The organism is Sphingomonas sp. BL-S-30 (genome assembly GCF_055521475.1).
This window is the reverse complement of sequence record NZ_CM145481.1, coordinates 1641714-1699384: the sequence shown is the minus strand read 5'-3', so window position 1 is coordinate 1699384 and position 57671 is coordinate 1641714. Positions and strand designations below refer to the sequence as shown.

The following is a 57671-nucleotide window of genomic DNA, read 5'->3' as shown; positions in this document are numbered from 1 at the left end:
CGATGCGATGGTCGGCGAGCAGCGCCTTCACCTGCAAACGACTCACCAGGCCGATTTCGCGCGTCTGCTGCCATGGCCCGCCTTCAACGCCCTGATCACCTTCGACCGGCTCCAGCGCGGGCAGGTCCGCGCGATCCGCAACGGGCACGACGTGCCGCTCGGCATGTTCACCGCACGCGCCGGCCGGTTCGACAATCAGGAACTCGCCCCCGATTCGCTGCAATCCATGGCCGATATGGGTCTCAGCCTGGTGATCAACGACATCCACCGGCTGGTGCCCGGCATCGGCGCTATCGCCGCGATGGTCGAGCGCCATCTCCGCGCCCGCGTCGGCGTCAACGCCTATGTCAGCTTCCGCCAGGACAGCGCGTTCGGGGCGCATTGGGACGATCACGACGTGCTGGTGCTGCAGGTCCATGGGCGGAAACGCTGGTTCGGTTACGGCCAGCGCGACGCCTATCCGATGAAGGGCGCCCCGGCGGTCACCAAAATCGGCGATACCGAGGAACCGGTCTGGAGCGAAATGCTCGAACCCGGCGACCTGCTCTATATCCCGCGCGGCGAATTCCACCGCGCCGAGATCGAGGACGGTCATTCGCTCCATCTGACGATCGGCCTCGCCTTTCCCCGCGGCGACGATGTGGTGCGCTGGCTCGGCCGGCGCTGCCTCGAGGACGCGCTCTTCCGCCGCGACGTCTCGACCCTGGCCGGCCCCGAAGCGCTGGCGACGCGGCAGGAAGACCTGCGCGCGGCGCTCCACCGCGCGGTGGACGATCTCGACCTGAACCGCTTCCTCGCGACGGCGGATCGCCAGCGCGAGTCGCTGAAGGTCCTCAACCTCGGCCTGTCCGATCCGCTCGACCCGGCCGTGGTGATCCGACCGACGCTACGGCGTCGCCTGCCCCTTCCCGAGGGCATGACCCAACTGCGCCACGGCCCGGCGACGACGACGCTGAGCCCCACCGAACGCATAGTCCTGGCCAATCTGCTCGACCGCGACGCCTCCACCCTCACTGGATTGATCGAGGCCCTGCCGGACCTGCCCGCGCACGATATCAGTGCCGCCGTGTCCGGCCTCGCGCGCAAGTCACTGGTGCTGCTATCCGACGAGCCCGCCTGACGCCGGGTATCAGTCGCCCTTACCGGGCTCGGCCGAGAAATACTTCTCGAACTTGCCCACCACGCCGTTGAACGCCTCGGCGTCGTCCGGCGTCTGGTTGAGCTTGCGCGACACCAAAGGCCACAACGCCGCATAAGTCTTGTTCAGCTCGATCCAGGCCGTCGCACCGCTTTCGATATCGGGCATGATCGCGTCAGCGGGGCATTCCGGCAGGCAGAGATTGCAGTCGATGCACTCGTTCGGATCGATCACGAGCATGTTCTGCCCCTCGCGGAACGCCTCCACGGGACAGACCTGGACGCAGTCCATGAACTTGCACCGGATGCACGCATCCGTGACGACGAACGTCATTGCCGGCCTCCGCCCGCCTACATCGTGTGCGGCTGCTTCTCGACCTGCCAGGTCTGGCCTTGCGACAGGAGCTTTTGCAGGTTCGGCGTCTTGCCCGTGCTGGCCTGCGCATTCTGCGCGACGACCGCGCTCTCGAAGGTCGGGGCCGGATCGTCATAGAGTACGCCCAGCGCCATCGGGAATGCCCCGAACGGCATCTCGACCAGCATATGCGCGACAGCGCGGTTGGTCTGGTCGTGCACGATCACATGCGCCGCTTCCCAGTCGCCGTCCACGACATCGACCACCTTCAACGTCAGCCGCTCGGTATCGAGCGCCAGCCCCTTGGTGCCGCCCTCGAACAGCAGGGGCTTGCCCTGCTCGACCCAGAGCTGCCCGGTCGCGGCGTTCTTCTTCTCGGTGAAGGGCGCGAACACGTCGTCATTATAGACGATGCAGTTCTGGAAGATCTCGACGAACCCGGTGCCCTTATGGGCATAGGCAGCTTTCAGCACCGCCGGCAGGTTCTTGTTCACGTCGATCGCCCGCGCCACGAACCGCGCGCCGCTGCCGAGCACGAACGCGCACGGCGTCAGCGGCCGGTCGAGCGAGCCGAACGGCGTCGAAGGGCTGCGCGTGCCGACATGGCTGGTCGGCGAATACTGCCCCTTGGTCAGGCCGTAGATCTCGTTGTTGAACAGCAGCACCTGGCAATCGAGATTGCGGCGGATCAGGTGCATGGTGTGGTTGCCGCCAATCGACAGCGCATCGCCGTCGCCGGTGATGATCCACACGTCGAGCTCGGGATTGGCCAGCTTCACCCCCGTCGCCACCGCCGGCGCACGGCCATGGATGGTGTGGAAGCCATAGGTTTCCATATAATAAGGGAAGCGCGACGAGCAGCCGATGCCGCTGACGAACACGGTGTTCTCGGGCCGCGCGCCGATCTCCGGCATGGTCCGCTGCACCGCCTTCAGGATCGCATAATCGCCGCAACCCGGGCACCAGCGCACCTCCTGGTCGGTCTCCCAGTCCTTGGGGCTCGTTTTCGCGATTGGGGTCATGTCGTTCATGAGCGTGGTTCCGGATTGCGGTTGGCACCGATATGGATCGCGGCCGTATCGAGATCCTCGTCGCCCAGCGACGTTGGTAGTTGATGGGTATCCGCCGGCACTTCGCTGTGCGTCTGCCCGCCACCGAGCGCCTCGGCGATCGCCGCTTCGATCTCGGCGATCATGAAGGGCTGACCGGAAATCTTGTTGAGCGGCCTGGCGTCGACCAGATATTGGTCGCGCAGCACGGTCTTGAGCTGGCCGGTGTTCATCTCGGGTACGAGGATCTTCTCGTAACTCTTCAGAAGCGCACCGAGATTTGCCGGCATCGGCCAGATATGGCGGATATGGATATGGCTGACGTCGAGCCCGCGCGCACGGGCACGGCGCACCGCCTGATGGATCGGGCCATAGGTCGATCCCCAGCCGACGATCGCCAGCTTGCCGCTCTCCGTGCCCATCTCGACCTTCTGGTCGGGCACATCGATTCCGAGCACCTTGTCGCGACGAATGTCGGTCATCGCCTGGTGGTTGGCGGCGCCATAGTCGATATTGCCCGTGCCGATCTGCTTCTCGATGCCGCCGATGCGGTGGAGCAGGCCAGGCGTGCCCGGCTTCACCCAGGGCCGCGCCAGCTTCTCGTCACGCGCATAGGGCAGGAAACCACTCTCAGGCGCTTCCTCGAGATAGGTGACCGGGAACGGCGTGTAGCTGTCCATGTCCGGCACCAGCCACGGCTCGGCGGCATTGGCGATATAGCCGTCGGTCAGCAGCATCACCGGGGTCATATACTGGACCGCGATGCGCACCGCCTCGATCGCGCAATCGAAAGCATCGGCCGGCGAGCGCGCGGCGATCACCGGCATCGGCGAATCGCCGTTGCGGCCATAGACGGCCTGATACAGGTCCGACTGCTCGGTCTTGGTCGGCAGGCCGGTGGAGGGCCCGCCACGCTGCGAGTTGACGATGACCAGCGGCAGCTCGGTCATGATCGCCAGCCCCATCGCCTCGCCCTTGAGCGCGATGCCCGGCCCCGACGAGGAGGTGACGCCCAGTTGCCCCGCATAGGAAGCACCGATCGCGCTGGCGATCGCGGCGATCTCGTCCTCCGCCTGGAAGGTCGTGATGCCGAATTCCTTCAGCCGCGACAGATGATGCAGGATCGCCGAGGCGGGCGTGATCGGATAGCCGCCGAAGAACATCTTCACGCCGGCCAGCTGCACGCCCGCGACCAGCCCGAGCGAGATCGACTCGGCGCCGGTGACCGTGCGGTACAAACCCGGCTCGGCCGGCGCCGCCGCGACATGATGCTGCTTCATCGGCCCGGCCAGTTCGGCCGTCTCACCGTAAGCATGGCCGGCGTTCAGCGCGGCGACATTGGCCTCGACCAGCGTCGGGTTCTTCGCGAACTTGGCCTTCAGCCAGTCGATCAGCGGCTGCCGGTCACGATCGAACATCCAGAGCGCGAGCCCCAGCGTCCACATGTTCTTGCAGCGCAGCGCTTCCTTGTTGCCGAGGCCGAAGGGCTTCACCGCATCGAGCGTCAGCTGCGAGATGTTGAACGCCAGCACCTGCCATTTGGCCAGGCTGCCGTCGTGCAGCGGGTTCACCGCGTACTTCGCCTTGGCCAGGTTGCGCTCGCCGAACTCGCCCTCGTCGGCGATGATCAGGCCACCCGGCTTGAGCGCATCGACATTGGTCTTCAGCGCCGCCGGGTTCATCGCCACCAGCACGTCGGGCGCGTCGCCTGCCGTCTCGATTGCGGTCGACCCGAAATTGATCTGGAAAGCGGAGACGCCGAACAACGTGCCCTGCGGCGCCCGGATTTCCGCGGGGAAATCGGGGAAGGTCGCCAGGTCGTTGCCGGCCAGCGCCGTCGACAGGGTGAATTGGCCGCCGGTGAGCTGCATGCCGTCACCGGAGTCTCCGGCGAAACGTACAACGATCGATTCTGCGGCGGGATGTGCGGACGCCTCGGCGGGCGTCAATTCGTGAACGGCGGATGCCATCAATATGTGTCCTGCGGATTTATCCGACGCCCTCTATGCCCGGAGCGTTGACTGGCCAACCTAGTTTGATCGGAGGCGCCTGCAAATGGTTCTTTTAAGCAAGGGCCCCGTACCCGCCAGGCGCGAGCACTGATCCGAGCGCCAAAATCGCCGCGACATGGCGCCGCGCCACGGCATGAAGGTCTTCGTCATAACCCCCGCCCACCGTGCTGGCGAGCGGAATGCCATGCTCCCGCGCCAGTCGCGCGACCAGTCGGTCGCGGTCGATCAGGCCCTGATCGGTAAGCGACAGGCGCCCGAGTCGATCGCCGCCAAAGGGATCCACCCCGGCCTGATAAAGGATCAACCCCGGCCGCTGCTCGTCGATGAGTGGCGCGAGACTCGATTCCAGCGCTTCCAGATACGCCACGTCGCCGGTGCCGTCGGGCAGGCTCACATCGACCGAGGAGCGCGCCTTGCGCACCGGGAAGTTGCGCTCGGCATGGATCGAATAGGTGGCGATGCCCGGCCTGCCCGCGGTCAGCGCCGCGGTGCCGTCGCCCTGATGCACGTCGCCGTCGACGATCAGCACCCGCGCGACCGTGCCGTCCTCGACCAGCCGCACCGCCGCGATGGCAAGATCGTTGAGCACGCAATAGCCCGCCCCGGTGGTCGCCAGTGCATGATGGCTGCCGCCCGCACTGTTCGCCGCAAAACCACGCTCCAGCGCGATCCGCGCGGCCAGCCAGGTGCCGCCGGCGACCAGCTGCGACCGAAGCGCAACCGCTTCCGTCACCGGGAAACCGATCCGCCGCTCCATCTCGCGCGGCACCCGCGCGCTCAGCACTTCCTCGACATAATCGGGGTCATGGACTGCCTCGATCCATATCCGCGGCATCGGTTCGGGCTCGATCCACTCGATCCCATCGCCTTTTTCGAGGAGCAGGTCGCGGATCGCGGCGTTCTTCGTCAGCCGTCCCACCTGCCGGCCGGCGGTGAGATAGGCGGGGTGATGGACGACGGGGATCATCGCCTCTAGGTAGTCGGCCGACACCCGCAGCGCCAATGCGGGATATGGGAGAACGCCGTGACCGAACCCTTTGTCCGCCCGGATGTTCGTGGATTTCTCGCCTATCTCAACAACCTGCCCGGTCCGAAGATGCACGAGCTGGAGGCGCCGGCGGCGCGCGCGGTCTATGCCGCGATGAAGGATGTCGCCGATCTGCCCGTCGGTGATCTCGCCACCATTACCGACCTGTCCATCCCCGGCCCGGCCGGCCCGATTCCCGCGCGCCTGTTCGATGCGAAGGCCAGCCGGGAGCCCGGTCCGGCACTGCTGTTCTATCATGGCGGCGGCTTCGTCATCGGCAATGTCGAGACTCATGCCAGCTTCTGTGCGGAGATCGCCCGGACCCTCGATATCCCGGTCATCTCGGTCGATTACCGCCTCGCCCCCGAAAATCCCTGGCCCGCCGCCCCGGATGATTGCGAAGCGGCAGCGCGCTGGGTCGCGGGCAACCCGGCCGACCTCGGCCGCAAGGTCACCAGCCTCGTCGTCGCCGGCGACAGCGCGGGCGGCAATCTGGCGATCGTCACCGCCATGGCGCTGCGCGACGCGCCCGCCGCCGTGCCGGTGATCGCGCAATTCCCGATCTATCCGGCCACCGACGCCTCGAAGGACTATCCTTCCTACGCCATTTTCGCCGAAGGCTTCCTGCTCACCCGGGACAGCATGGACTGGTTCCAGGCCTCTTATGATGCCGAAGCCAGCCATATCCGCACCTCGCCATTGATCGGCAATCTCGCCGGCATGCCGCCCGCGGTGGTGATCACCGCCAGTCTCGACCCGATCGGCGACCAGGGCCGCGCCTATGCCGGCGCGCTCGCGGTGGCGGGCGTGCCCGTGATCTTTCGCGAAGCGAAGGGGAACGTCCACGGCTTCGTCACCTTGCGCAAGGCCATCCCCTCTTCGGCCGGCGACGTCGCCGGCGCGCTGGCGGCCCTGAAGACGGTGATCGTCGAGGCCGAGGGCGACCGCGTCATGGCGCAGGCGGCGGGATGATCGACCCGGCCACCCTTCCCTATCGCCCCTGCGCCGGTGTGATGCTGATCAACCGCGCCGGGCAGGTGTTCGTGGGCCAGCGCATCGATGCGACGGTCGAGGCGTGGCAGATGCCGCAAGGCGGGATCGATGACGGCGAGGATGCCGAGACTGCCGCGATCCGCGAGCTGGGCGAGGAAACCGGGGTTCAGCCCGACAAGGTCGAGTTGATCGCGGAGGCGCCGGAAGAACTCTATTACGACCTTCCGCCCGACCTGGTCGGCAAGGTCTGGAAAGGTAAATGGCGCGGCCAACGCCAGCGCTGGTTCCTCTATCGTTTCCTCGGCGAGGACAGCGACGTCGACATCGCGACGGAACACCAGGAATTCCGCGCCTGGCGCTGGGTCGATCCGGCCGAGCTTCCCGAAATCATCGTGCCCTTCAAGAAGGCGCTCTACGAGAACGTTCTGTCGGCCTTCGCCGATCAGCTCGGTTGATCGTGAAAGCGGACGCGCGCTATTCGCGGGCCATGCTGTGCCGCCCGCTCCTGCTCGCCATGCCGTTGCTGCTCGCCAATGCGGAGCCGGCGCAGATTCCGCAGCCCGTGAAGGCGATGCTCGACGCCGCCATGGCCTCGGGCAGCGAGACCGAGGTCGCGACTGTCTCCAAATACGCCCGCGCCGCCGCCCCCGAATCGGCGGATGCCATCGCTGCCCTGGTGACGGACTGGGCGAAGGAGCGGGCCGCCAGCCGCGAAGCGACCTTGCGCGATGCGGGCCTGCTCGATCTATGGAGCGGCCGCGCCGAGCTTGGCGGATATCTGACCACGGGCAACACTCAGGATGCCGGTGTGAGCGGCGCGATCGACCTGACGCGCGAATCCCTGCGCTGGCGTCATAAGCTGCATCTCGCCGCCGATTACAAACGCAGCGCCGGTGTGGTCAGCCGCGAACATTATCTCGCGGCCTATGAGCCGAACTTCAAATTCTCGCCGCGCGGATATGTCTACGGCGCCGCCCAATATGAGAGCGACCGTTTCCTTGGTTACACCAGCCGCTACTCGGCATCGCTCGGCGCCGGATACAGCGCGATCAAGCAGCCCGGCGTGACTCTCGACATGGAACTTGGCCCGGCTTATCGCGACACCTCCTACACGGATCGCACCCGCGAAAGCAGCCTGGCGGCCCGCGGATCGATCGATTTCGACTGGCGGCTGACGCGCGCGATTTCGATCAGCCAGGACGCCTCAGCCTATCTCCAGCATTACAACAGCACGGTGAGCAGCACGACGGCGCTCAATGCAAAACTCATCGGGCCGCTCGCCGGCAAGATTTCCTATGCCGTCCAGCATGAAAGCATGCCGCCGATCGGGCGGGTCGGCACCGACACGACAGGCCGCGCGTCAATCGTCTACAGCTTCTGATCGCCCGGCACACGCGCGCCCATGGTCCCGAAGGCGCCGTCGCTATCGATTCACATCTGCGAGCCGACATGGCAGCGATGATTCAGGGCATGAACCTCCGTGTCCGCGCGAACCAGGGAATGCTTTTTCCATGACCCCAGTGGTGCTGTTATGGTTTTCACCTGCCCTGTTTATCCGGCGCGAGTGCCCTGTTATTGCGGAACAGGGCAAATGACGTTCAAGCATATGAAAAGACACGAAATAATCTCCAACAAAGTTGGAACTAACAGGGCAGAAAAAATTTTATCCTGTTTTGCGGCGATAACAGGGCAGGCGCCGCGGTTCCCGCGCCGCTCGAATCGGACTAACACCGACTGATGACCGCGCTTTCCACCGTGGAGCGGGACGCCATCGCGGCCCTCTCCGACGCCCCGATGCTCGCCCAGGTGCAGGACTGGGCCATGATCAACAGCGGTACCCGCAACATGGCCGGCCTCGCTGCCATGGCCGGCAAGCTCAGCGACGCCTTCTCGGTCCTGCCCGGCGAGATCGATCTGGTCGAGCCGGCGCCGGTCACCAGCGTCGGCGCGGACGGCACCGTCTCCGATCTCGCCCATGGCCGGCACTTCCATCTCGCGGTGCGCCCCGACGCGCCGGTGCAGATGCTGTTCACCGGCCATATGGACACGGTCTATCCGGTCGATCATCCTTTCCAGGCGCTGACTTTCCTCGACGAAACGAGGCTCAACGGTCCAGGCGTCGCCGACATGAAGGGCGGCATCGCGACCATGCTCGCCGCGCTCGAGGCGGTCGAGGCATCGCCGCTCGCCGGCCGCATAGGCTATGAAATCGTGATCAATTCGGACGAGGAGACCGGCTCCTTCTCTTCCAGTGCCCTGCTTGCCCGGGCGGCGCGCGGCAAGGTCGCCGCGCTCACCTATGAGCCCGCCTTGCCCGACGGCACGCTCGCCGGTGCGCGCGGCGGCACGGGCAATTTCTCCATCGTGGTGCACGGCAAGAGCGCACATGCCGGCCGCAACCCGGACGAAGGCCGCAACGCGATCGTCGCCGCGGCCGATATCGCGCTCCGGCTGAGCAGGGCGCGTGGCCCCGGCCTCGCGGTGAATCCGGCGCGGATCGAGGGCGGCGGGCCGAACAATGTCGTGCCCGAGCTCGCTATATTGCGCATCAATTTCCGCCCCGCCGCGCAGGGGGAGATCGCCCGGGCGCAGGCGGCGATCGACTCGGTGGTCGCCGCGGTCGCCGCCGAGTATGACGTGACGATCCATGTCCATGGCGGGTTCAACCGCCCGCCCAAGCCGATCGACCCGGGCGCCGCGAAGCTGTTCGATCTGGTCAAGGCCGCCGGCGCCGATCTCGGGCTCGCCATCGCCTGGCGCGCGACGGGCGGCGTGTGCGACGGCAACAACATTGCCGCCTGCGGTGTGCCGGTGGTCGACACCATGGGCCCGTGCGGCGGCCTGATCCACTCGCCCGACGAGTTTCTCGTCATCGACAGCCTGGCCGAGCGTGCCGCCCTCTCCGCGCTGACCATCCTCCGCATCGCCGAAAAGGGTTCTTTATGAGCTTCCGTATCCGCTCCGCCCGCGACGAGGATCTGCAGCCGCTGTACGAGATGGCCAAGCTGACCGGCGGCGGCTTCACCAACCTCCCGGCCGATCGTACCGCGCTCAAGGCCAAGCTCGCCCGCAGCCATGAGGCATTCGACCGCACCGACGACACCTTGTCGGACGATCTGTTCGTGCTGGTGCTCGAAAATGTCGAGACCGGCGAAGTGCGCGGCACCTGCCAGATCTTCACCCAGGTCGGACAGCGCTACCCATTCTACAGCTACCGCCTCGGCACGCTGACTCAGCACAGCGCCGAGCTCGGCCGCACTTTCCGCGCCGACCAGCTCTCGCTCACCACCGATCTGGAAGGGTGCAGCGAGGTCGGCGGCCTGTTCCTCCATCCGGGCGAGCGCGCCGGCGGTCTCGGCATGCTGCTCGCGCGCAGCCGCTATCTGTTCATCGCCCGCCACCGCGCGCGCTTCGCCGACCGGATCCTGGCCGAACTGCGCGGGATCATCGACGAAGCCGGCGGATCGCCCTTCTGGGACGGCTTGGCCGGCCGCTTCTTCGGCATGAATTTCCAGGACGCCGACCAGTTCAATGCGGTGCGCGGCCACCAGTTCATCGCCGATCTTTTCCCGAAGCACCCGATCTATATCGCGATGCTGTCGGAACACGCCCGCGCCACGATCGGCCTGCCCCATCCCTCCGGTCGCGCCGCGATGCGCATGCTGGAGAATGAGGGCTTCGCCTTCGAGAATTATATCGACATCTTCGACGGCGGCCCGACCATGACGGCCAAGACCGATCAGGTCCGCACCATCCGCGAGGCGCAGTCGACGACGGTCACCGCGATCGACAATGACGGCGGCGAACCGGCGCTGATCGCGACCGGCCGCCTCGCCGATTTCCGCTGCGCTTATGGTCGCCTGCGCCCCTGCGGCGAGGGCGTCGCGATCGACCGCACCTGCGCGACCGCGCTGGCGGTGACCGAAGGTGCCGAGATCAGCCATGTCGGACGGGCCTGAGATGAAAAATTATCCGTTCGCCCCGAGTGCCATCGAGCTTGTCGAGATGGCGTATCGAGGGGCAATTGTGTCTCGATACGAGTTCTCGACAAGCTCGACCTCTACTCGACACGAACGGAAGTGTGGAGGCTCCTGTGTCGCTGGTTGAGATCAACTTCGACGGCCTGATCGGCCCGAGCCATAATTATGCCGGCCTCAGCCCCGGCAATCTCGCCGCCACCCGCAACGCGGGCAAGGTCGCCGCCCCGCGCCGCGCCGCGCTGGAAGGCATCGCCAAGATGCGCGCGAACCTCGCGCTCGGCCTGACCCAGGGCGTGCTGCTACCTCTCGTTCGCCCCGACCATGCCTGGCTCGACAGCCTCGCCACCAGCTATGCCGAGGCCGCGCCGCATCTCCAGGCCCAGGCACTGTCCGCCTCCGCGATGTGGGCCGCCAATGCCGCCACGGTCTCGCCGTCGCCCGACACCGCCGACGGGCGCTGCCATCTCTCGGTCGCCAATCTCGTGACCATGCCGCATCGCAGCCATGAATGGCCCGGTACGCTCGCCCAGTTGCGGCTCGCCTTCGCCGATCCGTTCTTCGCGGTGCACGGCCCCGTCCCCGCACCGTTCGGCGACGAAGGCGCGGCCAATCATATGCGGCTTTGCGCCGCGCATGGTGAGCCGGGCGTCGAGGTCTTCGTCTATGGCGTGTCGGGCGGTCCCTTCCCCGCGCGCCAGCACCGCGAGGCGAGCATGGCAGTCGCGCGGCGGCACCGGCTCGATGCGGATCGCACCCTGTTCGTCGAACAGTCGGAGGAGGCCATCGCCGCCGGAGCGTTCCACAATGACGTGGTCGCCGTCGCCAACGAACGCGTGCTGTTCGCGCACGAACTGGCCTTTGCCGACAGGGAAGCGTTCTACGCCGATCTGCGCGACATGCTCCCCGAGGTCGAGATCGTCGAAGTGCCGGCCGCCCGTGTGAGCCTTGCCGACGCCGTCTCCTCCTATCTGTTCAACGCTCAGCTCGTTACCCTACCCGACGCCACCATGGCGCTGATCGTGCCCGAGGAAGCGCGCGAGAACGCCGCCGTCTGGACCTGGCTTCAGGAGATGATCGCCGGCAACGGCCCGATCCGGCGGCTGGAGGTGGTCGATGTCCGCCAGTCCATGGCCAATGGCGGCGGCCCGGCCTGCCTGCGCCTGCGCGTCGTGGCCGATCCCGCCGCGATCGACCCGCGCTTCCTGGTCGACAACGCCCGGCTCGATCTGATCGCCGGCGTGGTCGAGCAACATTGGCCCGAGGAAATCCCGTACGCCGCCATCGCCGATCCGACGCTGGTCAAGGCGGTCGAACGCGCCCGCACGGCGCTGCTCGAGGCGCTTGGCACTGTCGAGTTAATTGACAGGTAACCATCATCGTTAAGGCAGGAATCGCGCGAATCCGCGATTGGCCCGCTCATTGCTTAACGAATGGCATGTGGACGAAATTCACCCGGCTGTTCGTCATCAAGACCAAGTTCGAAGCCTTTGTGGTCATCTATGGCCTGGGCCTCGGCTCGGTCGAACGTGGCGTGCATTATCTCCAGCAATATCCCGGCGTCGGCGGCTGGATGCTCTTCTCGGTCTGCCCGATCGCGGTGTTCATGGCCGGCGCGCGCATCCTGGATTCGGTCGAGCGCTCGCACGCCGATTGAGCGAACTTTCGCGCCCAACAGGATAAGTTGATCGCTCTTGGCGCTTACGCCACTATCTGGGCGAGAATGAACGTCGCTCTGACCCATCTCCAACGCCTCGAGGCGGAGAGCATCCACATCATGCGCGAAGTGGTGGCCGAGGCGGAACGCCCGGTCATGCTCTATTCCGTGGGCAAGGATTCGGCCGTGATGCTGCACCTCGCGCGCAAGGCCTTTTTCCCGGCGCCCCCGCCCTTCCCGCTGCTCCATGTCGACACGACCTGGAAGTTCCGCGACATGTACGAGCTGCGCGATCGTGCGGCGGCCAGCGCCGGCATGGAGTTGCTGGTCCACCGCAACCCGGAGGCCGAGGCGCGCGGCATCAATCCCTTCGACCATGGCAGCCTCCACACCGATATGTGGAAGACCGAAGGGCTGAAGCAGGCGCTCGACAAATACGGTTTCGACGCGGCCTTTGGCGGCGCGCGGCGCGACGAAGAGAAGAGCCGCGCCAAGGAGCGCATCTTCAGCTTCCGCTCCGCCCGCCAGCGCTGGGATCCGAAGAACCAGCGCCCCGAGCTGTGGAAGCTCTACAATGCGCGCAAGAGCCGCGGCGAAAGCATTCGTGTCTTCCCGCTGTCCAACTGGACCGAGCTCGACATCTGGCAATACATCCTCGCTGAGGGCATCGAGATCGTCCCGCTCTATCTCTCCGCGCGGCGCCCGACCGTCGAGCGCGACGGCCTGTTGCTGATGGTCGATGACGACCGCTTCCGCCTCGAACCCGGCGAAGTGCCGGTCGAACGCTCGATCCGCTTCCGCACGCTCGGCTGCTATCCGCTCACCGGCGCGGTCGAGAGCGAAGCCGCAACCCTCTCCGAAGTGATCCAGGAGATGCTGCTGACCACGACAAGCGAACGCCAGGGCCGCGCGATCGACCATGATCAGACGGCGAGCATGGAGAAGAAGAAAGCGGAGGGGTATTTCTGATGGGCGTTTCGACCCCGGCAAGCACGCCTTCTTCTCCCCTCCCACTTGTGGGAGGGGTCGGGGGAGGGCCTGTCACAACATCAAGCCCCAGCCTTGCGGACATGCCCTCCCCCACCCCCTCCCGCGAGCGGGAGGGGAGTTATGAAACCGACGCCCTCATCGCCTCCGACATCGACGCGTACCTCACCCTCCACCAGAACAAATCCCTGCTCCGCTTCATCACCTGCGGCTCGGTCGACGACGGCAAGTCCACCCTGATCGGCCGCCTTCTCTACGATTCGAAGATGATCTTCGAGGATCAGCTCGCCGCGCTCGAGGCGGACAGCAAGCGTGTCGGCACCCAGGGCCAGAATATCGACTTCGCCCTGCTCGTCGACGGCCTCGCCGCCGAGCGCGAGCAGGGCATCACCATCGACGTCGCCTATCGCTTCTTCGCCACCGAGAAACGCAAGTTCATCGTCGCCGACACGCCCGGCCATGAGCAGTACACGCGCAACATGGTCACCGGCGCCTCGACCGCCGATCTCGCCGCGATCCTGATCGACGCGCGCAAGGGCGTGCTGACTCAGACGCGCCGCCACTCCTATCTGGTCAACCTGCTCGGTATCCGGCACATCGTGCTCGCGGTGAACAAGATGGACCTGGTCGGCTATGATCAGGCGACCTTCGACGCGATCGTCGAGGACTATCGCGCTTTTGCCGACTCGATCGGCATCGAAAGCTTCACCGCCATTCCGCTCTCCGGTCTCGCCGGCGACAATATCGCGTCGCGCTCCGACGCGATGGACTGGTACACCGGCCCTTCGCTGATCGAGCATCTCGAAACCGTGCCGCTCGGCACCGATGCGGCACAGGACCGCGCCTTCCGCCTGCCGGTGCAATGGGTCAATCGCCCCGACCTCGACTTCCGCGGCTTTGCCGGCATGATCGCCTCAGGCGTGGTGCGCCCCGGCGATGCCGTGCGCATCCTGCCCTCGGGCAAGACCAGCAAGGTCGCGCGGATCGTCACCATGGACGGCGACCTCGACCAGGCGGTCGCCGGCCAGTCGGTCACTCTGACCCTGACCGACGAAGTCGACTGTTCGCGCGGCGACGTGATCGCCACCGCCTCCTCCCCGCCCGAGGTTGCCGACCAGTTCAAGGCGACGATCGTCTGGATGGCCGAGGACCAGCTTCTGCCCGGCCGCACCTATTGGATGAAGATCGGCACCCAGACGGTCGGCGCGACCGTCCAGCCGCCCGAACATGCCGTCGACATCAACACCCTCGCCGAGCTGTCGGTGAAGACCTTGGGCCTCAACGATATCGGTGTCGCCCAGCTTTACACGGACCGGCCGATCGTCTTCGAGGCGTTCGATGAAAGCGCCGATCTGGGCGGCTTCATCCTGATCGACCGCGCGACCAACGCGACCGTCGCGGCGGGCATGCTGACCTATTCGCTCCGCCGCGCGCAGAACGTCCACTGGCAGGCGATCGACGTGACCCGCGAGGCGCATGCCGCGCAAAAGGGCCAGAATCCGAAGGTCCTGTGGTTCACCGGCCTGTCCGGCTCGGGCAAGTCGACCATCGCCAATCTGGTCGAGAAGAAGCTCCACGCGCTCGGCCGCCACAGCTTCCTGCTCGACGGCGACAATATACGGCATGGCCTCAACAAGGATCTCGGCTTCACCGATACCGATCGGATCGAGAATGTCCGCCGCATCGGCGAGGTCGCCAAGCTGATGGCCGATGCCGGGCTGATCGTGCTGACGGCGTTCATCTCGCCTTTCCGCGCCGAGCGCGAGCTGGTGCGATCGATGCTGCCGCATGGCGAGTTCGTCGAGATCTTCGTCGACACCCCGCTCGCCGAGGCGGAGAAGCGCGACGTGAAGGGCCTCTACGCCAAGGCACGGAGCGGCGAGATCGCGCATTTCACCGGCATCTCCAGCCCCTATGAGGCGCCCGAGCGGCCCGAGGTCCGAATCGACACGACGCGCGAAAGCCCCGAGGCGGCAGCGGAGCGGATCGTCGAGCACATCATGGGCGTCTGGAGCCCCGATCTGTGACCGACGCTGAAGTCGCCCGGTCGGTCGCGCTCCAGGCGGCCGCCCTGCTGCGCGAGCTGTGCGCCACCGGCAATTGCATTGATGCGGATCTCAAGCGGCGCGGCGATGCCGAAGCCAATGCCCTGATCCTCGACCTGCTCCATGCCGACCGTCCCGACGACTTCGTCCTGTCGGAAGAGGCCGCCGACGACCGCACCCGTTGCGCCGCCAGCCGCGTCTGGATCGTCGACCCCCTCGACGGCACCCGCGAGTTCGGCGAACGGCGGGAGGATTGGGCTGTCCATATCGGCCTGGCGATCGATGGGGCGCCGGTGACCGGCGCCGTCGCCCTGCCCGCGGCGCACCGCATCTTCGTCACCGACGACGCGCCGCCCGTCTGGCCCCCGCTCCCCGCCCGCCCGCGCATGGTGGTCAGCCGCACCCGCGCGCATGCAATCGTCCAGCAGGTAGCGGAGACGCTCGGCGCCGAGCTGGTGCCGATGGGCTCGGCGGGCGCGAAGGCGATGGCGGTGGTCGACGGCCAGGCCGAAATCTATCTCCATGCCGGCGGTCAATATGAATGGGACAATTGCGCGCCGGTCGCAGTCGCGCTGGCGGCCGGCCTGCATGCCTCGCGCATCGACGGCAGCCCGCTCGTCTATAATTGCGCCGATCCCCTTCTCCCCGATCTGCTGATCTGCCGCCCCGAATATGCCGAGGCGGTGCTGGCCGCGGTGGCCGCGACAGCTGCCTGAACCGCCGGCGGGCGGACAGATCGATTTAAATCTGGTCCGCGCATGTCACTATAGCCTTGCGGCGATTGTCTTGCCTCGACCGGCTCTTTCTCATGACTGGAGATATCGAAGGCCCGGGCCTGTTCCGCACCTTTTATCGAGGGAACAGGTGATAGTTGGATTTAGCTGCCGAACTTCACGCCGATCCACAGCGTGCGTGGCGTGCCGAGGTCCATCGATCCGCCTGCGTTGCGCGTGATGACCGTCTCGTCGAACAGATTCTCCGCGCGCGCCACGATGGTGAAATGCCGGCCGATCGGCAGTCGGGCGACGGCGTCTACCGTCGTCGCCGCCGGCAGCACGCCGGTCTGCAGATCGTCCTCATATTGCTTGCCGACATAACGGACGGTGGTCGAGAAGGAGGGACCGGCCTTGGGCTCCCATGCCAGGGTGGCGCTCGCCGCATGCTGCGGGCTCTGCGCCGGAATCAGGCCGTTGAGCGCAGCCGAGGCGCCCGACGCACGGACATGGCTGTCGCTGAGCGCATAGGAGCCGTCGAGCGACACCGCACCGTGGCGAAGACCGGCGGTGACCTCGATCCCCTTTGCGACGATCGCATCGACATTCTGGCGCTGGCGCAGGTTCGTGCCGATCGTCACATTGGCGATGGCATTGTCGAGCCGGTTGTAGAAGCCGGTCAGTCCGATCGAGATGCCCGGCGCCGGCGTCAGGTCGATGCCCCCCTCGACCCCTTTCAGCTTCTCCAGACCCAGATTTTCATTGGCCTGAGTCAGGATCGGAAAGACCTGGAAGGGGCGGTACAGTTCGTTGAGCGTCGGCAACCGGAAGCCGGTATACCCCGCCGCCCGCAGCGCGACCGCGCTGGTCACATGATAGAGCGCCCCGACCCGGCCGGTCGCCTCGAACCCGTCGCGATCGGCGAAGCGGTTGTCCTTGGTGGTCGCGCCGGCCCCGGAAAGCTCGCGGATGAAGCCGTTGGTCAAGGTCCAGCGGTCGCCGCGCACGCCACCGGTCAGCACGAGATGGCCGATCGTCCAGTCGTCCTCGATAAAGGCGCCGATGGTGCTGCTGTTACCGCCCGCGTTGCGGCGCGTGGTGACGGCACCGCTGGCGGCGTACGCGTCCTCATACAGCTCGCCATCCGCAAGCCGCGCATCGACACCGACGCGGAGCACATGGTCGGCGCCGATCGGGGGCCGCACCTCGATCTTGCCGCCCAGGCCGGTAGACGGCGTATTGCGCTGGTCGAGCGTCAGCTTGAAACTGGTCGCGCTGATCACCTTGTTGGTGAAGTTGCGCGCCTGGACATAGGCCAGCGCATCGATTGCCCAGTCGCCGCGATGGACCAGACGGATGCTGGCATCCTGCCCTTCCGAGCTGCTGTCGGCGCCCTTGAAGCGCAAGGTGCGGTTGTCGCGGAACACGAGGCCCCGCGCCTGGATCTCGGTCTCGGCATCGACCGGGACGACCGCGCGGACACCGCCCGACCAATCCTCGAACCGCGCGCGCGAATCGGCGGGCGTGCGCTGCGAATCGGGCGTGGTGCGATAGCCGTCGCTGCGTTCCCACTTGCCCGAGACGGACACGAACCCGCCGCCCAAATCGGGAGTCAGGCTGGCCGTGACGTTCTGCGAATCATAGCTGCCGTAAAAGGCGCTGCCCGCCAGGAGCGGCAGGTCGGCCCGCGTCGCGCTGGCCAGCTCGACCGTCCCGGCGACGGCGCCCGCGCCGAACGCGCCCGCGCCGCCGCCGCGCGTGATGCGCACGCCCGAGAAGCGATCGCCGACCAGCGCGTTGAACGGGATGTAACCGAAGAACGGATCGGCCAGTGGCACGCCGTCCAGCAACACCAGGGCACGGCTCGAGGCATTGCCGCCCAGCGCGCGCAACGTCACACCCTGTGCCGACGGATTGGCCGAGCGGCTGTCCGACCGGCGAAACTGCTGAAGCCCGGCGACATCGGCCAGCACGTCCTCGACCCGGCCCGAGGCGTCGTTGGTCAGCCGGTCGCGGTCGATCACCACGGAGCCATAAGCGGGCGTGCCAGGCGGGAGCGGCAGGCCGGAGCCGAGGACGACGATATCGACTGGGTTGGCGGCGTCAGGCGTTGCCTGCTGCGCGAGCGCCGGAACGGGGAGCAACAGGGCAACAAGAGGGAGACCGTAAAAGCGACGCACCGGCAACTATCCTCGTCCGTGAATGATCTTGGCGCATCCTATATGATTCGGAGGCGCAACGGCCCACCTAGGGGCTTTAGGCCGCGCGCGCTACATGATCGGCGGCGGCGCGGCGCGCAATGTCATTGATTTTCGGGAATGCGCGAACGCCTCGACTAGGCCGCGCCGGTCAACCGATACCCCACGCCGATCTCGTTGCGAATGATCGTCGGCTGCGCGGGGTCCGGCTCCAGTTTCTGGCGCAGGTTGCGGATGACGATGCGCAGATACTCGACCCGGCTCTCCTGCGCGGGTCCCCACACGTCACGGAGCAATTGCGCGTGGCCGACGATCCGGTCGGGCCGCCGCGCCAGTTCCGCCAGCACGCCATATTCCTTGGGCGAGAGATGGACCTCCTCCCCTGCCCGCAGCACGCGGCGGCTGTCGAGATCGATCGTCACCTCGCCGATCGTCACCACCGGCTGTGCCGTCTGGTCGGCGAGCCGGTGGCGCAGTGCCGTGCGGATGCGGGCAAGCAGTTCCTCGGTGTCGAACGGCTTGGTCAGATAATCGTCGGCGCCGAGATCGAGCGCCGCGACCTTCTCGGCGGTATCCTCGCGCGCCGAGACGACGATCAGGGTCGCGCCGCGCGCCTTGATCAACTGGATCAACTCGAGCCCGTCGCGGTCGGGCAGGCCGAGATCGAGCAGCACTATATCGGGCTTGTCGATATCGAGCAGCGACAGCCCTTCCCGGGCCGTCGCCGCCTCTCCGGCCTTGTAGCCGGCGCGTTCGGCGGCGACGCGCAGCAACCGGCGGATATGCGCGTCGTCCTCGACGATCAGGACCTTGGCGGCGATCGGCATGCCCCTTGTTACGGCCGCGACGCCGCGCGGTCGAGCGCCCGGTTGAGCGCCAGCACATTGACGCGCGGCTCGCCGAGGAAGCCGAGCAGCGGATGCTCGACCTGTGCCTCGACCAGCGCGCGCACGGCGTCGGGCGTTACGCCCCGCGCCTTCGCGACGCGATCCACCTGATAAAAAGCCGCCTCGGGGCTGATATGGGGGTCGAGCCCCGAGGCGGAGGACGTCACCAGATCGGGGGGGACCCTGTTGCTTCCTGGTGAAGGGGGATTGGCGGCGACATCCGCCTTGACGCGGTCGGCGAGTGCCTGGGACGCCGGGCCGAGGTTGGACCCCGACGAGGCGCTGGCGTCATAACCCTTGCCCGCGGCGGAGGGCCGGCCATGGAAATAGCGGTCGCTGGCAAAGCCCTGGCCGATCAGCTCCGAGCCGATGACCTTGCCCTTCTCGGTGATCAGGCTGCCATTCGCCTGGGCGGGGAACAGCGCCTGGCCGACGCCGGTCAGCGCGAGCGGATATGCGAGCCCGAGCAGTAGCGCGTACCCAATGGTGAGCGCGAAGGCGGGGCGTAGAGCGGATTTCAGGTCGATGAGCATGTCTTCAGTTCCTTATGTGCGCCTGCGAAGGCGGGAGCCCAGACTGGGTCCCCGCCTTCGCGGGGACACAAAAAGGGCTAGGCGAGGTGCAGGGCAGTTACGGCGAGATCGATCAGCTTGATCCCGACGAACGGCGCCAGCAGCCCGCCAAGTCCGTAAACGGCGAGGTTACGCGCCAGCAGCGGCCCAGCCGGCATCGGCCGATACGTCACGCCCTTCAGCGCCAGCGGCACCAGCATCGGGATGATCAGCGCGTTGAAGATGATCGCCGACAGGATCGCCGATTGCGGCGTCGCCAGCCCCATCACGTTGAGCACGCCAAGCCCCGGATAGAGCGCGACGAACATCGCCGGGATGATCGCGAAATATTTCGCTACATCGTTCGCCACCGAGAAGGTGGTCAGTGCGCCGCGGGTCATCAGCAGCTGCTTGCCGAGGCCGACGACCTCGATCAGCTTGGTCGGATCGCTGTCGAGATCGACCATGTTGCCGGCTTCGCGCGCCGCCTGGGTGCCGGTGTTCATCGCCACGCCGACATCCGCCTGGGCCAGCGCGGGCGCGTCGTTGGTGCCGTCGCCGCACATCGCGACCAGCCGCCCGCCCTGCTGCTCCTTGCGGATCAGCTCGAGCTTGTCCTCGGGCGTCGCCTCGGCGAGGAAATCGTCCACCCCCGCCTCGGCGGCGATGGCGGCAGCGGTCAGCGGGTTGTCGCCGGTGATCATCACCGTGCGGATGCCCATCTGGCGCAATTCCCCGAAGCGCTCGCGGATGCCGGCCTTGACCACGTCCTTCAGCGCGATCGCGCCGAGCAGCTTGCCGTCGCGCGACACGGCGAGGGGCGTCGCGCCGGAGCGGGCGATCTCCTCGGTCACGCGGCGCAGTTCGGCCGCGACGGGGGTGGTGCCGAGCCCAGGATCGGCCCGCAGGATCGCATCCACCGCGCCCTTGCGGATCGTGCTGCCGCCGGTGACGATGCCCGACACGCGCGTCTGCGCGGTGAAGGGGATGATTTCCGCATCGGCCGGCATGGTGCGGGTCGGGACGGCATGGCGCTCGCGAGCCAGCACGACGATCGAGCGGCCCTCGGGCGTTTCGTCGGCGAGGCTCGCCAGCGACGCAGCGCTCGCCAGCGTATCGATGTCGATCCCGCCCACGGGCACGAACTGGCTCGCCTGGCGGTCGCCGATGGTGATGGTGCCGGTCTTGTCGAGCAGCAGCACGTCGATATCGCCCGCCGCCTCGACCGCGCGACCCGATTTGGCGAGCAGGTTGAAGCGCACCAGCCGGTCCATGCCCGCAATGCCGATCGCCGAGAGCAGCGCGGCGATGGTCGTCGGGATGAGGGTGATCAGCAGCGCCGCGAGGATCGCCACCGGCACGCCGCCGCCCGCATAGGAAGCGAAGCCCGGAATGGTGGCGACCGCGATCAGGAAGATGATCGTCAGGCCGACGAGCAGGATGGTCAGCGCGATCTCGTTCGGCGTCTTCTGCCGCTCCGCACCCTCGACCAGCGCGATCATGCGATCGAGGAAGCCGTGCCCCGGCTCCTGGGTGATGCGGACCTTGATCCTGTCCGAGATGACGCGGGTACCCGCCGTCACGGCCGAACGGTCGCCACCTGCCTCGCGGATCACCGGCGCACTTTCGCCGGTGATCGCGGCTTCGTTGACCGAGGCGACGCCTTCGACGACTTCGCCGTCAGCGGGGATCAGGTCGCCGGTCTCGACCAGAACGAAGTCGCCCTTTTCGAGCTGGGTGGCGAAGGCGATCTCATAGGTATCCCCGACGCCGAGCAACCTCTTGGCCTTGAGATCGGCCTTGGTTGCGCGGAGCGAAGCAGCCTGGGCGCGGCCCCTGCCCTCGGCCAGCGCCTCGGCGAAGGTACCGAACAACACGGTCAGCCACAGCCAGACGATCAGCTGGATCTGGAAACTGAAACTGAGCGGCTCGCCGCCGATGACCAGCAGCACGGTTAGCAAGGTCGCCACCACGGCGGTGGTGAACATCACCGGGTTCCTGATCAGCTGGCGCGGATCGAGCTTCCGGAACGAGTCGCCGATCGCCGGGACGACCAGGCTCGCGGTGAAGATGGAGGTTGGTGCGGACATGGATCAGTCCCGATCGAGGATGAAGGAAAGGCGGATGCCGAAATCTCTGCCGTCACCCCGGACTTGTTCCGGGGTCCATCGCGCCTCAGGCGTTGCGGCGCGTGAGGAGGGATGGATGCCGGAACAAGTCCGGCATGACGGTTGGGATAGCGCGCTCATGACAGCGTGCCGTTGATCATCGCGAGATGGTCCGCGATGGGCCCCAAAGCGAGCGACGGCAGGAAGGTCAGGCCGCCCATGATCAGGATGACGCCGATGAGCAGCCCCACCCAGAGCGGTCCGGTCGTCGGGAAGGAACCCGAGGACGGCGGCGTGTATTTCTTGGCCGCGAGGCTGCCGGCGATCGCCAGCATCGGCACGATCATGAAGAACCTGCCGCCCCACATGCAGATGCCCAGCAGCGCATTGTAGAAGGGCGTGCCCGCGGTCAGACCGGCAAAGGCGGAGCCGTTGTTCGCGACCGCCGAGCTGAATGCGTAGAGGATCTCCGAGAAACCGTGCGGCCCCTTGTTGAGCGGCCCGGCCAGGCCGGCCGACATCACCGAGGCGATCATCGTGCCCCCCAGGATGAGCAACGGCAGCACGGCGATGGCGAGTACCGCGAACTTTACCTCGCGGCCCTCGATCTTCTTGCCGACATATTCAGGCGTGCGGCCGACCATCAGCCCGGCGACGAACACCGCAAGGATGGCGAAGAGCAGGAAGCCATAGATGCCCGCACCGACGCCGCCGACGACGATCTCGCCCAGTTCCATGTTGATCATCGGGATCATGCCGCCGAGCGCGGTGAAGCTGTCGTGCATGGCGTTGACCGCACCGCACGAGGCGGCCGTGGTGACGCTGGCGAACAGCGCCGAGGCGGCGATGCCGAAGCGGACTTCCTTGCCCTCCATATTGCCGCCGGCGACGTGGAGCGAATGCAGCACTGGGTTGCCGGCCGCTTCCTGCCAATAGGCGACACCGGTGCCGGCGACGAAGATGATCAGCATCGCGGCAAGGATCGCCCAGCCCTGACGCGTGTTGCCCACGGCCTTGCCGAAGGTCCAGGTGAGCCCGACGCCGATCAGGAAGATCGAGAGCATCTGGATCAGGTTGGTCATCGCGGTCGGGTTCTCGAACGGATGCGCGGAGTTGGCGTTGAAGAAGCCGCCGCCATTGGTGCCGAGCATCTTGATCGCTTCCTGGGAGGCGACCGGACCGAGCGCGATGGTCTGCTTCACGCCTTCCAGCGTGGTCGCATCGATGCTCTGCGCGAAGGTCTGGGGAACACCGCTCCAGATCAGATAGACGGCATAGACGATCGAGATCGGCAGCAGCAGATAGAGCGTGACGCGCGTGACGTCCGCCCAGAAATTGCCGATCGCCCTGGACTCGCGCCGCGCGAAGCCGCGGAACAGCGCGAAGGCGAGCGCGATGCCGGTGGCGGCGCTCAGGAAGTTATGGATGACCAGCCCGAACATCTGGCTGAAGTTCGAAAGCGCGACCTCGCCCGAATACCATTGCCAGTTGGTGTTGGTGGTGAAGCTGATCGCGATGTTCCACGCGCCATCGGGCGCAATGCCGGGATAGCCACGCGGGTTCATCGGCAGCAGGTCCTGGAAGCGGACCACGAAATAGGTGAGCAGCAGGAGCGCGAGGTTGAACGCGAGCATGTGCACCGCGTAGCGGCGCCAGCTTTGCTCGGCGTTCGGGTCGATCCCGCCGAGCTTGTAGAAACCCTTCTCCACCGGCCCGAAGACGTAATGGAGCGGCGTGCGGCGGCCCTCGTAGAGCGCGAACAGCCACATGCCCATGGGCTTGGCCAGCGCGACGAGGATGATGACGAAGAGGGCGATCAGCCCCCAGCCCTGAATATCCATGACGATACCGATCAGAATCGCTCGGGCCGCAGGAGCACGGCCACGAGGTAAAGGAGGAGGGCGGCGGCGGTGATCGCGGCCAGGGTGAGATGCAGCGTCATTGCGTCACGCCTCGTCGCACAGGCGGATATAGGCGAGCGTCAACGCGAACAGCCCGGCGAGCGCGCCGAGCCACAGGATATCGGTCATGGGGCTGTGCCTCCGATCGGCCGGCGCGGTGTGGCCGGGTCGGAAAGGCAGATAGGCGCGCGGTGCGTTAAGGTGCGACGGCGAATGGGACCGAAACGCGTTAAGTTCGCATATAGATTGGGGCGTGGGCGTGGCGTTTGCCGATGAGGAAGGTCATATCCCTCTTGGCCGGTTCTGCCTTCTCAACCCCTCCCCTTCAGGGGAGGGGCAAGGGGTGGGGCAGCGACGAGCGGGGCTCGATGCCCCGATCGGCGCTTCGGGCTTGGCGAAGAGTCTTTATGAGCGTGCAGACGCACGCCCCCACCCCCCAAACCCCTCCCCTGAAGGGGGTGGGGCTTAAGTGAGAAGGTTGGCGCGATAACCGACAAACGCCCCTCGCCCGACGCCTTGCTCCGCGCCGCGGAGCGGGAGGCGCGTGGGCAGCTCAAGATCTTCCTCGGGGCAGCCCCGGGCGTCGGCAAGACCTATGAGATGCTGAGCGAGGGCGCCGCCCGGCTGCGCGGCGGTACCGACGTGGTGGTCGGCGTGGTCGAAACGCATGGCCGGGCCGAGACGGAAGCGCTGGTTGCCCCTTTCGAGGTGATCCCCCGCCGCACCATCGACTATCGCGGCCAGACGCTGACCGAGATGGACCTGGACGCGATCCTCGCCCGCCGCCCCGCCCTGGTGCTGGTCGACGAGCTTGCCCACAGCAATGTCGAGGGCAGCCGGCACCCCAAGCGCTGGCAGGACATCCAGGAACTGCTCGATGCCGGGATCGACGTGTTCTCGACGGTCAATATCCAGCATGTCGAAAGCCTCAACGATCTGGTCGCGAGCTTCACCCGGGTCCGAGTCCGCGAGACGGTGCCGGACAGCGTGCTCGAGGACGCCGAGATCGAAGTCGTCGACATCCCGCCCGACGAGCTGATCGAGCGGCTGAAGGACGGCAAGGTCTATATCCCGGCCGAGGCGACACGGGCGCTCGGACATTTCTTCTCCAAGGCGAACCTGTCGGCGCTGCGCGAGATGGCGCTGCGCCGTGCGGCGATGAGTGTCGACCGGCAGATGCTCGAGCATCTCGACGCGAGCGCCCTGCCCGGCGCCTTTGCGGCCGGGGAACGGGTGCTGGTGGCGGTCAGCGAGCTGCCTGGAGCCGAGGCGTTGGTGCGAACGACCAAGCGCCTGGCCGATGCGCTGCGCGCACCCTGGACTGCCGTCTATATCGAGACGCCGCGGGCGGAAGGCTTCGGGACCGAGGAGAAGGCGCGGATCGCCGCCACCCTGCGCCTCGCCGCCAGCCTGGGCGCGACCATCGCGACCGTGCCGGCCGAGAGCGTGATCGACGGCCTGCAGGCTCAGGTCGAAGGCATGCGCGCGACTCAGCTGGTGATCGGCAAGTCCCGGCGGAGCTGGTGGTTCGAGATGCGCCACGGCTCGGTGGTCGAGAAGCTGCTGCGCAACGTCGAGGGGCTAGCGATTCATGTAATCCCGGCCGATGTCTCCGCGCCGGCTCGAAGTGCGCGAGCGGGTTTCCGTTGGGACGCGCGGCCGGCGGTCTATGCGGCAGTCGTCGCGCTCGTCGTGGGGACGACCCTGCTCGCCAAGCTGGTCGAGCCGTGGATCGGCACCGGCGCCATCGATCTGCTCTATCTGCTGCCGGTGGTCGCCGCGGCCAGCCGCTACGGGTTGAGACCAGGGCTGGCGGCAGGCGTGCTGGCCGCGCTTGCCTTCAACTTCTTCTTCCTGCCGCCGCTCTACTCCTTCACCATCACCGAGCCGCAGAGCGTGCTGACCGTACTCGTGCTGATCGGCATCGCTGCCTTCACCAGCCGGCTGACCGGCGGCATGCGCTCGCGCGCCGCGATCGGCGTGCGCAGCGCGCATGAGAATGCCGCGCTCGCGGCCTTCGCCCAGGCGCTGACGCGCGTGTCGGACGCGCAGTCGACCGCGGACACGGTATGCGTCGAGGTCTCGCGGCTGCTCGACGTGAACGCCGTGCTGCTGGCGGAGCGCGATGGCCAGCCGGCGATCGTCGCGGCGGCCCCGCCCGCCAGCGACCTGACCCCGATCGACGTCGCGGCGGCCGACTGGGCGTTCAAGCGCGGCGAGACCGCCGGATATGGCACGGTGACGCTCAATGCCTCGGACTGGCAGTTCCATCCGCTCAAGACGTCGATGGGCGTGCTGGCGGTGCTGGGCGTCGCGCGGAACGACGGGAGCGACCCGGTGCCGTCCGATCGGGCGGTGCTGCTCTCCACCCTGGTCGGGCAGGCGTCGCTGGCGCATGAGCGGCTGCGCCTCGACGACGAGATGCGCGAGTTGTCGGTACTGAAGGAGCGCGACCGCCTGCGCGCCGCGTTGCTTTCCTCAATCGGCCACGACCTGCGCACCCCGCTGACCGCTGTGACGACGGCGATCGAGACCGTGGCTACCGAGAACCCCGAGTCGGCGGCGATCCCCGTCGCCAGGGCCGAGATGCAGCGGCTGCGGCGCTTCCTCGACAATCTGCTCGACATGGTGCGGCTCGATACCGGCGCATTGAAGCTGTCGATCGAACCGATCGACCTGACCGACGCGGTCAGCGGCGCGATCCACGACCTGAAGGACCTGCTGCGCGGCAAACATATCGACTTCCAGGTGCCGGCGAACCTGCCGCTGGTCCGGGCTGATGCCACCCTGCTGCATCACATCCTGATCAACCTGCTGGTCAATTCGGCCCAGCATGGCGGCGCCACGGGCACGATCACGATCGAAGGGCGTCGGACCGCCGATGCGGTGACGATCGCGATTCGCGACGACGGGCCGGGGCTGACGGCGCCCGACCACGACCTGTTCCAGGTCTTCACACGCGGCACGGGCAGCGACCGTGAGGGCGGCAGCGGGCTTGGCCTCGCCATCGTGAAGGGATTCGCCGACGCAATGCAGGTCGGCGTGCGGGCCGGCAACCATGCCGAGGGCGGCGCCGTATTCACCCTCGCGTTCGTTCCGGTCGCCGCTGACTGACGGGCACGTCAACGTCTCAGCTCATACGCCCCTTGGGTACGCCTTGCGGCGAAGCACGCGATCAAGCGGGGACATAGGTCAACCGGATCACATCCTCGGCAATCCGGTCATGGGCGACGAGACGGAGCGGTGGCCGTGGTCCGGCGAAATATGGCTTGCCGTGACCAATCACGACTGGGTGCAGGTAGATTCGATATTCGTCGATCAGGCCGAGATCGGTGAGGCTTTGCGCGAGATCCGGACCGGCTACTTCAATTTCCCCCTCGCGCTCGGCCTTCAGCGCGCGGATGGCGTCCTCAAGGTCTTCCCCGACGAGCCTGGCGTTGGGCCCGACCGACGTCAACGAGCGCGAGACGACCCATTTCGGCTGCTTCCGCCACGCCGCGGCGAAGGCGCGTTCGTCCGCATTCCATTCAGGCTGCTCGTCATCCCAGTAGCGCATGATCTCGTACATCTGACGGCCATACACACTGCCCGCCTGCCCCTGAGCCTCCTGGACGAAATGGCGAAAGAGCGCAGGGCCGGGCGCGAACGCCATATGGTCGACATAGCCGTCCAGGGACTGGTTCATTCCGAACACGAGCTTGGCCATCACCCTTTCCTTTGATTACGCCGCAGATTCGCGCACTTCTGGTTGCGCTCTGCAATCAGTCTGAAGCTAGTGCGACCGATTTTGCGATGCAAGTGGCCGTCGGGGCCGCCGGCGGGGCCGTGCTCACGATCCAGTGTGGAGCGGTAGATCCGGCGCTGGCAGGCCGGAAAAACAAACCCCCGCCAAGTCAGTGACTGTGGCGGGGGATGTTGGCGCGCCCGGAACGATTCGAACGTCCGACCCTCAGATTCGTAGTCTGATGCTCTATCCAGCTGAGCTACGGGCGCTTGGGAAGTGGGCACATAGAGGCGTCTTTCGCGGGGCGCAAGTGCGTTGCGTGCGTTGCGTACCTCTTATTTGCCGCATAGAGCGAGGGGGCATGAAACGCGCCCTCCCCTTCACCTGCCTCGCCCTGCTCTGCGGTTGCGCCGAACAGTCGACCGGCCGCTATCCCTCCTTGCTGCCGCGGCCGATCGAGACGACCAGCCTTGCCGAGCCCGAATCGCCCCCACCCGCACCAGTGGTGGCCGATCCTGCCATCGATGCGAAGCTTGCGACGCTGAAGGCCACTCTCGGCGAATCGGCGACTGCCTTCGCCCCCGCCGCCGAGCGTGCCGAGCGGACCGCGGTGGCGGCCAAGGGCCAGGCTGCCGGCAGCGAGGGCTGGATCACCGCCCAGTCGGCACTGGCCGAGCTGGACGGCTATCGCGCCACGACATCGGCGACCCTGACCGATCTGGAGGATCTGGCGATCGAACGCGCCACCGCCGGCCAGCCGGATTATCCGGGAATCGAGGCGTTGCGGACCGAGGCCAATGCCCAGCTTCAGCTACAGTCGGCGCGAATCGCCGCGATCCAGGCGATGCTGCCTGAGGCCTGAGGCGGCCCGTCCGCGCGCGAGTCGAAGGCCTGATTCCGCGGTTCCGCGGGAAACAGCGGCGGGACATTTTTCTTTCCGCTGTTATGTTGGATTTCAGGGCCGGATTATACCCATGTTTCCAGCGGCTTAGGTAGCGATTTACCTGTTACGGGATAACAGCGGAAAAAACGCGGGATAATGCGGCGTTTTTCTGCTGTTTCGGAGCCGATTCGCCGCTGAATCGGCGAGGCAGTGCCTGCGTTATACAGACGATGAGAAACAGCGTGGCGAGAAGCAGTCAGTGCCCCGCCGGCCTGACTTTGAGATATCGCTTCGTCTTGTTGAATCGACCGCAAGCGAGGGTGCCTCAATACGAGCCCTAGATACGCGCCTGCGGCGCTACTCGGTCTCTACTCGGCACGAACGGGTGAACTCAAGTCATCGGACCTAAGGCTTGCGAAACAGCTTCACCAGCGGGACGATCGTCGAATAATCGTCGGTCCAGGGCGTGAACGCCGGATAGTCGTTCAGCGGCTGCCAGGTGGCATCGCGCGCCTTCAGCGCCTCGATCGTCGCCGGATCGTGCGACAGCGCCACCCAGAAGGAGACGGCGCGGGGCTGCTCGACATTCGGTCCCGGGAAATACAGCAGCTTCGCCGAGCTCCACCCTCCGGCCTTCGCCGCGGCCGACACGACCGGCTCCAGGTCGAGGAATTTGTTGGAGATATGGAAGAGCAGCACGCCGTCATGCGACAGCACCCGGCCATAAGTATCGAACGCTTCCCGCGTCATCAGATGCATCGGCACCGCATCGGACGAGAAAGCATCGAGCGTGAGCAGGTCGAGCGAGCCGGTCGCTTCGGCGGCGAGATTGAGCCGCGCGTCGCCCACCTCGATTGTCGGGTCGGGCAGGCAATTCTTCAGAAAGGTGAATTGCCCCGTGTCGCGGGCAATGCGCACGACGGCGGGATCGATCTCGTAGAAGCGCCAGCTCTGACCGGGCTTCGCATAACAGGCAAGCGTCCCCGCCCCGAGGCCGACGACACCGATCCGGGCATGATCGCCAAACAGCGCCGGCACCGCCTGCATTGCCTGCCCCACGCCGGAGCCAGTGACATAATAAGCAGTCGGCGTACGCTCGCGATCGGCGCTGCCGAGCAACTGCGTGCCGTGCACGGTGGTGCCGTGCTGGAGCTGGCGCACCTCCTTGTTGGCGCGAATCGTATAGACGCCGAAATAGCTGCGGGTCCGGGCGCCGGGTTCCATCGACAACAGGATCGAGCGGTAGCCGCCGAACACGATCAGCGCGCCGGCCAGCGCGCAGACGAATGCGCCGCGTGCGCCGATGGTGAACACCGCCACTGCAACCATCACCACGAAAACCATCGCTTGCAGCGGCCCCGGATCTTCCGATCCGGCGCTCGGGCTGTTCATCACCACGAGGATCAGCAGCCACATCAACAACCCGACGGCGACCGTGATGAACCCCCGGTACTGCGCATGTCGCGCCCACAGCGTGCCGATCACCGGGACAAGGAAGCTCTGGGGCGCGAGCACGCCGGCGGCAAGGACCAGCAGCGGATATTCATAGGTCCAGTCGAACACGAAGGGCGCGATCAGTGCGGCAAACACGCCGCCGAGCGCTCCGCCGACCGACATGGCGAGATAGAAGCCGGTCAACCGGTCGGCCTCAGGCCGGAGCCGGTACATCTTGGTGTGGAGCGCGACGGCGGCCATGAACAGCAGGATGAGGGCGAGCGCGGCGTTGAGCCAGGGCTTGCCCTGGAGTTCACCGACGAGCACCCCGCCGATCAGCAGGATGACAATGGGCGCGAGCCAGGTAAGCAAATCCGCCGGACCGCGCCGCGTCGCGAAGGCGACGGTGAAGCTCAATAGATAAAGCCCGAGCGGCAGCACCCAGAGCAGCGGCATCGCGACGACGTCAGTGGTGATATAGGTCGAGGTCGCGAGCATCAGGCCGGAGGGCACGAAGGCCAGCACAATCCAGTGCGCGACGCGCTTGAGGGTCGGCGCCGGACTTTCAGCAACCGGCCCCTCGACGATCTGCATCTTCATCCTGGGCAAGGTCATCGCACAGACCGCGACGAGCAGGCCTAGGATGATGTAACCAGCGGTCCACAGCCGGCTCTGGCCCGCCAGGGCAAGCCCCGGCTCGACGAAGATCGGATAAGCGATCAGGCCGGCAAAGCTGCCGAAATTGGAGGCGGCGTAGAGCGCATAAGGGTCCTGCCCCTTGCTCGACACGCTGAACCAGCGCTGGAGCAGCGGCGCCTGCGCCGAGATGACGAAGAACAGCGGCCCGATCGACGCGCCGAGCAGCCATGGCACCCAGATGGCGGGCTGCGCGTTGGCGGGGAAGCTGAGTCGCCATCAGCCCGATCGGCAGCCACAGCGCCGCGACCAGCAATAACGCGAGGTGGATCGCCGCCTGAAACCGCGGCGTCACCCGGCCGAGCCAGTGCGCATAGGCATAGCCGCCGAGCAGCAGCGCCTGATAGACCAGCATCGCCGAATTCCACACGGCGGGGGCGCCGCCGAGCCGGGGCAGCGCCATGCGCGCGACCATCGGCTGGACGAGGAACAGCAGGAACGAGCCGGCCAGGATGGTCGCCACGAACAGCGGCCGGGCGAACCGCGCCGGCACGGCGATGCGCGCCATCAGGCCGGGCGCGCGATTCGGTAAAGGATATGGCGCTTCAGCGGGCTGCCATCCGGCACCGCGGGATGATCGAAGTCTCCATCCACGACTCGGCTCATGCCGATGCGCTCCATTAGCCCCCAGCTTGGGCTGTTGTCCTGAACGGTGATGGCCGCCACCCGCGGCGCATCGGTATGCGCCCAGGCCCAGGCCAGGCTCGCCTCCGCAGCTTCGCGGGCATATCCCTTCCCCCAATAGGCAGGGGCGAAGCGCCAGCCAATCTCCATGTCCTGCGCGATCGGCGTGTCGGGTGCGCCCGGCTTCACGCCGCAAAAGCCCAGAAGCGCACCGTCCTCGCGGCGTTCGACCGCCCAGAAGCAATAGCCATGACTCTCGAGATACCCGTTCTGCCGATCGAGTGCGGCATCGGTCTCGGCCCGAGTCATCAAGGGCCCGAGATACCGCATGACCTCCGGATCGCTGCAATGCGCGTGGAAGACCGGGCGATCCTCGTCCCGCCAGTGTCGCAGGATCAGGCGTTCGGTATCAATCACGACACTGCTCCCGGCCGGTCTATCGCGAAAACCACACTGTTTCCCAAGGGGTCGCCCGGCGCGAACAGGGGGTGGAAAAAGTCGCTCTCCAACTGCCGCGCCATGCCGAGGCGCTCCATCAACATCCAGCTGCGCGTATTGCGCTCGGCGGTGATCGCGGTGACCCGCGGCGCCGCGCTATTCGCCCAGGCCCATTCCAGCCAGGCGGCGGCCGCCTCCCGCGCATAACCCCTGCCCCACCAGCCGCTGGCCAGGTTCCAGCCAATCTCGACTTCGCCCTCGATCGGCGTGCCCTCCGCTCCCGGCTTCAGCCCGCAAAAGCCGATCGCGTCATGGCCGTCGCGCAGTTCGATCATATGGAAACCAAATCCATGGCTGACTCCATAGCCCGCGTGACGCGCGATCGCCGCGTCGCTCTCTTCCGGCGATTTGACCGGACCGAGATTGGCCATGACGAGGGGATCGGCCCACATCGCGTGCAACATCGCGCGGTCGGACTCGGTCGGCCTTCGTAGAATCAGACGCGCCGTTTCGATCACGCGTTCAAGAGACGCGCCGCATGCGCCGCATGATAGGTGAGCACGCCCGAGCAGCCGGCGCGCTTGAACGCCATCAGCGTTTCCAGCACCACGCCGTCGCGTTCGGCGGCGCCGGCAGCGACGGCCGCCTCGATCATCGCATATTCGCCGGACACCTGATAGGCGAAGACCGGCACCTGGAACTCGCTCTTCACCCTGAGGATGATATCGAGATAGGGCAGACCCGGCTTGACCATCACGCTGTCGGCGCCCTCCGCCAGATCGAGCGCGACCTCGCGCAACGCCTCTTCGGCATTGGCCGAGTCCATCTGATAGGTCTTCTTGTCGCCCTTGAGCAGGCCGCGCGAGCCGACTGCGTCACGGAACGGCCCGTAAAAGCCGCTGGCGTACTTGGCCGAATAGGCCATGATCTGGACGTTGGCCCGGCCGTCACCTTCCAGCGCCGCGCGGATCAGGCCCACCCGGCCGTCCATCATGTCGCTCGGTGCAATGATGTCGGCGCCCGCCGCCGCCTGGTTGAGCGCCTGGCCGACAAGGACCTCGGCAGTCTCGTCGTTGAGCACATAGCCCGTCTCGTCGAGCAGCCCGTCATGACCATGGCTGGTATAGGGATCGAGCGCGACGTCGGTCAGCACGCCGATCTCGGGCACTGCGTCCTTCAGCGCGCGGATCGCGCGACACATCAGATTGTCGGGATTGAGCGCTTCCTCGCCGCGATCGGAGCGGCGATCGGGCTGGGTGTTGGGGAACAAGGCGATGCACGGAATGCCGAGATCGCGCGCTTCCTTCGCCCGGGCGACGATACCATCGACCGACCAGCGCGATACGCCGGGCAAGCTCGGGATCGGTTCCTCGACCCCCTGCCCTTCGGCGATGAACAGCGGCCAGATCAGGTCGGCGGGCGTGAGCACGGTCTCGGCGTGCATACGCCGGCTCCATGCCGAAGCGCGGGTGCGGCGGAGACGAAGCGCGGGGTATTGGGCGGACATGCGCGGCTTGTGCTGGATCAGCCGTCAGCGTGCAAGTGCAACGACTTTACGCCGGGGCTCAACCACGATATATAAGGTAACGTTATAACATTTAACAAGCGAGAAACTGAGATGCGCTGCACCAAAGCGTTCATGGTAGTGGCACTGATCCCAGCCCCGGTGTTGGCCCAGACCGGGCGAGAGGCGAAGCCGGCCACGATCATTGTTTCCGCGACCGGCAATGTGGAAACAATCCCCGACAAGGCTACTCTGTCGATCTCTCTACGTGGCGAAGGCAAAACTGCCGACGCAGCGTCCGCTGCGCTCGCGGCACGGCAGAGGGCCGTAATCTCAGGCCTGCGCTCGCTCGATCCGAAGGTCGAGTTGCGAACCGGCGCCGTATCGATCCGCGAGGCCTATGCCGGCAGCTGCGACAATGGCGATCACTTCTCGATGATGTCCGACGATCCGGAAACCATCGCCGACACTCTCGAGACCGTGGCGGTTTCAATGGCGGCAGATGACACGCTGGATGGCGCCCCACCGCAAGGCCGCAAGAAGGACTGTACGGTGGTCGGCCGGGTGGCGCAGATCGAGGCCTCCGTCATCATGAATTCGATAAAGGACGCCGGCACCGCTGTTGGGCTCGCTGGCCGGCTCGGAGCGAGCCGGGCCAGAATCGATGATTTCGGATTGCGTGACGATTCGACCGCCTCCAATCGCGCGATTGCAAGAGCGATGGAAAATGCGCGCGCCAAGGCCGAAGCGATCGCGGCAGCCTCAGGGGCGAAGCTCGGCGGTATCGTATCCGTGAATGACGGTAGCGAGCGAGACGCCATTGATGGGTACAGCATGGATGCGGCCCGGTCGCCTGTCATGGCGATGGTTCCGCCGGTCGTGATCGACGTCTCGCCAAAGCCGGTGGAGACCATCGCTCGCTTGACCGTCACCTTCGCGATCGAACGGTAACGGCCTCGTTCAGCCGGTCGGATGCTGCCGCCCGGCCGGTTCGCCCGTGGCATGGGCATGTTCCTCCGCCACTTCCGGCTCGGGCGGTACGATCAGCACCTGCTCGCGCCAATGGGCGCTGCGATAATAGAGGATCGCGAGCGACAGCGACACGAGCGAGCCGAGCGGAAAGGCATACCACAAGGCGTCCGGGCCGATGAGCCGCGGGCCGATCACCGCGAAGCCGATCCTGACCGGATAAAAGGCGATCGCCAGGATGATCAGCGGCGCCATCGTCGCGCCATTGGCGCGGACCGTGGAGAACAGCACCATCGTCGCGCCGAACATGACGAAGGTCCAGCTCGAGATCAGCTGGATGTGGCGTGCGATGGGGATTGCCGGGCTTTCGCTGCCGACGAACAGTGCCATGACCTGCCGGTCGAACAGGATGATCGCAATGATCACCACCAGGGTGATGACGGTATTGTAGATGATCCCGGCGCGGGTGATCGCGTTCACCCGTTCCCATTTGCCCGCCCCGATATTCTGCGCCGCCATGCTGCTGACGGCGACGCCGATCGCCATCGCGGGCATCTGGATATAGGTCCAGAGCTGCTGCGACACCGCATAGGCAGCGGCCGTGTCGACGCCGAGGCGGTTGACCAGCCCGACCATGGTGAGGCCCGCGCTCGACATCACCAGCATCTGCGCGCCCATCGGCAGGCCCTTGGCGACGATCGTCCTGACCAGCGCCGCTTCGGGCATCAGATAGCGCAGTTCGCGGCCGCGCAATCGGATCGGGAGGTCACGCCAATAGACATAGACGAGCAGGCCGGCCGAGGAGACGATTCCGGCCAACAGGGTCGCCGTCGCCGATCCGGCGATGCCCATGCGCGGGAATGGGCCGATGCCCTCGATCAGCAGCGGGTTGAAACTGCTGTCGATCACCACGCTGAGCAGCATGAACCAGAGGGGCGTCAGCGAATCGCCGGTGCCGCGCAGGCTCATCTGGATCAACACGCCGAGCATAGAGAAAGGCAGGCCGAGAAAGATCACGCGCAGATAGTCGCGCGCCATGTTCTGCGCCTCGCCCGGCGTGGCGAGCAGGCGGAGGATCTGCGGCGTGAACAGCCAGCCGAGGATCGAGATCGCCACCGCCCCGCCCACCACCAGCCCGACGGTCGAGCCGAAAGCGCGCCGGGCCGCTTCGATATCGCGGCGCCCGACCGACTGGCCGATCAGGATCGTCGCCGCCATGCCGAAGCCGAACACGGCTGAGAACATCAGGAACATGATGATGTTGGCGTTCGACGTCGCGGCGAGCGCGCTTTCGCCGAGAAAGCGCCCGACCCAGATCGAGTTAATCGACCCGTTGAGCGACTGAAGGATGTTCGAGCCCAATGTCGGCAGCGCAAAGGCGAGCAGAGTCGACGCGATCGGCCCCGTGGTGAGGTCGCGCTGGCCGGGACGGGTGGTTACCTTCTTCGTCATGCCGGGCTTGTTCCGGCATCCATGGTTCCACAAACACAATGACCGTGGCGCATGCGGGACGATGGCCCCCGGAACAAGTCCGGGGTGACGGGTTGGTTAGGGTCGCTCATCCCAACCGCGCCAGCGCCGCCGTCAGCCGTTCGGCTTCGGCTGACTTCTCGGCATGATCCGCACGGGTCTTCTCGACCGCTTCGGGTTTGCCCTTTTCCACGAAGTTGGCGTTCGCCAGCTTGCCGGCGAGCATGTCGCGGTTCTTCGCGGCCGCTTCGATCGCCTTGGTGAGGCGCGCCCGCTCGGCGTCCAGATCGATCACGCCTGCCAGCGGTAGGACGAAGGTCGCCTCGTCGATCACGACCTGGACCGCGCCACTCGTCGGTGCTTCACCCTCGGCCCGGTCGATCCGCGCCAGCCGCGCGATCGCCGGCGCCTGACGGCTCAGCCGGTCAAGGGTCGCGGCGTCGGCGTCGCGGACGTGGAAGGGCATGCGCGCACCGGGCGAGACATTGAGCTCGTTGCGGGCCGCGCGGACCTCGCCGACCAGGCGGATCAGCCAGTCGATTTCCTTGCTTGCCTCCGGATCGATCGCACGCGCATCGGCCATCGGCCACTTGGCGACGATCAGATCGGAGTCGCGATCACCAAGGGCGTGCCACAGCTCCTCCGTGATGAACGGCATGAACGGATGGAGCAGGACCAGCATCTGATCGAGCACCCAGCCCGCGACCTTGCGCGTCTCTTCCGCTTCGAGGCCAGTCGCCGGGCCATCGGCATTGCCGAGCAGCGGCTTGATCAGTTCCAGATACCAGTCGCAGAAGCGGCTCCAGACGAACTGATACACGGCGTTCGCGGCGCCGTCGAAGCGGTAATCGGCCAGCGCGAGATCGACCGCCTGCACCGTCCGGATCGTCTCGGCGATGATCCAGCGATTGACCGCGAGCGTCGCCTCGGGTGCTTCCAGCGTAGCGCTCGCGCCGATGCCGTTGGACTGGCAGAAGCGCGCCGCGTTCCACAGCTTGGTCGCGAAGTTGCGATAACCCTCGACCCGCTTCTCATCCATCTTGATGTCGCGGCCCTGGCTTTCCATCGCCGCCATGAAGAAGCGTAGCGCGTCGGCACCATATTTGTCGATCAGGCCGAGCGGATCGACGGTGTTGCCCTTGGACTTGGACATTTTCTGCCCGTCCGCCGCCCGGACCAGGCCGTGCAAATAGAGGGTGCGGAACGGCACGTCCTTCATGAAGTGCATGCCCTGCATCATCATGCGGGCATCCCAGAAGAACAGGATGTCGAAGCCGGAGATCAGCACGTCGTTTGGGTAGCGGCCGTGGAGGGTGGGGTTGCCGTCCTCGGGCCAGCCCATCGTGGCAAACGGCCAGAGCGCGGAGGAGAACCAGGTGTCGAGCACATCGCTGTCCTGGCGCAATTCGACGCCCTCGCCCGCCTGCGCCCGGGCACCTGCCTCATCCATGGCGACGAAGATGCGGCCGTCCTCGGCGAACCATGCCGGGATTCGGTGCCCCCACCAGAGCTGGCGCGACACGCACCAGGGCTGGATGTTCTCCATCCAGTTGAAATAGGTCTTTTCCCAGGTCTTGGGCACGACCTTGACCGCACCGGTTTTGACCGCCTCGATCGCCGGCTTCGCCAGGGTCGCCGCGTCGACATACCATTGGTCGGTCAGCCAGGGCTCGATCACCGCGCCCGAACGGTCGCCGAACGGAGTCTGGATCACGCGATCCTCGACGCGTTCGAGCAGGCCAGCCTCATCCAGCAGCGCCACGACCCGCTTGCGGGCGTCCGCGGTGGACAGACCGATCAGATCGTTCGGGATCAGTTCGTCGGCGGTCTGCTGTACCCACGCCCTGGCATCGAGCATGTTGAGCATGTCGGCGGCCTTGAACCCGGCGCGCTTGCCCACTTCGAAATCGTTGAAGTCGTGGCCCGGCGTGATCTTCACCGCGCCGGATCCGAGCTCGGGATCGGCATGCTCGTCAGCGACGATCGGGATCAGGCGGCCGGTGATCGGCAGGCGCACATTCTTGCCGATCAGCGCGGTGTAGCGCGCATCGGTGGGATTCACCGCGACCGCCATGTCGGCAAGCATTGTCTCGGGGCGCGTGGTGGCGACCGAGATGAAGCCGGAACCATCCTCCAGCGGATAGCGCAGATGCCAGAACTGCCCGTTGATCTCGCGCGTCTCGACCTCAAGATCCGAGATGGCGGTGCCGAGGCCCGGATCCCAGTTCACCAGCCGCTTGTCGCGGTAGAGCAGGCCCTGATTATAGAGGTCGACGAACACTTTCAGGACGGCCTTGCTGAAGCCTTCGTCCATGGTGAAGCGCTCGTTCGCCCAGTCCATCGAGCAACCGAGGCGGCGGAGCTGCTTGGTGATGATCCCGCCGCTCTCGGCCTTCCATTCCCACACCTTGGCGATGAATTCCTCGCGGGTGAAATCGGTGCGCTTCTGCTGGTGGAGCGCCATGTTGCGCTCGACCACCATCTGGGTGGCGATGCCCGCATGGTCAGTGCCGACCACCCACAAAGCGTCCTTGCCCTTCAGCCGCGCGTGCCGGACCAGAATGTCCTGCAGCGTGTTGTCGAGCGCATGGCCGATATGGAGGTTGCCCGTCACGTTCGGCGGCGGGTTGACGATCGTCCAGGGCTCGGCGCCCGGGCGATCGGGGTGAAACAGGCCCTCGCCTTCCCAATGGGCATACCAGCGGGATTCGATGTCGGCGGGGTCGAAGGTTTTCGGGAGTTCGGTCATGGTGCGACGCCTCTACAGAGGTTTTGCCCCGAAAATAAACCTTCGTTCGCCCTGAGCCTGTCGAAGGGCTGCACTTTCTTCGCCGGAAGAAGGGCCGTGCTTCGACAAGCTCAGCACGAACGGGAAGTTAATCGCCCTTCTTGCCCGTCCACTTGTCCATCCAGCCGAGCACCTCGCGGTACCATTGGCGGCTGTTCTTCGGCTTGAGCACCCAATGATTCTCGTTCGGGTTGACCAGCAGGCGCGACGGGATGGCGCGGCGCTGGAGCGCGGTGAAGGCAGCGAGGCCCTGAGTGTACGGAATCCGGAAGTCCTTCTCGCCGGTGATGACCAGCATCGGGGTCTTCCACTTGTCGACGAGATTGACCGGGTTCCATTTCTCGAACGCGGCGGGATCCTCATAATAGGTTTTCCCGCCATGCTCCCATTCGTCGAACCACAGTTCCTCGGTCTCATAAGCCATCGCGCGGGCGTCGAACACGCCGTCATGCTGGACGATGCACTTGAACCGGTCGGGCCATTTGCCCTCGAACCAGTTCATCATATAGCCGCCATAGGAGGCGCCGAGCGCGCAGGTATTGTCGCCGTCGAGCCAGGTGAATTGGGTCGTCGCGGCGGCGAGGCCCTTTTGCAGATCCTCGAGCGGCCAGCCGCCCCAATTGTCGCGGATCGCGTCGGTAAAGGCCTGGCCATAGCCGGTCGATCCGTGGAAATCGACCGCGACCAGCCCATAACCGGCGCCGGCGAACACCGCGGGGTTCCAGCGATAGGACCAGCTGTTGTTGCTCGATCCCTGCGGGCCGCCATGGACCATATAGGCGACCGGCACTTTCGCGCCCTCGGCGAGGCCGGCGGGTTTCACCGCATAGCCCCAGACGGTGTCGTTGTTCGCGCCCGCGAAGCTGAAGCGCGTGACGGTCGGCATCTCGATATCGGCGAGCTTCGAGGCGTTGACCGAGGTGAGCCGCGTCGTCTTCTTGCCCGCGAGCAGGTAGAAATCGTCGGGCGCGGTCAGGCTGTTCATCGCCAGCACCAGCCCCTTGGGCGTGACGGTGAGCGAGGAGACATGCCCCTGCTGAGTCAGTCGCGTGACCTTGCCGCTGGCGGTATCGATCGCAAAGGCGGGGGTTTCCTGCGTGTCGTCGGCGGTGACGTAGATGGTCTTGCCGTTGGCGGCCCAGGCGATCGACGCGACGGACCGGTCCCAGCCTTCGGTCAGCGCGCGAACCCGGCCGGTGGCGAGATCGCGCACCATCAGCACCTGGCGATCCGCTTCATAGCCGGGGCGCTTCATCGAGAAATAGGCGAGCCACTTGCCGTCGGGCGAGGCAGTCGGGAGATTTTCCATCCCGTCATTGTCGGGCGTCAGGTTGGTCGGGGCGGCGGAGCCGTCGGCGGGTGCCGCGAAAATATCGAGATTGGTCGAAGTCGCCTCGATCCGGCCTGCCTCGCGGAGTGCGAAGAAGATTGTCTTGCCGTCGGCCGACCAGTTGAGTTCCTCGCCGCCGCCCATCGGCTTTGACGGGGTGTCGCCGACGAGTCCGCCTTCGATCGCGACGCCGTTGCCGATGGCACCCTCGGCAGTCAGCGGCAGGACGAAGAGCTGCGAGCGGGTGCCGTCGCCCCATGTGTCCCAGTGACGGACGAAGAGCTGATCATAGGTGCGACCGGCACCCGCGTTCGGGTCCTTCTTGACCATGGCCGGCTCGAGGCTCGGCGCGCCGGGACGGCGATCGGCCCAGACGAGCAGCTTGTCGCCGGTCGGCGCCACCTTGAAGCCGCTGAAGCCGCCGGTGAAGCTGGTTACCTTTTTCGGCGCGCCACCGGCCGTGGCGACGACCCAGACGGCGTCATCGCCGCCCTTGTCCGACTGGAAATAGACCGCGCTGCCGTCGGGTGAGAATTGCGGGCTCGTTTCGTTGACATCGGCCTCGGCGGCGAGCTGTTCCGGGACGGCGCCCTTTTTCGTCAGGTCGAGCCGCCACAGGTCGAACCGGCCGCGATCGGCAGCCAGATCGGTCTCGCGCTGCTGCCAGACGAGCCAATGACCGTCCTTCGATACGGTGGGCGATGCGACGCGCGAGAGCATCGTCACATCGTCGATGGTGAGCTGGCGGGCATGAGCAGGCGCAGCGGCGGCGGCAAGCGCGAGGACACTCGCGGACAGGAGCATTTTCATGGCCGCCGATAGAGCAGAACGCCGCGCCGCCCGCAATCGCGCGGGCATCGGATCGATCAGCGCGCGCCGGTGATCCTGGCGATCTCGCGCGAGACCAGGGTCTCGACCATCGCCGGCAGATTCGCGTCGAGCCAGTCGCGCAACATCGGGCGAAGCATCTCGCGCACCAGCGACTCGAGCGTATCGCTGCCCTGTACGTCGGGCTTCACGATCACGCGGGACAGCGCGTCGAGCGAGCCGCGGCTCGCCTCGGCCGCGCGATAGGAGAGGATCGGGTCTGCCGGAGCGCCGGGCGCGGCCGATGCTTTCTGAGGAGAGGCCGTCGAAGCTGCAGCCGGCGCAGATTCCCCGTCAGCCCGGGGCGCGCCCGCTGCGGCGAACCGCACCGGGTCGCTGAGTTCCAATATTTCGTCATGCCCGAACGACCCGGGCCCGGCCTTCGACATGGCCGTCCCGGCCATCGCGCGGCGGGCGCGGATCGTCGCCGCGCTCTCGCCCTCTTCAGCGATGATGCGTTTGATCGACGAGAGGATATCCTCCATCGAAGGCTCGGCGCTGATATCTCCCATCGAACGAACCTCGTGACCGAAGACCGCTCGTCAGCGGCCCTTACCTGACGCCACCTGCGGGATTCGGCGTCCCTGTGTCAACCGCGGGATAGGCCGGCGCGTCGAGGATCGGATCGAGCGGACGCGTGACGACCGAGCCCTGAGCAGGCGTGCTGGCGGTGCTGGTGCTGGTCGAGACGGGATCGGGCTCGGAGCCGTAATCCCAGATCTTGCCGCGCACGCTCTTGTAATGCGCGACCGGATCATAGAGCGGGCCGCCTTCCAGTCCGAGATCCTTCGCCTCGGCATCGCCCATCGCGGCGAGCAGCGCGAAGCCGGCGACATAGGCGTCGCGCCGCGCCGTCACCAGCGTGACCTGCGAGTTGAGCAGTTCCTGCTCGGCGTTCAGGATATCGAGGATGGTGCGGTTGCCCACACTGTTTTCCGCGCGAACACCTTCCAGCGACAGCTTGTTGGCGTTCACCGCGACTTCCGACGACGCGATCACTTCGAGCGACGACCGCCAGACCGCATAGGCCGAGCGCGCCTGCGAGATCACGCCGCGCTCGGTTTCCGTCACCTGCTCGTTCGCCTGGGCCCGGCGCTCCTGCGCCTGACGGACCTGCGCCGCGGGACGACCACCCTGGAACAGCGGCACCGTCACGCCGAGGCCGACCGTGCCGGCCGACCCGGAATTGGGCAGGCCGACCGAAGTCCCGACCGAATCGAAGTAATTGTAATAATTGCCGCCGACATTGACGTTGACTCTCGGCAAGCGATTGGCGCGCGCAACATTGATGTCATAGCCCGCAGCGTCGCGGCTCTTTTGCGCGGCGAGCAGGGTCGGGTTGTTCTTCAACGCGACATCGACCGCGGTATCCGGGCTGGCGGGGAGATTGGGCAGTTCGGGCGGCACCTCCAGTTCGCCCGGAGGCGTACCGACCAGACGGATATAGCTTTCCCGGCTGGAGATCAGCCGCGCCTGCGCCGATTGAAGCTGGCTGCGCGCCACGGCCAGGCGGGCATCCGACTGGGCGACGTCAGTGCGAGTCAGGTCGCCGACCTGGAAGCGATCCTTGGATGCCTGCAGGTTGACGTCGAGGACCTTCACATTCTGCTCGTTGAGCGAGACGATCGCTTCGTCGCGGATCACGTCCATGTACGCGCCGACGACGTTGGTGAACAGGTTCGCCTCGGTACCGCGCAGGCCGAACTGGCCGGCATCGACACGAGTCTCGGCCGCGCGCACTGAATTGCGCACGGCGCCGCCGCTGAAAATCGGCACGGTGAGCGTGGTCGCGGCGGTGAGCTGGCGGTCCGGCGACGTGATGCTCGGCGAGGAATCAAGCGCATTCTCGGTATAGCCGCTGGTCAAATTGACGCCCGGCAATCCGGAAGAGCGCGCGATCGGTACATTCTCGTCGATGGCGCGCACATTGGCACGCTCGGCCGCAAGCGTCGGGTTGGTGTTATAGGCCTTCACCAGCGCACCGCGCAGCGTCTCCGCCGCCACTGGTGCCGTCGTTGTCAGCATCACCGCAACACCGGCTAGCAAATGGGTCCGTCGCATGGTTGGCGGCATCTTTCAGAAGGTGAAGGTCTTGGGCCGGGAAAATCCCGGAAGTGGAACGCAATCGATGTCGGCGAAGTCGAGCAGGCCGAAGCCCGCCTGCGACTTGCGGCCCGAGGCGAGCCGGGTAACGGCGCGGTCGGCAATGCCGGTCACGACGCGCCCGCCGGCGGCGAGCTGGGCGATCAGCGTATCGGGCACATGCTCGACGGCACCGTCGATCACCAGCACGTCATAGGGCGCCCCGCCCTCATGACCCGCGTCCAGTGCCCCCTCGATCAGCGTGACATTGGCCTGGCCCGCCAGCGCTTCGCGTGCCTCTGCGGCCAGCGCGGGATCGCTTTCCACCGCGACGACATGGGCGACCAGCTCGGCGAGCACGGCGGCGGTATAACCGCCCGCGGCGCCGATCAGCAGCACCCGGTCCGCCGGCAGCAGATAAGCTTCGGTCAACAGCCGCCCGGTCGCGATCGGCACGTTCTGGAAGCGGCCATGGCCGAGCGGAACCGCGGTATCGCGATAGGCGATCTCGCGCACCTCGGCCGGCAGGAACGCCTCGCGCGGCACGCGGGCCATCGCCGTCACGATGCGCGGATCGCTCACCGCATTGGTGCGCAACTGGCTCGCCACCATCGCGTGGCGCATCGTCTCGAAGCGAGCTGAATCGATTCCGGTCATTTCCATCGGGTCACCCTGTCGCACAACTGTTTTAGTCATGCAATACACATGTTGTCGCTGCGCGGCTTGTATCGTGCGCTTGGCCCCGCGCCAAGCGCAGCCGCAGCGATATTATCGAAGCGCGCGAAGGCAGGACCAACGGTGGCGGAAAGAACGAATTCCGGCACGAGTTCATTCAATCGTCAGTCGCATGTCATTTCCATTGTGCTATGCAGCAAGAACGGGGTCGAGTCAGGTAGTGGGAGGGCTCCAGATGAACCTGATGCAGCTTCTTCGATGTGCGACGGGGCATCATGTGCGATCGACCAGGCACTCGCGTATCGTCGATGGTCGCCGGGAAAGCGTGTGCCGCGGTTGCGGGCGCCGCATGGTGAAGGACGACTTCGCGACTCGCCTCGTCATAACCGAAGACGGTGCACCCGCCCGGGGGGACGCGCTCTAGCCGAGTGCGCCCAGCCCGTCAGGTCGCTCCTATTCCGCCGGGTCCCCCTTCTCCGTGACGATCACCGGCGCGGCGCCGCCGAGCAGGCCATTGAGCGTGGCGCCGCCCATGCCGAGTTCCGCCATCAGTGCGTCGATCAGCGGGCCGCCGACCCGGTAGCGCATCGCCGCAGCCACGGCGGCGTCGGCCAGATTGCCGCCTCCTTCCCCGCCATCCGCGCCGCCGGGGTTGCCGTGCAGGCCCCGCGCGTCGAGGATGCTGATCTTGTCGATCTGCTCCATCGGCTTGCTCGCTGCGGCGATGATGCCGGGCAGCGCCTCGAGCATCGCCTTGCGGATCAGCAACGCGGTCTGCGCGTCGTTGAGCACATTGGTGGCCTCGTTGATCGCGGTCTGGCCGGCGGCATCGACCTTGAACGCGGCGGCGCGACCCTCGGCACGGGCCTTTTCGGCATCCGCATCCGCCGTCGCCTCGGTCCGCAGCGCGATCGCGCGCGCTTCGGCGGCTTCCTTCTCGGCACGGGCAGCGACGGTGATGCCGACCGCCTCTTCCTCGGCCTTCTGAGTCGCGGCGATGACGGCGACGTTCTTGGTACGGTTGGCGATTTCGGTCGCTTTTGCCGTCGCGACGCTTTCCTCGGCGCGGACGGCATGCGCGCGCGCCTCGTTGGCGGCGGCGGTAGCGGTCGATTCCTCTTCCGACTTTTGCGCGGTCTGCACCGCGGTGGTGATGCGGGCGAGTTCGATATTGCGGTCGCGCTCGATCGTCGCGGTCTGGACAGCGCCGTCACGGGCGATGGTCGCGGTCTGGATGACCTTGTCGGCTTCGGTCTGCGCCACTGTCTGCGCCTGTTCGGCGGTGATGCGCGCGATTTCGGCGAGGCGAGTCTGTTCGGCCTCCGCGGTGGCGATCGCGGTCGCCTGTTCGGCGCGGCGGGCGGCGAGCGTCTGTTCCTGGGTCAGCCGGGCCTGCTCCGCCGCCTGCGCGATCTCGAGCGACTGGTTATTGGCATCGAGGTTACGCTGCTCGATCTCGACACGGTTGGTCGCGACGATGTCGTTGCGGATCTTCTTGCGCTCCTCGATCGTGCGGGTGAGCACGGTCAGGCCCTCGGCGTCGAAGGCGTTGTTCTCGTTGAAATGCTCGAACGCGGTCTGGTCGAAATGGGTGATCGAGACCGATTCGAGCTGGAAGCCATTCATGTCCAGGTCGGTCATCAGCGCTTCCTGGACCTTCTGGATGAAGTCGGCGCGATTGGCGTGAAGATGCTCCATCGTCATCGTCGCCGCGACCGAGCGCAGCGCCGAGACGAGCTTGCCGTCCAGCAGCGCCTTCACCGCGTCCGGGCTGTTGACCGATTCGCCAAGGGTCTGGGCGGCGGCGGCGATCGACTGGGCGTCGGGCTTCACCTTGATGTGGAACAGGCCGACCACGTCGACGCGGAGCTTGTCCATCGTGATCAGCGCGTCCTTGTTGAGGCGCGACACTTCGAGCTTCACCGTGGTGAGGCGGACCTGCATCAGTTCGTGCAGCACCGGGAAAACCAGAATGCCGCCGTTGAGCACGACCTTCTCGCCGCCAAAGCCGGTGCGGATCAACGCCACGTCCTTGGTCGCGCGGCGATAGAGCCGCGTCAGGATGAGCATGATCACGATCAGGCCGACAATGGCGATGCCGGCGTAGATCAGGATGTTCAGCAGCGATGCGGGCACGGGATTCTCCTAGGGGCGATTTGTTATAGCAGCGGGCGCAGGGTCGGATGGTTTTCCGGCAATGCGTAGAAGATCACGCCTTCGCGGCGGACAAGCAGGACGGTTTCGCCCTGGGCGATGGTGTCGGCGTCTTCGTGAGGTTCGACCATGACGTAATGCGCCTGGTCGTGTTGGTCGACGACCCGGACCCGGGCGGGAAAACCGCGGCGTGCGGTGCCTTCCAGGATAGTGCCGCGACGGCGCAGCAGGTCCCCGGGATCGATGACGCTGGATTCATAGCCAGGCAGGATCCGCCCGAGCCCGCGTGCGGCAAAGATGTTGGCGAGACCGCCGGCACCAAGCGCGGCGACCGACGCGACACCCCAGTGAAGGGGTGCCCCGACAAGTGCAGTCGCGATCTGCTGGACAGCGATGCCCGCGATCGTGAAACAACACAGGAGCGAGGTGAGCCAGATCAGAAGCGGCAGCCCGCCGCCAAGGCCCAGCCACTCGAATACGCCGTGCGCATCCAGTTCGGCATGGCCGTCGATACCCGGATCGAGATCGAGATGGCCCAGCCCGAGACCGACTGCCTCGACCAGGCCGATCCCCAGCATGACGACGAAAGCGACCGCGAAGGGAAAATAGTCCGACGTCAGAAAGATCGAGAACATGGTGGGATCATCCAGTGCGCGGGCGGCCCGCGTCAAGCGGGATCGGCGCCATTTCCATGGCTTGATGGTGAATCGCCCCCGCCCGTACAAGCACGGTTGACCCCGCGACAAAAAGGAAGCATCTGCGCCCGCCTCTGGCCCGATGGCGGAGTGGTGACGCAGAGGACTGCAAATCCTTGCACCCGGGTTCGATTCCCGGTCGGGCCTCCACTTCCTTTGCAACCCCTGCTCCACACGGCGACGATCGTCGTTCGTGGCGGCGGGGTCGGCCGTACCGTCCCGCCGCTCTCAGACCACACCGAATGCGAGCATCGCGTCGGCGACCTTCTTGAAACCGGCGATGTTCGCGCCCTTCACATAATCGATATAGCCGTCGGGCTCGCGCCCATAAGCGACGCACCGATCATGGATGCCCTCCATGATGTCGAGCAGCAGCTGTTGCAGCTCGGCTTCCTTCCAGGCGCGGCGTTCGCTGTTCTGGCTCATCTCGAGGCCCGAAACGGCGACGCCGCCGGCATTGGCCGCCTTGCCCGGCGCGAACAGGATGCGCGCCTCCTTGAAAACGTGCACGCCCTCGAGATTGGTCGGCATGTTCGCGCCCTCCGCCACCGCGACGCAACCGTTCCCGACCAGCGTCCGCGCATCCATGCCGAGCAGCTCGTTCTGCGTGGCGCAGGGCAAGGCGGCGTCGCAGGGCACGCCCCACGGCGTCTTGCCCTCGTGGAAGCGCGCGCCGGTGAACTCCTTCGCATAATCCGAGATGCGGCCCCGCCGCTTCGTCTTGTGGGTCTTCACCCAGTCAATCTTCTCCTGATCGAACCCGTCGGGATCGTGGACGAAGCCTTCGCTGTCGGACAGGGTCAACACCTTGCCGCCGAGCTGGGCGATCTTTTCCGCCGCGTGCGTGGCGACATTGCCCGAGCCGGAAATGACCGCGGTCTTGCCCTCCAGATCGGTGGCGCGGGTCTTCAGCATGTTCTGCAGGAAATAGACCGCGCCATATCCGGTTGCCTCGGTCCGGATCAGCGAGCCGCCATATTCCAGGCCCTTGCCGGTCAGCACGCCGGTGAACTGGTTGGTGATGCGCTTGTACTGGCCGAACATATAGCCGATCTCGCGCGCGCCCACGCCGATATCGCCGGCGGGCACGTCCACATCGGCGCCGACATGGCGGTAGAGCTCGGTCATGAAGCTCTGACAGAAACGCATCACCTCGTGATCGCTCTTGCCCTTGGGATTGAAGTTCGCCCCGCCCTTGCCGCCACCCATGGGCAGGCCGGTCAGCGCGTTCTTGAAGGTCTGCTCGAAGGCGAGGAACTTGAGCACGCTCTCGGTGACCGAGGGGTGGAAGCGGATGCCGCCCTTGTACGGGCCGATCGAATTGTTGTTCTGCACCCGCCAGCCGCGCTGGACGCGGATATTGGCGTTGTCGTCCTCCCAGCAGACGCGGAACGACACGATCCGGTCGGGTTCCGCGATACGGCGGAGGATCTGGTAATGATGATATTCCTCCTTGTCGGCAATAAACTCATAGATATCCTGTGCTACTTCCTGAACCGCCTGAATGAATTCGCTTTGCCCGGGGTTGCGCTTCTTTACGCCCTCCATGAATGTCGACAGATCGACATGGTCGGTCATTGCCATTTCCGTCCTCCCCTTGTCGGCTGATCAGCCAAGGTTGACGCGACCGGCCGCTTCGAGTCGCGGCTTTCTATTGGTCGGAGAATACACTATTTCGAGCTGCCAAGTCGTCCGGCAGAGTCGACTCACGCTCAGGTCGTTTTGTTCGGTGACACCGCCACGGGGAAACGATCGATGAAAGCCTCCGACCTTTTCGTGAAATGCCTGGAGGAAGAGGGCGTCGAATACGTCTTCGGCGTGCCGGGCGAGGAGAATCTCGACTTCCTCGACAGCCTGTCGCGCTCCCCGATCAAGCTGATCCTGACGCGGCACGAACAGGGCGCGGGCTTCATGGCCGCGACCTATGGCCGGCATACCGGCAAGACCGGGGTGTGCCTCGCGACGCTCGGGCCAGGCGCGACCAACCTCGTCACCGCGGCGGCCTATGCCACGCTGGGCGGCATGCCGATCCTGATGATTACCGGGCAGAAGCCGATCAAGAAATCCAAGCAGGGCCGGTTCCAGATCCTCGACGTGGTGGCGATGATGGGTCCGATCACCAAATATACCCATCAACTCGCCAGCGCCGACAATATCCCGAGCCGGGTGCGCGAGAGCTTCCGCCTCGCCGAGGAAGAAAAGCCGGGCGCTACCCATCTCGAATTTCCGGAGGATGTCGCCGAGGAGGTGACCGAAAGCCGTCCGCTCAAGGCCAGCCTGTGCCGCCGCCCCTCGGCCGAGCCGAAAGCGGTACGCGCCGCGGTCAAGCGGCTCGAACAGGCGCGATCGCCGGTGCTGGTGATCGGCGCGGGCGCCAATCGCAAGATGACCGGGCGGATGCTGCTCCAGTTCGTCGAGAAGACGGGCATTCCCTTCGTCACCACGCAGCTCGGCAAGGGCGTGATCGATGAGATGCATCCCAGGTTCCTCGGCTGCGCGGCGCTGTCGGCGGGCGATTTCGTCCACCGCGCGATCGAGGCGGCCGACCTGATCGTCAATATCGGCCATGACGTCATCGAGAAGCCGCCCTTCTTCATGAAAGCGGGCGGGACCGAAGTGATCCATGTCTCCAGCCGGTCGGCCGAGGTGGATCCGGTCTATTTCCCACAGATCGAGGTACTGGGCGATATTGCCAATGCCATCTGGCAGATGAAGGAGGACATCGTTCCCTCCGCCGGCTGGTCGTTCGACGCGATGCATGCGGCGCGGGCGGCAGAACTGGCGCATACCGCCTCGCTCGACGGGGACGAGCGTTTCCCGATCTTCCCGGCGAGCCTGGTGCGTGCGGTGCGGGCGGCGATGCCGAGCGACGGGATCATCGCGCTCGACAATGGCGTGTACAAGATCTGGTTCGCCCGCAACTATCCGGCGCGCAAGCAGAATACCGTGCTGCTCGACAATGCGCTGGCGACGATGGGCGCCGGCCTGCCTTCCGCCATGGCGTCAGCGATGGTCTGTCCCGGGCGCAAGGTCATGGCGATCTGCGGCGATGGCGGTTTCATGATGAACAGCCAGGAGATGGAGACCGCGGTCCGGCTGAAGCTCGACCTGACCGTGCTGATCCTCAACGACGGCAGCTATGGCATGATCCGCTGGAAACAGGCCAATATGGGTTTTGCCGATTTCGGCCTGACCTATGGCAATCCCGATTTCGTCAAATATGCCGAGGCGTACGGCGCGATCGGGCACCGGGTGGAGAGCGCGGCGCATCTGCCCGAATTGCTGAAGCACACGCTGGCGACGCCCGGGGTGCATCTGATCGACTGCCCGGTCGATTATGCCGACAACGACCGGATACTGAACCATGACATCAAGGAGCTGAGCGCGAAAGTTTCGGCTTAATCGGAGCGCGGCGCGAACTGCTCCGGAGAGATATGGGACACCATCGTGTCCCATATCTATCTTCAACGAGCGATGCCATTCAGGAGCCAGTGATGATCCATCTTAAATCGGTTTATCCGCTATATCTCAATAACAAAGCGGCCCAACCTAATACTGACCTTGAAGTCACTGACAAATTTAGCGGCGAGGTAGCGTTCCGCGTTGCCCAAGCTGATACGGCTACCATCAACGAGGGAATCGCTGGCGCCGTCCGCGCGGCCGAGCCGATGGCGCGGATGGCGTCCTATGAGCGCCAGGCGGTGCTCCAGCACTGCGTCGACCGGTTCACGCAGCGGTTCGATGAACTCGCTTATGCGCTGTGCGTCGAGGCGGGCAAGCCGATCAAGGACAGCGAGGGCGAAGTCGGTCGGCTGATCGACACCTTCCGCATCGCCGCCGAGGAATCGGTGCGGATGACCGGTGAAGTCCAGCCGCTCGACATTTCTGCGCGGGCGAAGGGGTATCAGGGCATCTGGAAGCGGGTACCGATCGGCCCCTGCTCGTTCATCTCGCCCTTCAACTTCCCGCTCAACCTGGCCGCGCACAAGATCGCGCCGGCGCTGGCGGTGGGCTGTCCGTTCGTGATGAAGCCGGCGAGCCGCACGCCGCTCGGCGCGATCATCATCGGCGAAGTGCTGGCCGAGACCGACCTGCCCGAGGGCGCCTTCTCCATCCTGCCGGCGCACCGCGAGGGCGCCGAGCTGTTCACCGAGGACGAAAGGCTGAAGCTGCTGAGCTTCACCGGGTCACCCGCCGTCGGCTGGGACCTGAAGGCGAAGGCGGGCAAGAAGAAGATCGTGCTTGAGCTTGGCGGCAATGCCGCGGTGATCATCGACCAGGACGCCGATCTCGACGATGCGCTGGAGCGGGTGATCTTCGGCGCTTTCTACCAGTCGGGGCAGAGCTGCATCGGAGTGCAGCGGATCATCATCCATGAGGCGGTCTATGACCGGTTCCGGGACATGCTGGTCGCGAAGACGAAGACTTTGGTGGCGGGCGACCCCAAGGACCGGTCGACCTTTATCGGGCCGATGATCTCCGAGGGCGAGGCGCGGCGGCTCGACGAGTGGATTCAGCAGGCGGTGTCTGGTGGTGCCCGGCTGCTCTGTGGCGGCAAGCGTAAGGGCGCGATGCTCGAGGCGACGTTGCTGGAGGACGTCGACCGGGCGAGCGCGGTATATCGTGAAGAGGCGTTCGGGCCAGTTGCCTTGCTCAGCAAGTTCAGTGACTTCGGTTCCGCTCTTGCCGAAGTGAATGACAGCAAGTTCGGCCTGCAGGCGGGTATCTTTACCCGCGACCTGTTCAAGATGTTCGACGCCTGGGACCGGCTCGAGGTCGGCGGGATCGTGATCAACGACGTGCCGAGCTACCGCGTCGACAACATGCCTTATGGCGGGGTGAAAGACTCGGGGCTCGGCCGCGAAGGCGTGCGGTTCGCGATGGAGGACATGACCGAGATCCGTAATCTGGTCATCCGCAGACGCTGAACCGCCCTTCTCCGCGCTGATAGGCACGTTTTATGCTATTCTGAACAGGCCGTTTCGGGCAGAGACGAAACGGGTTGCACGCGTTTCGACACGCTGCCGAAGCGCAAAGCGCCGGCGGCCAAGGGGACTGAGCGCTGCATGGCGATCGGGGGCCAATTCGTCGGATTGCGGATCGGCGCGCTCGTGACGAGCGTCGCCGTTGCGGCCGTGCTTGGCCTGGCACTGATCATTGGCCCATCGGCCTCGCTGGCTGGGCAGACCGCACGCGAGACGAGCGGGCTGGAAGGCGTGGCGAGCTGCGCCGGCACGACCTGCCACGGTCGGATGGAAGCAGACGGCGTGATCGTCCGGCAGGATGAGCTGATGCGCTGGCAGGAGCCCTCCACGCCGGGCGGCGCGCATAGCCGGGCTTTCGCCGTGCTCTCCTATCCTCGCGCGCGCCAGATCACCGCGACGCTCGGCCTGGGCGAGCCAAGCGCGGCTCCTGCCTGTCTCGGCTGCCACACCACGCCGGTGAGCGGGGCGACGGGGCGGCGCTTCCTGAGCCGGGACGGCGTGGGCTGCGAGGCGTGCCATGGCCCGGCGGCGGGCTGGATCGCGTCGCATTACACCGTGGGAGCGAGCCATGCCGCCAATGTCTCGCGCGGCATGATGGCGCTCGACCGGCCGGCGATACGGGCGGCCGTGTGCCTCGATTGCCATTTCGGCAGCAGCAAGCCCGGCCAGTTCGTCTCGCACCGGATGATGGCGGCGGGGCATCCACGCGTCTCGTTCGAGCTCGACCTGTTCTCGACGCTGCAGCAGCATCACGACGAGGACGCCGATTATATCCAGCGCAAGGGCCGGACGGACAGCGTGCGCATGTGGGCGGTCGGCCAGGCGATGGCGGTCAACCGCGCGCTGACCCTGTACGCGACGCCGAAGGGGACCGAAGGCACGTTTCCGGAATTCTATTTCTTCGATTGCCATAGCTGCCATCGGCGGATCTATGACGGGGAGGAGCGAACCAGGACCTGGGAGGGTAACCCCGGGCGCCCGATCCCCGCGGGCATGCCGCCGTTCAACGACGAGAACACGATCCTGCTCGCCGCCGCGGCGAAGGTCGCGGCACCGGGCCTGGCGGCGCGGTTCGACAGCGACAGCCGGGCATTCCACGCGGCGTTGGCGAAGGACCGCGGCGCTGCCGTGGCGGCAGGTGGGCGGCTCGCCGCCACGGCCACCGCCCTCGCCTCGGCCCTGTCTTCGGCCGGCGGGGGCGATACTGCCTTTGCGATGGTGGATGCCATTGCCGGGCCGGGCATCGCGCCGCGCTTCACTGACTATGAGGGGTCGGTGCAGGGAGTGATGGCGATCGACACGTTGCTCAATGCCTTGGTCAAGGAGAAGCGGGTGACGATCGGCGCGGCGGCTGGCATCCGCGCCAATATCAACCGCGCCTATGCCGCGGTGAAGGACCCCAACGGCTATCGTCCTGCCGATTTCCGCGCATCGCTCGGCCAGGCGGTGCGCAGCATCCGGGCGTTGCGATGAAGCGCCGGCTCACCGGCCTGATGACGAGCGCCGCGCTGATCCTCTCGGCGTGCGGCGGCAGTGGTGGCGGTTCGGGTGGGGGATCGCCCGCGCCGACCCCAGCGCCCGCCCCTGCCCCGACCTCCACGCTCTACGCCGTGCCGGCCGCGGAGGCGCTGAGCGTCGCCGACGTACAGACGGTGATCGCCCGCGCCGCCGCCGAGGCCAATGCGCGGCATCTGCCCGCCGTCATCGCCGTGGTGGACCGGGTCGGCAACGTGCTCGCGGTGTTCCGCATGACCGGCGCGGCGGCGAATGCGACGACCAGCGCCGCGCCCAATGGCGTCAATATCGACGCGCAGAACCTGACCGTGCCTGCTGAGGCCGGCGCGATCGCCAAGGCCATCACGGGTGCCTATCTGTCGAGCGGCGGCAACGCCTTCTCCACGCGCACCGCCAGCCAGATCGTCCAGTCTCACTTCCCGCCTGCGCCGTCGACGGTCGGGCTGGAGAGCGGGCCATTGTTCGGGGTGCAGTTCAGCCAGTTGCCCTGCTCCGATCTTGCAGCACGCTACGGCGCGGGTGGCGCCATGGCGTCGATCGGGCCCAAGCGTTCGCCGCTGGGACTTTCCGCCGATCCGGGCGGCTTTCCGCTCTACAAGAACGGGGTGGTTGTCGGCGGCATCGGGGTGATGGCTGACGGGGTTTATGGCTTCGATCCGAACATCCTCGATGTGGACAATGACCCGGAGGAAGCGATCGCGCTGGCCGGCACGGTCGGGTTCGAGGCGCCAGTCACGATCCGCGCCGACCGAATCTATGTTGACGGGACACAGCTTCGTTTTTCCGATGCGAGCTATGCCGGACTGACCGCAACCGGCACGCCGAGCTACGCCGCCACCAATCCCGGCCTGGGGACGCTGGTAGCGGTACGAGGCTATTTCGGCATAACGACACCGGCAATCCTTACCGGAGCTACCTATGGAAGCGAGGTATCTGGCATAAGACCTTCCACTAATGCAGAATTTTCCAATCGTGATGCCTTTGTGCTGACGGACGGATCAGGCGTCGACCGTTTCCCGATCCGCGCCGGCACCGATGGGGCGGATATCGCCCAGCCGCTTACTGCCGCCGAGGTCCGGGCCGTGCTCGAAGAGGCGTTCGCGGTGATGAGCCGCGCCCGGGCGCAGATCCGCCAGCCGCTCGACAGCCGGGCGCAGGTCAGCATTTCGATGGTCGACACGCGCGGGGCGGTGCTGGGGCTGGTGCGATCGCCCGATGCGCCGATCTTCGGGACCGACGTATCGCTGCAAAAGGCGCGGACCGCGGCCTTCATGTCGAGCCCCCATGCCGGCGCGCAACTGCTCGGCGATCCGAGCGCGGACGTGCGCGGCTTCGTCGCGGCGACGCGGACGTTCCTCGGCGATCCCAATGCGCTGACGGGGACCATCGCCTTTGCCGACCGGTCGGGCGGGAACCTTGCCCGGCCCTATTTCCCCGACGGTGAGGTCGGCCGCCCTAATGGCCCGCTGTCGCGCCCGGTCGCGCAGTTCAATCCCTTCTCGACCGGGCTGCAATCGGCGCTGATATTGACCAATCTCGGCCAGCATCTGAGCTTCGTGACGGGCGCGAGCGGGACGGATACGCCGCAGCGCTGCAGCTTCATCCCCGATGCGGCGCTGGGCCAGAACCGGTTGCAGAACGGGCTGCAGATCTTCCCGGGATCGGTGCCGATCTATCGCGGCAATGTGCTGGTCGGCGGGATCGGCGTGTCGGGCGACGGGATCGACCAGGACGACATGATCAGCTTCCTGGGGCTGCACAATGGCGGGCTGCGTGTGGGGAGCATCGGCAACGCACCGGTGGCGATGCGAGCGGACCAGCTGGTGGTCGCTCCCTCGAATGTAAGGCTGCGCTACATCAATTGTCCGTTCGCGCCGTTCCTCGATAGCGCGACGCAGAATGTCTGTGCGGGGCTTTAGGCGTGAACCCGCCCCCTTCTTCCTTCCCCGGCGAAGGCCGGGGTCCAGTTGGAGAGGTCGCAGTAACGGCGCGCGGCGTTCGATCATTAGCGTCCCCCGACTGGACCCCGGCCTTCGCCGGGGAAGGCAAATGGGGTGACGGAGAGTGAGCCCGCTCCTGTCCCCTCTGCTGCTTCTCGTGCAGGCGGCCAATCCTCCGCCCGAACAGGTGCAGGAACCGCCCCGCAAGGAAGAGGCCTCCCCGGTCGAGACGATCGAAGGCCGGCGCCGCCCGGGATACGAGAAACCCCTCCCCGACCCTGTCACGCAGAACAATATCGGCGCGGTGCGACCGCCGCCGCCCGAGGCGTTTCCAACCGATCAGATTCCGGTGCCCGACCGCTGGCGGCTGATCCAGTCGCTCGGGCTGGTCAGGGAACGCTGGTTCGATCCCTACAACCAGAACACGCTGAAGGGCGACCGGCCGATCGACCCGCACAAGGTGCCGTGGTTGCCGATCCATGGCGAGGACTGGTTCTTCGCCGCGAGTGCCGTCAGCGACACCGTGCTGGAGCCGCGCACCTTCCCGATCCCTGTCGGGGTGCAGACGACCGAGCGGCCGCAGAGCCTAGATATCTTCGGCAAGGATGCGAGTTATGTCTTCTCGCAGACCTTCATCGTCGGGGCGTCGCTGTTCAAGGGATCGACCGCGTTCAAGCCGCCCGAGATCGAATATCGCATCGCGCTCGCCTTCAACCTCAACCATGTGAACGTGCCCGAACGCCGGGTGCTCAACGTCGCGCCGAGCAAGCCGAGCCACCGCACCGACGGCTTCGTCGGCGTGCAGGAATTGTTCGTCGATTACCATTTGCGCAATACCTCCGACCGCTATGACTTCGAATCGATCCGCGTCGGAATTCAGCCCTTTCAGAGCGACTTCCGTGGTTTTCTGTTCAACGATCAGCAACTCGGCGTGCGCTTCTTCGGCAACCGGGACAACAACCGCTTCCAGTTCAACCTCGCGGCGTTCTGGCGGCTGGAGAAGGACACCAATTCCGGCCTGAACAGCGTGATCGAGCGGCCGCGCGACGATGTCGTGTTCGTCGGTAATGTCTACCGCCAGGACTTCCTGATCCCCGGCCTGACCAGCCAGGTCACCGCGGTCTACAACCGCAACCGCGAGGCGGGCCGGATCGAGGTGGACGATAACGGCTTTCCGGTGCGGCCCGCCCTGCTCGGCGATCTGCGCGGGCGGGACTATGACGTGGTCTATCTCGGCTATAATGCCGATGGGCGGATCGGGCGGCTAAACCTGACCGCATCGCTCTATGGCGCGCTGGGGCAGGATCGGAACAGCTTCTTCACCAGCCGGCCGGCGCAGATCCGGGCCTATTTCGGCGCGGCGGAGCTGAGTTACGACAAGGACTGGATGCGCTTCCGGCTTTCCGGCCTCTATGCCAGCGGCGACAAGCACCCGTACGACAATGTCGAGAACGGGTTCGATGCGATCTTCGAGAATCCGATCTTTGCGGGCGCCGATACGAGCTACTGGATCCGCCAGTCCATCCCCTTTGCCGGCGGCGGGCGGGCCGTGGCAATCAGTGGGCGCAACGGCATTCTCAACTCGTTGCGCTCCTCCAAGGAACAGGGCCAGTCCAACTTCAACAATCCGGGGACGGCGCTGGTCGGTGTCGGCGGGGATTTCGACATCACGCCGACGACGCGGCTGTCGACCAATGTGAACCATCTCTGGTTCGCCGACACGGCCGTGCTGCAGACGCTGCGCAACGAGGGGAGCATCCCGAAGGGCATCGGCTGGGACCTGTCCGCCGCAGCGATCTGGCGGCCCAAGGCGTCGCAGAACATCGTGGCGCGGCTGTCGGCGGCGGTCCTGGTACCGGGTAGCGGCTTTCGCGACCTGTTCGCGGCGAGTGATCGGGACCGATCCTATTATTCGATCCTCGCCAATGTGATCCTGAGCTACTGATGCGCAGGCTCCTCTTCCTCCTGCCGATCGCGATGGCGCTGGTACCGGCGGCGATGCTGCGGGCGAGCGACGAGGAGAAGCCGGTCGCGCGGACCTATGTGCCGATGCTGACGGCGCCGATGAGCCAGACGGCGGAACAGGTCTCCGCCAAGTCCGAAGGATGCTATTCCTGCCATACCCGCACCGACGAGCCGTCGATGCATGCGAGCCCGGCGGTCCGGCTCGGCTGCACTGACTGCCATGGCGGCGATGCGGCAGTCCGGGGCAATCCCGATCTGGGCTTCGACGACCCCGCTTACGTCGCGGCGCGCGAGAAGGCGCATGTGCAGCCGCGCTATCCGCGCAGCTGGAACTATCCGGATTCGGCCAATCCCAAGGGGAGCTACACGCTGCTCAACAAGGAAGCGCCCGACTATGTCCGCTTCGTGAACCCCGGCGATTACCGGGTGGTGCGCAACAGCTGCGGGGCCTGCCATCTCGAGGTGATCGAGGCGGCCGAGCGGTCGCTGATGGCGTCGGGGGCGATGCTGTGGGGTGGGGCTGCGTACAATAACGGCATCGTGCCGTTCAAGAATTACGTGTTCGGCGAGGCCTATACCGACAAGGGCGAGCCGGCGAAGATCGTCTCGCCGGGATCGCCGCCGGGCACGGTGACCGAGGCGCAGGCGAAGCGCGGGGCGCTGGCGGCGATGTATCCGCTGCCGACCTGGCAGGTGACGCCGCCGGGTGACGTGTTCCGCGTGTTCGAGCGCGGCGGGCGCAACGTCAGCACGCAGTTCGCAGAAGTGGGGCTGCCCAACCCCACCGGATCGATCCAGCGGCTGGAGGAGCCGGGGCGGCCTGACCTGAAGCAGTCGAACCGCGGGCCGGGCACGGGGCTACGCGTCGCCATCCCGGTGCTCAATATCCACAAGACCCGGCTCAACGATCCGCTGATGTGGTTCATGGGGACCAACGAGCAGCCCGGTGACTATCGCGGATCGGGCTGCACCGGCTGCCATGTGATCTACGCCAATGACCGCGAGCCGCGGCACAGCCTGATCTATGCCGAATTCGGTCGCGACGGGCAGAGCGCGACGGTCGATCCGACCATTGCCGCGAAGACCGCTAACGTAGGCCATGGCGGCCTGATCGCGCCGGGCACGAAGGAGAGCGGCCACCCGATCCGCCACGCCTTCACCCGCGCTATCCCCACGGCACAATGCATGAGCTGCCACATGCACCAGCCCAACATCTTCCTGAACTCCTACCTTGGCTACACGATGTGGGATTATGAATCCGACGCCCCTTCGATGTGGCCGAAGGAGCAGAAATATCCGACCGCGGCCGAGGTGCGCGCGAGCAACGATCGCAACC

43 protein-coding genes, 2 tRNA genes and 1 pseudogene (2 of these 46 cut by a window edge) are annotated in these 57671 nt (G+C 66.1%); 21 read left to right on the top strand and 25 right to left on the bottom strand.

Translation table 11 applies throughout. The features are described from left to right. Positions 1 to 1120: the 3' portion of a cupin domain-containing protein gene (locus ACZ1I5_RS07800; protein WP_465173130.1), read on the top strand. Its footprint begins 53 nt before the window's first position; the window shows 1120 of its 1173 coding nt (coding positions 54-1173); its start codon lies off the left edge, out of view; it ends in the stop codon at positions 1118 to 1120. Between the two features lie 9 nt (positions 1121 to 1129). Here the strand turns inward: ACZ1I5_RS07800 and fdxA are convergent, their stop codons facing one another. The 4 genes from fdxA to ACZ1I5_RS07780 form a co-directional block, all read right to left on the bottom strand. Further along, positions 1130 to 1471, bottom strand: coding sequence for a ferredoxin FdxA (fdxA, locus tag ACZ1I5_RS07795; protein ID WP_465173129.1), 342 nt, complete (start codon positions 1469 to 1471; stop codon positions 1130 to 1132). A 17-nt stretch (positions 1472 to 1488) separates the two neighbouring features. Next, positions 1489 to 2523: a 2-oxoacid:ferredoxin oxidoreductase subunit beta gene (locus tag ACZ1I5_RS07790; protein WP_465173128.1), complete on the bottom strand. Its 1035-nt coding sequence runs from the start codon at positions 2521 to 2523 to the stop codon at positions 1489 to 1491. Further along, on the bottom strand, positions 2520 to 4511 hold the full coding sequence (locus ACZ1I5_RS07785) for a 2-oxoacid:acceptor oxidoreductase subunit alpha (protein ID WP_465173127.1): 1992 nt from the start codon (positions 4509 to 4511) through the stop codon (positions 2520 to 2522). Before ACZ1I5_RS07785 ends, ACZ1I5_RS07790 begins: the two co-directional genes overlap by 4 nt. Before the next feature lie 94 nt (positions 4512 to 4605). After that, complete coding sequence (locus ACZ1I5_RS07780) at positions 4606 to 5520, bottom strand: histone deacetylase family protein (RefSeq protein WP_465173922.1); 915 nt, start codon at positions 5518 to 5520, stop codon at positions 4606 to 4608. A 57-nt stretch (positions 5521 to 5577) separates the two neighbouring features. Between ACZ1I5_RS07780 and ACZ1I5_RS07775 the strand changes: the two genes are divergently transcribed. The 10 genes from ACZ1I5_RS07775 (at position 5578) to ACZ1I5_RS07730 (ending at position 15955) form a co-directional block, all read left to right on the top strand. After that, the gene (locus tag ACZ1I5_RS07775; protein ID WP_465173126.1) at positions 5578 to 6552 is read left to right on the top strand and encodes an alpha/beta hydrolase; all 975 of its coding nucleotides are present in this window, start codon (positions 5578 to 5580) and stop codon (positions 6550 to 6552) included. Further along, positions 6549 to 7028 carry an RNA pyrophosphohydrolase gene (locus tag ACZ1I5_RS07770; RefSeq protein WP_465173125.1) on the top strand — a complete coding sequence of 160 codons (480 nt, stop codon included), beginning with the start codon at positions 6549 to 6551 and terminating at the stop codon, positions 7026 to 7028. The genes ACZ1I5_RS07775 and ACZ1I5_RS07770 overlap by 4 nt, the downstream gene beginning before the upstream one ends. A 2-nt stretch (positions 7029 to 7030) precedes the next feature. Beyond that, complete coding sequence (locus tag ACZ1I5_RS07765) at positions 7031 to 7954, top strand: DUF481 domain-containing protein (protein ID WP_465173124.1); 924 nt, start codon at positions 7031 to 7033, stop codon at positions 7952 to 7954. A 356-nt stretch (positions 7955 to 8310) separates the two neighbouring features. Next, positions 8311 to 9519, top strand: coding sequence for a hydrolase (locus ACZ1I5_RS07760; RefSeq protein WP_465173123.1), 1209 nt, complete (start codon positions 8311 to 8313; stop codon positions 9517 to 9519). After that, positions 9516 to 10532 carry an arginine N-succinyltransferase gene (locus tag ACZ1I5_RS07755; protein ID WP_465173122.1) on the top strand — a complete coding sequence of 339 codons (1017 nt, stop codon included), beginning with the start codon at positions 9516 to 9518 and terminating at the stop codon, positions 10530 to 10532. The genes ACZ1I5_RS07760 and ACZ1I5_RS07755 overlap by 4 nt, the downstream gene beginning before the upstream one ends. 134 nt (positions 10533 to 10666) lie before the next feature. Next, on the top strand, positions 10667 to 11923 hold the full coding sequence (locus ACZ1I5_RS07750) for an N-succinylarginine dihydrolase (protein ID WP_465173121.1): 1257 nt from the start codon (positions 10667 to 10669) through the stop codon (positions 11921 to 11923). 65 nt (positions 11924 to 11988) lie between these two features. Continuing rightward, on the top strand, positions 11989 to 12207 hold the full coding sequence (locus ACZ1I5_RS07745; protein ID WP_465173120.1) for a hypothetical protein: 219 nt from the start codon (positions 11989 to 11991) through the stop codon (positions 12205 to 12207). A gap of 66 nt (positions 12208 to 12273) precedes the next feature. Next, positions 12274 to 13176 carry a sulfate adenylyltransferase subunit CysD gene (cysD, locus tag ACZ1I5_RS07740; protein WP_465173119.1) on the top strand — a complete coding sequence of 301 codons (903 nt, stop codon included), beginning with the start codon at positions 12274 to 12276 and terminating at the stop codon, positions 13174 to 13176. Positions 13177 to 13277: 101 nt separating this feature from the next. Beyond that, a complete protein-coding gene (cysN, locus tag ACZ1I5_RS07735; RefSeq protein WP_465173118.1) occupies positions 13278 to 15221 on the top strand; it encodes a sulfate adenylyltransferase subunit CysN in 1944 nt (647 codons plus the stop codon). Continuing rightward, positions 15218 to 15955: a 3'(2'),5'-bisphosphate nucleotidase CysQ gene (locus ACZ1I5_RS07730; protein WP_465173117.1), complete on the top strand. Its 738-nt coding sequence runs from the start codon at positions 15218 to 15220 to the stop codon at positions 15953 to 15955. The genes cysN and ACZ1I5_RS07730 overlap by 4 nt, the downstream gene beginning before the upstream one ends. 161 nt (positions 15956 to 16116) lie before the next feature. Here the strand turns inward: ACZ1I5_RS07730 and ACZ1I5_RS07725 are convergent, their stop codons facing one another. The 6 genes from ACZ1I5_RS07725 to kdpF all read right to left on the bottom strand — a co-directional run bounded on the left by ACZ1I5_RS07725 (position 16117) and on the right by kdpF (position 23638). Then, entirely contained in the window at positions 16117 to 18132 is a 2016-nt protein-coding gene (locus tag ACZ1I5_RS07725) for a TonB-dependent receptor plug domain-containing protein (RefSeq protein ID WP_465173116.1), read from the bottom strand. A gap of 155 nt (positions 18133 to 18287) precedes the next feature. Next, positions 18288 to 18977: a response regulator gene (locus ACZ1I5_RS07720; RefSeq protein WP_465173115.1), complete on the bottom strand. Its 690-nt coding sequence runs from the start codon at positions 18975 to 18977 to the stop codon at positions 18288 to 18290. A gap of 8 nt (positions 18978 to 18985) precedes the next feature. After that, on the bottom strand, positions 18986 to 19570 hold the full coding sequence (kdpC, locus tag ACZ1I5_RS07715) for a potassium-transporting ATPase subunit KdpC (protein WP_465173114.1): 585 nt from the start codon (positions 19568 to 19570) through the stop codon (positions 18986 to 18988). Positions 19571 to 19647: 77 nt separating this feature from the next. Then, complete coding sequence (kdpB, locus tag ACZ1I5_RS07710) at positions 19648 to 21678, bottom strand: potassium-transporting ATPase subunit KdpB (protein WP_465173113.1); 2031 nt, start codon at positions 21676 to 21678, stop codon at positions 19648 to 19650. 155 nt (positions 21679 to 21833) lie between these two features. Further along, complete coding sequence (gene kdpA / locus ACZ1I5_RS07705) at positions 21834 to 23537, bottom strand: potassium-transporting ATPase subunit KdpA (RefSeq protein ID WP_465173112.1); 1704 nt, start codon at positions 23535 to 23537, stop codon at positions 21834 to 21836. An 11-nt stretch (positions 23538 to 23548) separates the two neighbouring features. After that, on the bottom strand, positions 23549 to 23638 hold the full coding sequence (gene kdpF / locus ACZ1I5_RS07700; RefSeq protein ID WP_272626678.1) for a K(+)-transporting ATPase subunit F: 90 nt from the start codon (positions 23636 to 23638) through the stop codon (positions 23549 to 23551). 475 nt (positions 23639 to 24113) lie between these two features. Between kdpF and ACZ1I5_RS07695 the strand changes: the two genes are divergently transcribed. Next, positions 24114 to 26711, top strand: a complete 2598-nt coding sequence (locus ACZ1I5_RS07695; protein ID WP_465173111.1) for a DUF4118 domain-containing protein — start codon at positions 24114 to 24116, stop codon at positions 26709 to 26711. Between the two features lie 61 nt (positions 26712 to 26772). Here ACZ1I5_RS07695 and ACZ1I5_RS07690 read toward each other — a convergent pair whose 3' ends face one another. Continuing rightward, a complete protein-coding gene (locus ACZ1I5_RS07690; protein WP_465173110.1) occupies positions 26773 to 27303 on the bottom strand; it encodes a dihydrofolate reductase family protein in 531 nt (176 codons plus the stop codon). A 210-nt stretch (positions 27304 to 27513) separates the two neighbouring features. After that, positions 27514 to 27590 (bottom strand) — tRNA-Arg (locus ACZ1I5_RS07685). A gap of 92 nt (positions 27591 to 27682) precedes the next feature. Here ACZ1I5_RS07685 and ACZ1I5_RS07680 point away from each other — a divergent pair. Continuing rightward, positions 27683 to 28183 carry a hypothetical protein gene (locus ACZ1I5_RS07680; RefSeq protein ID WP_465173109.1) on the top strand — a complete coding sequence of 167 codons (501 nt, stop codon included), beginning with the start codon at positions 27683 to 27685 and terminating at the stop codon, positions 28181 to 28183. A gap of 426 nt (positions 28184 to 28609) precedes the next feature. Here the strand turns inward: ACZ1I5_RS07680 and ACZ1I5_RS07675 are convergent. The 4 genes and pseudogenes from ACZ1I5_RS07675 to hemB form a co-directional block, all read right to left on the bottom strand. Then, positions 28610 to 30842 (bottom strand): annotated as a pseudogene (locus ACZ1I5_RS07675) (spermidine synthase). After that, a complete protein-coding gene (locus ACZ1I5_RS07670; protein ID WP_465173108.1) occupies positions 30842 to 31375 on the bottom strand; it encodes a GNAT family N-acetyltransferase in 534 nt (177 codons plus the stop codon). Before ACZ1I5_RS07670 ends, ACZ1I5_RS07675 begins: the two are co-directional and overlap by 1 nt. Next, complete coding sequence (locus tag ACZ1I5_RS07665) at positions 31372 to 31914, bottom strand: GNAT family N-acetyltransferase (RefSeq protein ID WP_465173107.1); 543 nt, start codon at positions 31912 to 31914, stop codon at positions 31372 to 31374. Before ACZ1I5_RS07665 ends, ACZ1I5_RS07670 begins: the two co-directional genes overlap by 4 nt. After that, complete coding sequence (gene hemB, locus ACZ1I5_RS07660) at positions 31911 to 32903, bottom strand: porphobilinogen synthase (protein WP_465173106.1); 993 nt, start codon at positions 32901 to 32903, stop codon at positions 31911 to 31913. The genes ACZ1I5_RS07665 and hemB overlap by 4 nt, the downstream gene beginning before the upstream one ends. 138 nt (positions 32904 to 33041) lie before the next feature. On the opposite strand from hemB, the gene ACZ1I5_RS07655 reads away from it, so the two are divergent. Then, on the top strand, positions 33042 to 33851 hold the full coding sequence (locus ACZ1I5_RS07655; protein ID WP_465173105.1) for an SIMPL domain-containing protein: 810 nt from the start codon (positions 33042 to 33044) through the stop codon (positions 33849 to 33851). 9 nt (positions 33852 to 33860) lie between these two features. On the opposite strand, the gene ACZ1I5_RS07650 is transcribed toward ACZ1I5_RS07655, so the two are convergent. From ACZ1I5_RS07650 to ACZ1I5_RS07615, 8 genes are all read right to left on the bottom strand, one after another. Further along, positions 33861 to 35321 carry an MATE family efflux transporter gene (locus tag ACZ1I5_RS07650; RefSeq protein ID WP_465173104.1) on the bottom strand — a complete coding sequence of 487 codons (1461 nt, stop codon included), beginning with the start codon at positions 35319 to 35321 and terminating at the stop codon, positions 33861 to 33863. Between the two features lie 106 nt (positions 35322 to 35427). Then, positions 35428 to 38088: a valine--tRNA ligase gene (locus ACZ1I5_RS07645; RefSeq protein WP_465173103.1), complete on the bottom strand. Its 2661-nt coding sequence runs from the start codon at positions 38086 to 38088 to the stop codon at positions 35428 to 35430. A 127-nt stretch (positions 38089 to 38215) separates the two neighbouring features. Next, positions 38216 to 40267, bottom strand: a complete 2052-nt coding sequence (locus tag ACZ1I5_RS07640; protein WP_465173102.1) for a S9 family peptidase — start codon at positions 40265 to 40267, stop codon at positions 38216 to 38218. A 56-nt stretch (positions 40268 to 40323) separates the two neighbouring features. After that, on the bottom strand, positions 40324 to 40836 hold the full coding sequence (locus ACZ1I5_RS07635) for a DUF2497 domain-containing protein (protein ID WP_465173101.1): 513 nt from the start codon (positions 40834 to 40836) through the stop codon (positions 40324 to 40326). Between the two features lie 40 nt (positions 40837 to 40876). Then, a complete protein-coding gene (locus ACZ1I5_RS07630) occupies positions 40877 to 42385 on the bottom strand; it encodes a TolC family outer membrane protein (protein WP_465173100.1) in 1509 nt (502 codons plus the stop codon). A gap of 15 nt (positions 42386 to 42400) precedes the next feature. Next, the gene (locus ACZ1I5_RS07625; protein WP_465173921.1) at positions 42401 to 43069 is read right to left on the bottom strand and encodes a protein-L-isoaspartate O-methyltransferase family protein; all 669 of its coding nucleotides are present in this window, start codon (positions 43067 to 43069) and stop codon (positions 42401 to 42403) included. Between the two features lie 465 nt (positions 43070 to 43534). Continuing rightward, positions 43535 to 45217 carry a flotillin family protein gene (locus ACZ1I5_RS07620; RefSeq protein WP_465173099.1) on the bottom strand — a complete coding sequence of 561 codons (1683 nt, stop codon included), beginning with the start codon at positions 45215 to 45217 and terminating at the stop codon, positions 43535 to 43537. A 23-nt stretch (positions 45218 to 45240) separates the two neighbouring features. Then, positions 45241 to 45870: an OB-fold-containig protein gene (locus ACZ1I5_RS07615; protein ID WP_465173098.1), complete on the bottom strand. Its 630-nt coding sequence runs from the start codon at positions 45868 to 45870 to the stop codon at positions 45241 to 45243. 136 nt (positions 45871 to 46006) lie between these two features. On the opposite strand from ACZ1I5_RS07615, the gene ACZ1I5_RS07610 reads away from it, so the two are divergent. Further along, positions 46007 to 46080 (top strand) — tRNA-Cys (locus ACZ1I5_RS07610). Between the two features lie 78 nt (positions 46081 to 46158). Here the strand turns inward: ACZ1I5_RS07610 and gdhA are convergent. Continuing rightward, entirely contained in the window at positions 46159 to 47514 is a 1356-nt protein-coding gene (gene gdhA, locus ACZ1I5_RS07605) for an NADP-specific glutamate dehydrogenase (RefSeq protein ID WP_465173097.1), read from the bottom strand. 171 nt (positions 47515 to 47685) lie between these two features. Here gdhA and ACZ1I5_RS07600 point away from each other — a divergent pair, with 171 nt between their 5' ends. From ACZ1I5_RS07600 to ACZ1I5_RS07575, 6 genes are all read left to right on the top strand, one after another. Further along, complete coding sequence (locus tag ACZ1I5_RS07600) at positions 47686 to 49332, top strand: acetolactate synthase large subunit (RefSeq protein ID WP_465173096.1); 1647 nt, start codon at positions 47686 to 47688, stop codon at positions 49330 to 49332. Positions 49333 to 49424: 92 nt separating this feature from the next. Then, entirely contained in the window at positions 49425 to 50858 is a 1434-nt protein-coding gene (locus ACZ1I5_RS07595) for an aldehyde dehydrogenase family protein (protein WP_465173095.1), read from the top strand. Positions 50859 to 50996: 138 nt separating this feature from the next. Further along, complete coding sequence (locus ACZ1I5_RS07590; RefSeq protein WP_465173094.1) at positions 50997 to 52388, top strand: multiheme c-type cytochrome; 1392 nt, start codon at positions 50997 to 50999, stop codon at positions 52386 to 52388. After that, positions 52385 to 54349: a heme-binding protein gene (locus tag ACZ1I5_RS07585; RefSeq protein ID WP_465173093.1), complete on the top strand. Its 1965-nt coding sequence runs from the start codon at positions 52385 to 52387 to the stop codon at positions 54347 to 54349. Before ACZ1I5_RS07590 ends, ACZ1I5_RS07585 begins: the two co-directional genes overlap by 4 nt. Before the next feature lie 145 nt (positions 54350 to 54494). Further along, positions 54495 to 56315, top strand: a complete 1821-nt coding sequence (locus ACZ1I5_RS07580; protein ID WP_465173092.1) for a hypothetical protein — start codon at positions 54495 to 54497, stop codon at positions 56313 to 56315. Between the two features lie 32 nt (positions 56316 to 56347). Beyond that, positions 56348 to 57671: the 5' portion of an LVIVD repeat-containing protein gene (locus ACZ1I5_RS07575; protein WP_465173920.1), read on the top strand. 2594 nt of this gene lie beyond the right edge of the window; the window shows 1324 of its 3918 coding nt (coding positions 1-1324); its start codon is at positions 56348 to 56350; its stop codon lies off the right edge, out of view.

Bases quoted from the DNA above. Each gene is read 5' to 3' on its own strand.
- fdxA (WP_465173129.1), bottom strand. From the start codon at position 1,471: ATGACGTTCGTCGTCACGGATGCGTGCATCCGGTGCAAGTTCATGGAC.
- ACZ1I5_RS07790 (WP_465173128.1), bottom strand. From the start codon at position 2,523: ATGAACGACATGACCCCAATCGCGAAAACGAGCCCCAAGGACTGGGAG.
- ACZ1I5_RS07785 (WP_465173127.1), bottom strand. From the start codon at position 4,511: ATGGCATCCGCCGTTCACGAATTGACGCCCGCCGAGGCGTCCGCACAT.
- ACZ1I5_RS07780 (WP_465173922.1), bottom strand. From the start codon at position 5,520: ATGATCCCCGTCGTCCATCACCCCGCCTATCTCACCGCCGGCCGGCAG.
- ACZ1I5_RS07770 (WP_465173125.1), top strand. From the start codon at position 6,549: ATGATCGACCCGGCCACCCTTCCCTATCGCCCCTGCGCCGGTGTGATG.
- ACZ1I5_RS07760 (WP_465173123.1), top strand. From the start codon at position 8,311: ATGACCGCGCTTTCCACCGTGGAGCGGGACGCCATCGCGGCCCTCTCC.
- ACZ1I5_RS07755 (WP_465173122.1), top strand. From the start codon at position 9,516: ATGAGCTTCCGTATCCGCTCCGCCCGCGACGAGGATCTGCAGCCGCTG.
- ACZ1I5_RS07745 (WP_465173120.1), top strand. From the start codon at position 11,989: ATGTGGACGAAATTCACCCGGCTGTTCGTCATCAAGACCAAGTTCGAA.
- cysD (WP_465173119.1), top strand. From the start codon at position 12,274: ATGAACGTCGCTCTGACCCATCTCCAACGCCTCGAGGCGGAGAGCATC.
- cysN (WP_465173118.1), top strand. From the start codon at position 13,278: ATGCCCTCCCCCACCCCCTCCCGCGAGCGGGAGGGGAGTTATGAAACC.
- ACZ1I5_RS07720 (WP_465173115.1), bottom strand. From the start codon at position 18,977: ATGCCGATCGCCGCCAAGGTCCTGATCGTCGAGGACGACGCGCATATC.
- kdpC (WP_465173114.1), bottom strand. From the start codon at position 19,570: ATGCTCATCGACCTGAAATCCGCTCTACGCCCCGCCTTCGCGCTCACC.
- kdpB (WP_465173113.1), bottom strand. From the start codon at position 21,678: ATGTCCGCACCAACCTCCATCTTCACCGCGAGCCTGGTCGTCCCGGCG.
- kdpA (WP_465173112.1), bottom strand. From the start codon at position 23,537: ATGGATATTCAGGGCTGGGGGCTGATCGCCCTCTTCGTCATCATCCTC.
- kdpF (WP_272626678.1), bottom strand. From the start codon at position 23,638: ATGACGCTGCATCTCACCCTGGCCGCGATCACCGCCGCCGCCCTCCTC.
- ACZ1I5_RS07690 (WP_465173110.1), bottom strand. From the start codon at position 27,303: ATGGCCAAGCTCGTGTTCGGAATGAACCAGTCCCTGGACGGCTATGTC.
- ACZ1I5_RS07680 (WP_465173109.1), top strand. From the start codon at position 27,683: ATGAAACGCGCCCTCCCCTTCACCTGCCTCGCCCTGCTCTGCGGTTGC.
- hemB (WP_465173106.1), bottom strand. From the start codon at position 32,903: ATGTCCGCCCAATACCCCGCGCTTCGTCTCCGCCGCACCCGCGCTTCG.
- ACZ1I5_RS07650 (WP_465173104.1), bottom strand. From the start codon at position 35,321: ATGACGAAGAAGGTAACCACCCGTCCCGGCCAGCGCGACCTCACCACG.
- ACZ1I5_RS07645 (WP_465173103.1), bottom strand. From the start codon at position 38,088: ATGACCGAACTCCCGAAAACCTTCGACCCCGCCGACATCGAATCCCGC.
- ACZ1I5_RS07640 (WP_465173102.1), bottom strand. From the start codon at position 40,267: ATGAAAATGCTCCTGTCCGCGAGTGTCCTCGCGCTTGCCGCCGCCGCT.
- ACZ1I5_RS07635 (WP_465173101.1), bottom strand. From the start codon at position 40,836: ATGGGAGATATCAGCGCCGAGCCTTCGATGGAGGATATCCTCTCGTCG.
- ACZ1I5_RS07630 (WP_465173100.1), bottom strand. From the start codon at position 42,385: ATGCGACGGACCCATTTGCTAGCCGGTGTTGCGGTGATGCTGACAACG.
- ACZ1I5_RS07625 (WP_465173921.1), bottom strand. From the start codon at position 43,069: ATGGAAATGACCGGAATCGATTCAGCTCGCTTCGAGACGATGCGCCAC.
- ACZ1I5_RS07615 (WP_465173098.1), bottom strand. From the start codon at position 45,870: ATGTTCTCGATCTTTCTGACGTCGGACTATTTTCCCTTCGCGGTCGCT.
- gdhA (WP_465173097.1), bottom strand. From the start codon at position 47,514: ATGGCAATGACCGACCATGTCGATCTGTCGACATTCATGGAGGGCGTA.
- ACZ1I5_RS07600 (WP_465173096.1), top strand. From the start codon at position 47,686: ATGAAAGCCTCCGACCTTTTCGTGAAATGCCTGGAGGAAGAGGGCGTC.
- ACZ1I5_RS07595 (WP_465173095.1), top strand. From the start codon at position 49,425: ATGATCCATCTTAAATCGGTTTATCCGCTATATCTCAATAACAAAGCG.
- ACZ1I5_RS07590 (WP_465173094.1), top strand. From the start codon at position 50,997: ATGGCGATCGGGGGCCAATTCGTCGGATTGCGGATCGGCGCGCTCGTG.
- ACZ1I5_RS07585 (WP_465173093.1), top strand. From the start codon at position 52,385: ATGAAGCGCCGGCTCACCGGCCTGATGACGAGCGCCGCGCTGATCCTC.